Consider the following 57,671-nt stretch of genomic DNA (forward strand, 5'->3'; position numbering starts at 1 on the left):
TGCGCAGCTCAGGTTATTTATGGAAATGGTCAAAATTGTTCGCCAACAAGGTGAAGGCTTTGTGCCTTATAAATGGCCAAAACCTGGTTTTGATAAGCCCGTCGACAAAATCTCTTATGTTAAAGGGTTTGCACCTTGGCAGTGGATCTTAGGTTCAGGTGTTTATCTAGATTCCATTGAAGAAGACTCTGCAGAACTTAGAAATTTAATGATCATTGATGTAGTTGTCTTGCTTATCATTTTGGCCGCACTGATTTCTTTAATTAGCAACAGTATTCTCAATCCCGTCAATTTAGCGACTGAAATGATGAAGAACATTTCCCATGGCGAAGGTGATCTCACCCAGCGACTAGATGAATCAGGCAAAGATGAGATATCACAATTAGCGAACTACTTTAACGCCTACACTGAAAAAATGCGCCATTCTATAGAACGCGTTTCACACAGCGATACAGAGGTCGAACGACTTTCAAGTTCAGTGGATGATAAAGGTAAAGTCAATTTAAATCATATTGAACATCAAAATGATAACAGTCGACAAGTTGCTACGGCAGTCGAACAAATGAGCATGCAGATAAAAGAGGTAAGTGAAAATGCTGAAGCTGCAGAACATGCAGCTAATGATACGCTTAAGAACAACAATAACGGTAAACAAGTTGTGGCTAAGACCATCACAGCAATAGAAACCTTGTCGAGTAATATTCAAGAAATCAGCGAGGTGACCACCGTGCTTGCTGAAGAAAGTAATAACATAGGTTCTGTATCAGATGTAATAAGAGGGATCTCAGAGCAAACTAATCTACTTGCACTAAGTGCGGCTATTGAAGCTGCTAGAGCGGGTGAGCAGGGTCGTGGCTTTGCAGTTGTAGCTCATGAAGTAAGAACTCTTGCTAGCCGTACAGGCCAAAGCACTGATGAAATCCAAACCATGATAGAGAAATTACAAAAAGGTGCTCAAGAAGCAGTGAGTGCTGTGCAGGCAAATCAGCAGATCTCTGTAGACACAGTAAAGCAAGTTGCAGAAGCCGATGAAGTGTTAAATGAAATAGAGCGACTCATCATGTCCATTACAGATATGAATAGCCATATAGCGCGTGCAACAGAAGAACAAAGTACGGCTGCTCAGGAAGTAAACTTTCGGATAACCGTTCTGTCAGAAGCCACCGATCATTCACTAGAAACAACACATGCACTTACTGAAGCCAGCTTAAGTTTAAAACAAGCCAGTCATCAATTATCAGAAATTGTAAAGGGATTTAAGATTCATTAGATGACATAGTTATCAGTCAGCACTCAGTAAAAACAAAAAAGGGAGCATATCGCTCCCTTCTCATTACTTAAGAAACAAACTATGCATTTAACTCTTGTTCATACTCAGCAAATTTATCGCCAATTTGCGCAGGTGGCTCGTCAGTGATTAAACTCACCACAACAATGGCAATTGAAGAAAGAATAAATCCTGGGACAATCTCATAAATTAAACTACTTAAAGATTGGCCATTAATTTGGATTGGTGCATAAATCCAAATAAGAACGGTCCCTGCCCCGGCTAGCATGCCAGCTAATGCACCTGCAAAGTTCATGCGTTTCCAAAGTAAGCTAAATAATACTAACGGACCAAATGCTGCACCGAAACCTGCCCATGCATTACTTACCAAATCTAAAATAGAACTATCACGGTCATACGCTAAATAGATGGCACACATTGCAACTAGTGCCACACTGATACGACCAACTAATACAAGCTCTTTATCTGTCGCATCACGACGAATAAAGATTTTGTAAAAGTCTTCTGTTAATGAGCTTGAGCTCACTAATAACTGTGAAGAAATTGTACTCATAATCGCAGCGAGAATAGCCGCCAGTAAGAACCCAGATATAAGTGGATGGAATAATAACTGTGACAATATCAAAAAGATTGTTTCAGGATCGTCAACTACAAGGTTTTTCTCATGGGCATAAGCAGCACCAAAAAGACCTGTAAATACAGCGCCGAGCGCTGCAATTATCATCCAGCTCATACCGATACGACGTGCAACAGGCATATCTTTCACGCTTCTAACTGACATAAAACGCACTATGATATGTGGCTGACCAAAATACCCTAACCCCCAAGACATTGCTGAAATAATACCTATTGCACCACCAGCACCAACCCAAGTTAACATATCAGGGTTCAACTCATTAAGAGTAGAAGATAAGGGATTCTCTAGTAGAGAGAAAGTCACTAAAGGCACTAAAACCAGTGCAATGAACATAATACAGCCCTGTACAAAATCAGTGAGGCTCACAGCTAGGAAACCACCAAATAAAGTGTAAAATACGACTACACCTGTCGTAATGTATAAACCAGATTCATAACTTATGCCGAAAGAGTTCTCGAATAACTTGCCCCCAGCCACAACACCTGATGAAGTATAAAGTGTGAAGAATACGATAATAACCAATGCAGAAACAATCCGCAGCGCATTACTTTTATCCTCAAAACGATTAGCAAAATAATCAGGAATAGTAATCGCATCATTTGCTACTTCAGTATAAACACGTAGCCTTGGTGCAACTAATAAATAGTTTAACCAAGCACCAATAATTAAGCCGGTAGCTATCCAAGTGCTGCTAAAGCCTGTAACAAACATCGCGCCCGGTAAGCCCATCAGAATCCAACCACTCATATCTGAAGCACCAGCAGAGAGTGCTGCGACACTAGGAGGAAGGCTTCGCCCACCTAACATGTAGCCTGAAACATCGCTGGTTGACTTACGATAAGCGTATAGCCCAATACCCAGCATTACGAGAAAATACAAAACCAAAGATACTAAAGTACCTGTTTCCAAAACTTACCTCCGCTTACTCATTACGAGATGATTGCTTGGTGATTAAAGATTATTTTTATTTATAAAAGTCACTATATCATGACTGCAAAGTTAACCCTAGATAAGTGCGTTCAATGTAAACAGCAATAAAAACTAAGAACAAAGAATGAATAAAAAACTATATTTTATAAATTAGTTAATGCTTTACTACGCAATATATTTTATATTTAACATTGTCGAGAGTAACAGGAATAGTAGTACATGTATTTTTATGCAGCCCGCCAACCTATTTTTGATCAACACAAACAGCTTATGGGTTATGAGCTATTGTTTCGAGATGGCGTAGACAATGTTTTTCCAAATATAGACGGGGATGAAGCCACCTCAAAGCTCATTGAGGGCAGCCAGTTTAACTTTGGTTTAGAAGACTTAACGGATAGCAAGCCTGCATATATTAATTTTACACTGGATACCATTCTTAAAGGTTATCCAACCATGTTGCCCAGTGAACAAGTCGTTATAGAAATTCTAGAAACCGTTCAGCCTGGTAAACGCTTACTTGCTGCAGTACAAGAGCTAAAAAATAAAGGTTATACCTTAGCCCTTGATGACTACAAACACCAAAAAGTGTGGCGTCATTTTTATCCATACATAGATCAAATTAAAGTCGACCTCCTGATCACCTCAGATGAAGAGATTGCAGAGCTCATCGAAGCCACCAAAGAATTTGAAAGTATTAAGCTTGTTGCAGAAAAAGTAGAAACCAATGAACAATTCGAAAAGGCCGTGGCTCTGGGCTTTAGTTACTTTCAAGGCTACTTTTTTGCCAAACCTGAAATGGTGAAAAGCAAATCCCTGCCTCCTTCAGAAATGGCACTTGCAGAACTGCTTTATGAAACCTCAGTGGTTGATGTAGATATCAAAAAAATCACCTCTGTTTTTGAAAGAGACGTCAACTTATCATATAAGTTACTTCGCTATTCAAATTCCGCTGCTTTTAAACGACGTGCAGAGATAAATACAATCAAACAAGCGGTGGTTGTACTTGGCAACCAAGAACTGAAAAAGTTTTTATCTCTTTTATTCGCTGCTCAAGTTTCCTCTGAAAAGCCTATCGAATTAATCAAACTGTCTCTAACTCGTGCACGCTTTTGTGAGCTACTCGCGCAAAAACATAAGGGGATCCAAGACACTGGCATGGCTTTTTTAGTTGGTATGATGTCACTGATGGATGCGATTTTAGATGAAAGCATGGAAGGCGTTATGAAAAAATTGCCTTTAAGCAATCTGATCAAAGATGCCTTAGTGCAAAAACAAGGGATACTGGCGCAATATTTAGGCCTCATCAAAGCCTATGAGCAAGCAGATTGGGAGTTGACCGGTGAATATTGTGAACGTATTAAATTTAGCAACGATTTACTACCTGAAATTTACAACCAAGCTGTTACTTGGGGCAACGAGCAACTTCAAGTCATGGAGTGCAATTAGTACAGAATTAACTTGATATAAATCAATCAAGATATTGTCGCATCAACAAACCCCGCTAGGTGCGACAATCTGTCACATTCCTCAGCAAATAAAAATCTATACACTGCCCACAACTCTCTCAATTGCTGGGCTTTAAAATGAAAAAATCAATTCTAAATGGATTTATCTGCACATTATTAAGTAGTTATGCTGTAGCTGATGACATAGAAAAAATCGTTGTCATTGCACCAATGCAAACACCACTCAATATAAAAACCGACCCTAAATTACCAAGGCAGCCCTTGCCTGCTCAAGATGCGTCAGATTTACTCTCAAGTATCAGTGGCTTTTCATTAATCAAAAAAGGAGCAGCAAGCTCAGATCCAGTCTTTAGAGGTCAAGCAGGCTCGCGCTTGAATATTTTAACTGATGGCAACCTCACCTTGGGTGGATGTGGAAATCGTATGGACCCTCCAACGGCTTATATTACGCCACAAACCTATGACACGCTTACCGTAATAAAAGGTCCACAAACAGTATTATATGGACCAGGTAACAGCGCTGCGACCGTATTATTTGAGCGTGATAGTTACAGAATGGATAAAGCTGGTATAGAGGGTTTTAGTAACCTAGTGCTTGCCAATGCCGGGCGTCGCGGTATTAATTCCCAGCTTAAATTTGGAGATCAAAACTACTTTGCCAATATATCAGCCAGCTATAACAAAGCGGACAATTATAAAGATGGCAATGGCACGCATGTGCATTCAGCGTACGAGAAGTGGAATACCGATTTAGAGTTCACTTACACACCAAGTGACGATAAGATTATTAGCCTTTCACTTGGGCGTAGTGATGGCGAAGTTGCTTATGCTGATAGAGCAATGGACGGAAGTTTATTTGATAGAACCCATAGTGCAATTAAATTAGATTGGTTACTTGAAGGCACCGTCATTAAACGCATTGAAGGGCAAGTTTTTTACAATTATGTCGATCATATTATGGACAACTTCTCATTACGTGATTTCGTTGCAACACCAATGAACAAAACGCCTAGAGCGATGAACCCTGACAGAACAACTTACGGCGGGAAGTTTTTAGCACACGGTGAGTACAATAAAACGAGCAAGTTTAGCATTGGCGTTGACCATCAAAGTAATGAGCATACAAATCGTATGTCTATGAATATCAATATGATGCCAATTGACAATCAAACGCGTACTACCGACGGACATTTTGAGCGGTTTGGCGTGTTTGCTGAATACGAATTTAGTCCAGAGGAAAATAAACAATGGGTATCGGGCTTGCGCGTAGACAGGTGGCAAGCAACTGATGAGCGCAAAATGGCCGGTTCAATGATGATGATGTCCCCTAACCCGACTGCTTTTCAGACTCGAAAGTCATCTTTGTATAGTGGGTTCACAAGATTTCAAACTCAAACCGAAAATACCAGTTACTTTGCAGGCTTCGGTTATGTAGAACGATTTCCTGATTACTGGGAAATATTAGGAGCGGCGCGAAGCAGCGAAAAGACCACAAGTGCTTTTAACACAAAGCACGAAGCCACTGGTCAATTCGATTTAGGCTTAGTCCACCAAACTGATAAGTGGCAAAGCTCTGCTTCTGTTTTCTACAATCAAACCGATAATTTTATTCTCATCGACAATACGTTTGAGAAAATGGGTAAATCGGCAAAAGTAACGCGTAACGTTGACTCTGAGAGCTTTGGTTTTGAGTTAGACAGCAAATATTCACTGACAAAGTCGTTATCAACCGGTGCAAGTATGAGTTGGGTAAGAGCAACAAATCTAACTGATCATAGACCATTAGCGCAACAACCTGCTTTACAGGCTCGTTTTACACTTGATTACGCACTAAAAGATTGGCAGCTTGGCATGCTTTGGCGTGTTGTACAAAAGCAACATCGTGTTGCTGTTGGCCAGGGTAATATCGCAGGTCAAGACGTCTCAAAGTCCGCCGGTTACGGTGTGCTGTCAATAAATGCTAACTACAGTCAAAATCAAAACATAGACTGGAGTTTTGGGATAGATAATTTACTTGACAAAGCCTACAACGAGCACTTAAGTCGTGCAGGTGCGGCTGTCAATGGCTATGAGCAGACCAGCAGAGTGAATGAAGCGGGGTTAACTGCTTGGCTTAACCTCAACTGGCGCTTTTAACTCTTAGGGTTAGTGTTAGATAAAGAAAAAGCCAAGTCATTGACTTGGCTTTCTATTAAGTATGCTTGCGCGCTTAAAGATTCTCTAAGAAGTCTTCATCAAAATCTTCAACTTCTTCTTCTTTGATTGGTGGGTTACCATCATACAGCTCGTAAAGTTGACGCTGGAAGTAGATATCTTTCATGAACACATACGGGTCAAGTGACTCACGAAGTAGCTTCTCTTGCGATAATAAACTCGCACGCGTATCAATTGCTCTCACAGCAAAAACTAATAGGCTTTGAGGTGTAGACATCGCAAGTTCAGGTAATACAAACTTGTCTACCACGTCACCTGTGATGTTTCTAGCGGTAGAAGGTCCATAGCCTGGCAACATCAAATATGCGCCATCACCAACGCCCCATACGCCTAAGGTTTGACCAAAGTCTTCATCTTTATGCTTTAAACCTAATGAGCTTGCAACATCAAAGAGACCAAAAATACCCACTGTTGAATTCACCAAGAACCGCGCGGTATTGATGCCTGTATCTTTTGGTTTTCCTTGTAATAATGAGTTAACCGCATCGGTAGGAGCTGCAATATTGGTAGTAAACGCATAGACACTTTTTCTAACCGGATCATTCGTAACGGCTAGGTACCCTTCGGCGACAGGCTTCAAAATATATGCATCAAGTACATCCATATTGAAGTCGTACACCGTTCTGTTGATACTTTGAAGCGGATCTCGCTCATCAACTTTTTCAGGGGAAACTGTTGCACACCCAGAAATAATGAGTGCAGCAAACGCAGATAATATAGGTTTTAACATTTAGCTTCCTGTGCTGGTTATTACACGACTGATCTCAACACGCACAATTGATGGCGCATTATCTAAGGCTATCACGTCTGATTGACCTTCTAAGTCGCCTGCCTGCACCGTTACAGCTTCATCACTTGAAACTCGGGCAGTGATCTCAACTTTTTCAAAATTAGAAAGCTTCAAATCAGGCATCATAGCCATGCTGTCATCAAGTGTAACAGTAATCGGAAATTGAAATTGTTTTAATTTGTTCACAGCCAATGGCATTGGTGGGCCATTATGGGCTTTAGCAAAAATAAACAGCGTCGCATTGTCTGGTAACTGACTTGCTATAGAATCATTTAACGACACAGATACCGTCAATGATGCACCTGCAGGAGGCTGACTTTCTTCATGTGCGTGTGCATCAGGATTAATTTTATGTTCGATATCATGAATACGCTCTGAAATCATGGCATAGCGAGGGTCATCTTGGGTCATAGAAGATTGCAGTACTTCAAATGCGGCTTTAGCTTCTTCCCAGTCTTGACGCTCATATGCGATTAATGCCAATAGCGAAATCGCGTCCATATTACTTGGATCAGACTGTAAAACTTTAGATAGCATTCTCGCAGCGCGGTTCATGCTCGGTTCAGTACCTTCAATTAACAGTACTTGGCTAAAGTTTACCAATACATTGTTATTATCAGGCTGCATAAACAGTGCTTTTTCGAAAGCTTGCTTGGCCATATCATTATCACCCAGTGACATAGCAACACGGCCTAACAGCATCCAAGCAACAGCATCATCGCCACTTTCTGCCAGCTTTGTGCGCAGGCCTAAAGCAAATGCTTGAAGTTCATTTTGAGACAGTGGTTCGCCTTGCTGTAAAACCGCACGCTCACCAAATTCTGGCAACCTATCGATGGCAGTGTACCAGTCTTCTATTTGCTTTTGACTGCCTGTAAAGCCATAAAATACGGCACTCACTGCAACTAAAAAAGCCAAACCTGTTAGCGCGAATATACGGTTATTACCTCGAGCATTAAGTTGCTTCTCAGGAGATAACTCATTAAGCAAGCGGCGCTTTAACTCAACAATTGACTCGTTGTAAACTGTTTGCTCAATTTTCTTATCCGCAAACTCTTGCTCTAAATCATCTAGGCGCTGTTGATATATGCCAATACGCTCTGCATTGGCATCAGAATCAACCGCGATGACCTTTTCACGTCGTAAAAATGGCACCACAACAAATAAAGCGGCAAGAATTGATAATAGAGCAAACATGCCCCACATTTGCGTCATTGCGCTCATGAATTATGCTCCTGACGTTGATACTGCTTGATCAGTTGCGCGAGCTTTTCTTCGTCTTGCGCATTCCACTTTTGTTTCTTTGACGCCTTCTTTTGTCGAAAGACAATAAAGCCAAAACCAATGATCACAATTAGTACAGGTAATACCCAAAGTACAATGGTTGCAGGTGTCACCGGCGGTTGGTAGTGAACAAAGTAACCATAACGGTCAATCATGTAATCAATGACTTCTTGCTTTGATTTTCCTTCGTTCACTAGCACTAGTACCTTGTCACGTAAGTCCTTAGCGACAATCGCATCTGAATCAGCGATATTCTGGTTTTGGCATTTCGGACAACGAAGCTCTTGCGTCAACGCTTTGAAGGTTGCTGCGCGCTCAGCATTGGCAAATTCATATTCATCTTGGGCACTGTAAGCTAAAAAGCTCAAAATACTCAGAAATAACAAAGTTAAAACTCTCATTCTGATAACTCCTGCATAACAGGTGCAAACTTAGCACGCCAAACTCGAGGGTTTATGTCACCTATATGGTGCAATAGAATCGTACCATTGGCATCGACAAGGAAAGTTTCCGGTGCACCTGAGACGCCTAAATCAAGTGCCAGAGTGCGATGTAAGTCTAAAATATTGAATTGATATGGGTTGCCAGCTCTATCAAGCATATTCTGCACTTCATTACGCAGTGCATTAATATCAAATTGATCGCCAAAGTCTGGGTCATAAGCTTGTTCATAGTACAAACCAATAATGCGCACCCCACGCTCTCTTAACTCAGTAAGATAGCCTAATTCAGCGATACAGGTCGGGCACCAAGTTCCCCATACATTCAGTAAATATACGTCACCTTTTAGGTCTGTATCACGCCACTGTTTTGATTCATCCATTAAATCAGGTAAAACAAAGCTTGGCATCGTTTGACCTATACGGCCGGTTTGTAACTCTCTTGGGTTACCAAACAGGCCTTGGTACAAGAAAACGCATAAGAAGATAAAGATTAAAAAAGGAATAAAACCTAATAGCTTTTTATTCATGCTACAGCTCCCTTTATCTTTCTTCTACGGTAACGCTTATCTGCCACAACCATGAAGCCGGCAAGTGAAATTAAAATACCACCTAGCCACATCCAGCGAACGTAAGGTTTGTGATAAATACGTAATGACCACGCACCTTCACTCAGTTGCTCACCGAGCGCTAAATATAAATCTCTGAAGAAACCATCGTCAATCGCGGCTTCTGTCATAAATTGCATGCCGATATCATATAAGCGTTTTTCAGCATATAACTCAACGATGAATTTATCGTCTTTTAACACAGTTACCACACCCGCATGGCCACTGTAGTTTGGACCGCGAATTTCCTTTACACCATCGAATCGATAGCTGTATTCGTTTAGCTGTGCCACGTCACCTGGCTTCATACTGACTGAACGTTCAACTGAATACGCTGATGTGAGTGTCACACTGGCTATCACAAATGCAATACCAATATGGCCAAGCACCATTGCCCAATAACTTAAACCTAAGCGTTTTAAACCATGAGCGAAACTGTCTTGTACCGACGCCTTATCAAAAAAATCTACCAATGTACCTAGCGTGATCCACACTGCAAGCGCTGTTGCGATAAACGTCATTGGCGCAACATATTCGTAATTCGGCAATAACCACAATGTAGTCAGTGCAAGAGCTAAGACCAACATACCCCCCCACTTTTTCACCATAGGCGGTAATTGGTTTTGCTTCCAACGCATCATAGGTGCAATGCCTAATAACAATGCAAAAGGTACAACCAAAATAGAGAACATTTGATTAAAGAAAGGCACACCAATTGAAATGGTACCCAGGCCTAACTCTTTATGGATCATAGGCAACAAGGTGCCCAGTAATACAATGAGAGTTGCCACCACTAAAAAGATATTATTCGCCCAGAGAGTCACCTCTCGAGAAGCAAACTTATAGCGTCCCTCACTATAAACTTCAGAAACGCGCATTGCATATAAAGCTAAGCTACCACCTACCACAACGCCTAAAAACGACAAGATATATAGTCCTCGGTCTGGATCAGTCGCGAAGGCATGCACTGACACAATGATCCCTGAACGAACGATAAAGGTACCCAGCAAACATAAACTAAACGCAGTAATAGCAAGTAATACCGTCCAAGATTTGAACACTCCGCGTTTCTCAGTAACTGCTAACGAATGCAGTAATGCAGTAGCAACTAGCCATGGCATCAGTGAAGCGTTTTCAACTGGATCCCAGAACCACCATCCGCCCCAGCCTAGTTCTGCATACGCCCACCAACTGCCGATAGTGATACCTAATGTTAAGAAACCCCACGCAACCATAGTCCATGGGCGAGACCATTTAGCCCAAGTATTATCAAGCTTACCCGTTAGTAATGCCGCAATTGCAAACGCAAAGGATACAGATAGGCCCACATAGCCCATATAAAGCAATGGTGGGTGAATGATCATACCCGGGTCTTGCAGCAGCGGATTTAAATCTCGCCCTTCTACTGGGTAATAAGGCAGTAAACGCTCAAATGGGCTCGACATCCATAAGGTATAAAGCATAAAGCCAACCCCCAAGAAACCCAGCACGCCTAGCACGCGAGCACGTAAAACCCAAGGTAAAGAGTTTGACATAAGCGCAACCAATGCAGTCCAAGACGACTGCATTACGAGCCAGAGTAAAATTGCACCTTCATGGCCACCCCAAGTCGACGTAACCTTGTAGTACCAAGGTAAAGTTGTGCTTGAATGATGTGCCACATACGCGACGGTAAAATCATCAGTCAGCGTGACATAAATTAAAATTGCGAAAGAAAATAGGACAAAAAGACACTGACCAACAGCCAATGAAGGCGCTGCTCGCATTAACCTAAGATTACCGGTGTAAGCGCCCCATAAAGGAAAAATACATAGCAACAAGCTTAAGCCCATTGCCAGTACAAGCGAGAAATAACCAATTTCTGGGATCATACTAATTCTCGTTATTTAAATTATATTTTGGTTTTTCGTGTTTGATACCTTTAACGGCTTCTGCAATTTCAGCAGGCATATATTCTTCATCATGCTTGGCTAAAACTTCAAAGGCCTCAATCACATCAGGCTCAATTAAAGTACCTTGTGCGACAATACCCTGACCTTCACGAAACAGATCTGGCAAAATCCCATGATAACGAATAGTCACCATAGGACCGGTATCAATGAGCTTAAATTCAACTTCTAATGAAGTTTCATCGCGCTTTACTGAGCCTGGTACGACCATACCGCCAATTCGTAACTTTTGACCTACGAATGGCATTTCATAGTTTTCACCCTTACCATTTATGAGCTCTGACGGGGTGTAGAACAAATTAATGTTTTCTTGTAATGCGTATAAAGTTAAGCCAATCGCTGAGCCAAGACCAAAGATAATGCCTAGCACAGCAAACATGCGTTTTTTACGTCTAGGGTTCATGCTTGCGCCTCCTCTTTTGCTTTCTTGATACGCTCTTCACGCAACATTTGCGCTTTTACTTCTTTTTTTAGTTTCTTACCATCGTTAAGAGAACTAAGTAGAATACCAGCCAAAATAGCGGCACAAGAACCATATGAAAGCCACACAAAGAAGCCGTAGCCACCCATAGCTATAAAGTCACTAAAAGATTCGAACTGCATTGTTAACCTCGACTTACTAAACTGCGTACCCAAGGACGGTGTTTTTCACGCTGAAGAATTTCATTCTTTAAACGAATTAGTGAAATCACACCCACAAAACCAGCAAAGCCAGCGATGTTGATAAATAAAGGCCACAACATGCTAGGGTCAATTGCCGACGTATCAAACTTAGTGATGGTTGCACCTTGATGTAAAGTGTTCCACCACTCAACTGAGAAATGAATAATAGGTAGATTGATCACCCCAACGATCGCTAAGATACACGCTGCTTTACCCGCCGCCTTTTTATCTTCAAACGCATGATAGAGCGACAAAACTCCTAGATATAAGAATAAAAGAATAAGCTCTGAGGTTAAGCGTGCATCCCACACCCACCATGCTCCCCACATAGGCTTACCCCATGCAGCACCGGTGATAAGAGCAATTGCGGTCATTGCAGCCCCTACAGGCGCAATCGCAATTACAGCCAACTCAGCATTTCTCAACTGCCAGACGAGCGCCACTATTGCGGCAATCGCCATTGAAGAATACGCGCCCATAGACAAAATAGCTGAAGGCACATGAATAAAGATGATTCTGTAACTGTCTTTTTGTTGGTAATCAGCTGGCGCAAACGCTAAGCCCCAGACCCAACCAACAACTAAACAGACAACGGTAATTACGGCAAAATACGGCAGTAAGGTGTTACACAACTGGTATGCACGATCTGCTTTAGCGTAGGGATGTAACCATTTCCACATGTTAACTTACACTCACTCTTAATGCTGACGATATGGCCAAGGGTGCGGCAATGCAGGCAACTGCTAACATCGCACCCAAGATTGCAAGCTGCCCTCCATATGCCAGCGACATGCTGCTGGAATCAATGGCTGAAGTTGCAAAAATTAGGACAGGAATATACAGAGGTAAAACAAGTAAACTCATTAGAATACCTCCTTTTTGTAAGCCCACTGTTAAACCAGCGCCAATGGCACCGATAAAGCTTAACAATGGGGTTCCGATTAATAAGGTTAAAATGGTTGCACCGAGCGCCTGAGACTCAAGATTCATCAAAAGTGCAAACATGGGTGCCATCAGAACCATAGGTAATCCGGTGATGGTCCAATGCGCAAAGACTTTCGCTAACACGCACAAAGACAACGGATAGGGTGAGGCAATCATTTGCTCTAATGAACCATCGTGATAATCATCTCTGAACAACTTATCAAGTCCTAGCATAGTAGACAGTAACGCTGCGACCCAAATAATACCTGGCGCCATGCGGGCTAATAACCCTGGCTCTGGACCTATTGCTAGGGGAAACAACGTAATGACAATGAGGAAAAACAACAACGGGTTTACTATTTCTGCACGTTGTCTAAATGCTAAAGTGACATCTTTGCTGTATACAGCTTTAAAAAGCTGCCAATAAGAATGGTTTACTTGCATTAGTGTCGATACTCCAGCACTAAAGTTTGTAATTGTTCAAAATGCTGAGTGAGGTCTTGGTGCGTTGTTAATAAAATTGACCCGCCTTGCTCGAGATGCTCATTAAAGCGGCACTGCAACATGGCAACGCCTTTTTTATCTAGGGCTGTAAAAGGCTCATCTAAAATCCACAGCTTTGCGCTGTTAAGCCAAAGTCTAACCAGTGCAACTCGGCGTTGCTGACCTGCTGATAGTGTTCTAACCGGAACATCTTCTAGGCCCACTAAGCCTAACTTGCCTAGTAGGTCATACACCTGACTTTCATCGTTATAACCGTGAACACGCAACCAATGACAGACATTTTCAAATGCTGTGAGTTGGGTGTTTACACCCGTTTTATGCCCAATGAATAATAACTCAGCAGCAAATTCATCGTAATAATCATTAATTGAACGCTGCTCGAACAGTACTTCACCCTCTTCTGGTTGAGCAAAGCCTGACAAAATCCTCAATAAAGAGGTTTTTCCCGCACCATTTGGGCCTTCAATTTGCATAATCTTGCCAGATCCGAGTGTAAAGCTAAGCGCTTCAAACAAACAGCGTTCTTGCTTGACGCAAGTGACAGATTTAACCTCTAGCAAATTAGTATTCTCGGTACGTAAAATTGGGCGATAGTCTACCATAATGGTATGGTAATACGAACAGAGCTTTGCGACCGATTACTTAAAATTTGATTTAAAATAATGAATGAATTGCCAATTATAAACCTGAGCTCGGTCTCATCTGAGTCTATCTCAACTTTAAGCGAAGCAAATAGACGCGCTTTGCATAACTCGATTGGGCAATCGTTCTTAGCCAAGAACATTTCGATAAAATCTGATTCAATCAGTATGGACATCGAAATAAATGGACGCTGGCAAACTGTTCGCCTTGCAATAGAGCCTCACAGTCAAAAGCTCGAACTACCAGAAGCAATTGTTAAGCTCGATGAAACGGGATTAAAGTTAACATTACAAACCCCAAAACAAGGTTTACATATCAAGGCTACTGACCAATTGCTCTCTCTGTTGAACTTTTTAAAAGGAGATTCAATTGGCCCAAATATCACGACACACGCTGAGATAAAAACTACACCCGCGAGCCTTCAACTTCCTAAGCTTGATGTAAGCCTAGCAATCAATCCAAGTCTTGCAAAAATACTCGCCGCAGAGCCTAAATTAATTGCAAAATTAAACGCCAATACTGCACAGGTATTACTCACGATAAGTGATCGCTTTGGAGAGCAACTGCTCAAACAACCAATCGCCAAAAATAAAATTACACAGAGCCTAACAAATAGCTTTCCTTCTATGGTCCTTAATTTTTCTGAGAAAGCGCCAAAAATTCAACACCCAGTCACCAAAGCCGCTTTATCACTCAGAAATATAGAACTGCTTTCAGCAAACACCCAAGACAAAAGCTGGCGGGCTGCAACACTTACTTCCACCATGCATGGCCTTGAAATTAGCGAAAAGTCGAAACAATATGCTATTCAATTAAAGCATTCAGCTAAGTCAATGCTTACACAGGCTACAAAGTTGGAAAGACCCACAAACGAGGCGCCTCTCAAATCAGGGTTAAGTTATGACAAGCCCTTGCTGAATGTTTCATTTAAAGACGTAAAGCAAGCAGTACGAACTGCATTACAAAATATTATTGCAGCACCTTTTATGTTGATCGGTGAGAAAAACAGTAAAAACACTGTTTCTTCAAATGTGGATATCGCGGCTGTTGTGAATAAATTGCCTACCTTGAACAAAACATCCGCCTCTCAAACGCTCATTTACCCTGAAGCCAAAAACTTAAAATCAGAACCTATTGTGCAGCTATTTTCTCAGATCAGACAAACAATAGCTTTTACATCTCAATTTACAATTACGGCGCCACTCAAAGTTCCCGAACACCTTTTAGCAACCACACTATTTTCACAGGGAAATTTGAAAGCGACGCCTAAAACGTCCATGGCATCAAGTGTAAGTGATCCAAATAAGCTTCCATCTGAGTCGATGCCATCACCCAAGCAAGAATCATCATTAAAGCAGCCAAAAGCTAAAAAGGTGAATACTGAAATAGACCCCAACAAAGTTCAAATGGCTTCACAAGGAAAAATCATACCTAAAGAAGCAATTCAAAAAACACCTTTGAGCAGTGAAGTTAACTCTGATAAAGGGCTAAGCTCCTCCTTTGTAGGAGATAAAAACGCAAATAAAAGTGAGCAATTACAAACACCAAAAGCTTCTACTAAAAAAATAAATACTCGCTCTACGACTTCTGCTTCATCAGACCTACAAAGTGCAGTCTCGCAACTACATAATAAGGCAGGAAAAGAACAAATTAATGTTAAAAGTGGTGCTGCTTCAGATACTCAAAGTTCAATGCAAAAGACTATGGGGTCGATAACACAACAAAGTAAAATCGTTGCGAAAAATACTAATGCTATACAACAAAGTTTTAGTCCCCAATCTAAAATAATGAATGACTCCAACCAAGTTAAGCTTCCTAGCCAAAGTGTATTATCAACCATAAAGAATCATTATGTGCCTTCAGGTAGTCTCGAGAAACTTTTGATTAAGCCATTTATAGCTGAGCAACATATAGATAAAGCTGAAAAATTGGTGCCGGAAGTAAGCTCAGAGAAGATTAATAAACTCTCTCGTTTTAAGGATGAAAAGTCACCAGACCTTTCGCGTCTGGTGCATCATGCTTTTTCTAGAATGATAGATGAGAAACAGCACTCTTCAGCGCAAATTGCCAATGAGCTTAACTTACCAAACCCACTAGCTAGCGCAGCGACTCAAACCAATATAAATACAAACCTACAAAATAGTAGTTTACTGAATAACGTTGAAAAGTTGCTGCTCACATTTCTATCTGCGCCAAAAATGATGCAAAATGAAAATAACGATAGTTCAACTCAAGCAAAATTCGATGCTCTGTTAAAAACCCTACAACCCAATTTTAAAGCACAGAATATCGGCCAACTTCAGCAAAACATACCTAATTTAAACTCACCTTTGATGAGTGAACTCGTACAACTCAATAATAGTTTGCAGCAAAATATGGTTCAGTCAGCAAGCCTCAACCAGAATCAAAATCAAAGTAGTGATACACAGTTATTAGTCAGTTTGTTTTTACCAACTAAGCTCCCTGACAACTGCAAACAGACACATTTACAAATAGGCAATTATAAGAAACCAGCAAAAGGCAATTTACCTGAAAAAACGGTTTGGTATATCCGATTACATTTTGACTACTCATCACTAGGTAAACTCTCTGTACAAGCCGAACTCATGGATAAATCACTAGAGTGCCAAGTAACCGGAAACTCTTCTCAGGTTTGTGCGCTTGCACAGCCGCACCTTGACATTTTGAGAAGGAAATTAAGTGCACACGGCCTTAAAGTTGGTGATATCGAGTTAACAGAGGACAGTGAAAAAACTGAGTTGTTTTTTAGTCAGCATACTATTGTCAATATTCAGGTTTAGGAGTGAAAAACATGGAGCAAAAATCAGCCATTGGTTTACTGTATGAAGCAGGCAAGTCACCTGAGGTTGTCTATAAAGGGTTTGGTGAGTTAGCTGATGAGATCATTACACTCGCGAAAGAAAAAGGCATTATGATCCACGAAGATGCCGAACTGGCGTCGACATTAAATCAACTTGAGTTAAACCAAGAAATCCCTAAAGAGCTCTATTATGTCATCGCCGAATTAATTGCTTTTTCTTATGTTTTAAGAGGTAAGTTCCCACCTGGCTGGGAAGGCTTTAATAAGAAGTTGAATATAAAAGCTTAAAAGAAAAAGCACCGAGGTAAGTACTCAGCGCTTTTATTTAAGATTGTTTTTGGTGCAATGAGAGAAGTAACTCAGCTTCAGCTCGAGGTATTTCACACTCTCGTATTATCTCTTCGAGGTCTGCACCTAACTCAATCATTTTAACCGCTCGAGAATAAATTTTTGCATCTGGATCATCATACTTTAGTGCAGCTTGCTGCTGAGCTAAATCTTTCGCAAAATTTTCGCAAGCCAGTAATCGCTTACCAGTGCTCATTAAACCCGATCTTAATTCCGCTATTTCACTGCGTAGTATCTCGGTTTGAGCATTCGATTCTCCGAGCTGTTGTTTTAGAAACTGCTGATTTTTATGATTTTTTTCAAGCTTTTTTTGTAATCCAAAAATAAACCCCAGACAAATCAAAAAAAGAATGCCTGAGGTAACAACGACTACAATAAAAGCAAGATTATCTTGAACTACGGATAACACTTATATTTGACTCAACTCATCCCACTCATCATCGCTAAGTAGCTTATTCAGATCAACAAGAATAAGTAGTTCACCTTCCCGATTTGAAACGCCTTGAATAAACTTAGCACTTTCTTCAGTACCAATGTTTGGTGCACTGTCAATTTCAGAACTGCGTAAATAAACAACTTCAGCAACGCTATCGACAAGAATACCGATCACTTGCTTTTCAGCTTCGATAATAACGATTCTCGAATTGTCTGTAACTTCGGCGCTCATCAAGCCGAAGCGTGCACGAGTATCGATAACCGTAACAACGTTACCACGAAGGTTAATAATACCAAGAACATAACTTGGTGCACCAGGCACTGGTGCAATTTCAGTATAACGCAGTACTTCCTGCACTTGCATTACATTAATACCATACGTTTCGTCTTCTAACTTGTAAGTTACCCATTGAAGAACTTCATCATTACTGTCGGCATTATTGTCTGCAGAAAGTAGTCTATCTTGGCTCATGGTTATACTCCATAAAGTTCTGAGTTACTGCTCTTGGCTATCTAAGCCTTGCTCTAGTAAGCGGTTTAAATTCTCTACATCAATTAAAGCGCACATTTTTTCTTTAATAACGCCTGCAAGCCAAGGTCGCTTGCCACCATTTACACGCCATTTAATGTCTTCAGGCTTTAATGTGATGTTGTTAATTAAGTTTTCAGCCAATAGCCCCCATGGGCTATCACCGAGTGTAATTAGATACTGATAGTCCAGTTTTTCTTCTAGCTCAGGGGTATACTTCTCTGGCATAACCCATCTTGCCGTATCAACGACATTGAGCTTCTCTTCTCTATTAAGCATAACGCCTTTAAACCATTTAGGCTTTCCGAAAAGCGCTGTCACTTCTCCAAGTTGATGAATACCACCTAAAGACTTCAAAGGAACCGCCAAAGTGAGCCCTGCGACTTCAAAAAATAAGGCTTGAAACTCACTTTCGACATATTCTTCTTGTACGCTTGTTAAGTTTGGCTCAACAATGGCTTCTTCTTTGATAATAGTATTATTTTTAGTTAACTCAAGATCTTTCGACTCAACCTCTGGGATTTCGGCAACTTCAGGGCTTACTTCAATCGTTGTAGTTGGAGTATCAACGACATCTGGTACAACTTTCTGTGCTGGTTGGGTTAATTGAGCATCAGTTATATCAGGAACACGCTCAAGTAATTTTGCTACAGGTGCAAGCGCAGTATCATTAGGCTCATCATCTTGTAAAAGTGCCCCTAGATACTGTTTCATTACTTTTTCATTAGCAAACAAATGTTTACTCATATACCTCTAACTACCCTTAATTAAGTGCTCTAGCAGTGCCTTATAAGCAAATACACCTCTAGATTTAGGACAAAACTCTATAGGTGCTTGCTGAGCCAAACTGGCATCTCTAAATTTTGTGTCAACCGGAATAACACCAGGCCAGACAGACCCTTCGTAATTGGCAAGCAATGTTTTGTATGCCTCTAACGATGCCTTAGTTCGCTTATCATACATGGTTGGCACGATGGTGTAATTATATTGTTTTGCTTGAGAGCTTTGCATCAATTCCATGGTACGCATCATACGGTCTAAACCTTTAAGCGCTAAAAACTCAGTTTGCACTGGGATCAGTACACGTTCGCTGGCTGCGAGTGCATTTACCATTAAAACGCCTAATACAGGTGGGCAATCAAGGATCGCATAGTCGTAATGTTCGCCTATTTTCGCCAGTGCTTTTTTCAGGATTAAGCCCATACCATTGCGATTACCCATGCTTCTATCAAGCGTCGCAATTGCCATTGTTGCCGGCAAAATATCAAGGTTTTCAATGGTTGAGGGGCATAAAGCTTGGAGGATTTCCTCGCTCTCCATTGCCGTCCCTCGAGCAAAGATGTCATAAACACTGACTTCTAACTCTTCAGAGTCAATACCAAAGTAATAAGTTAAAGATGCGTGAGGATCTGTATCTATCAACAATACTCGTTTGCCTTGCTTGGCAAGGATACCACCAAGGCTAACAGTAGTCGTTGTTTTACCAACGCCTCCTTTTTGATTTGCTACAGTCCAGATCTTCACGAAACAATTACTTCCTAGTGCTTGAACAAATAGATTAACAACCTACTTCTTTATTTATTTTTGATGCAACGTCATGTAAAGCTAAGCTTTCAGATGATAAGCCCGCATTTGTAACAGCTTGAGGCATTCCGTAAACCACGCAGGTTTGCTCATCTTGAGCCCAGATTGTTGCGCCTGACTGTTTTAGTAAACGTGCGCCATCTCGACCATCGGCCCCCATTCCCGTTAAAACTATCGCAAGCACATCAGCTTGATAAGCTTTTGCTGCACTCGCGAAAGTGATATCAACACTAGGCTTGTAAGTCACCCTTGTACTGTCATCTTCAAACACACGGAGCGTTTTCATTGCCCCTTTGGATTCAACCAGCATTTGCTTGCCACCAGGTGCCAAATAAGCAACACCTGACTGTAATTTATCACCATGTTCCGCCTCTTTTACTTTTATTTTACACAGACCGTTAAGCCTAGTAGCAAAAGCAGGTGTGAAAGCTGCTGGCATATGTTGAATCAACAATATCGGGTGTGGAAAATTAGCAGGTAGCTGAGTCAGAATGGTTTGCAGTGCAACAGGCCCGCCTGTTGAAGTCCCAATTGCCACGAGTTTGTATTGCTTTCCAGAAGCTTTGAACTGTTTACCTGTCGCTGTTGAGTTTGATGCTGGTTGAACAGCTGCTCTTTGAAAGGTTCTATCCGGTTGTGCAACACTTGAAGTACGAGACGATACTGTTGCCCTACCCGCGACTGGTGATTGAGAATGTGAAGGCTTAGTCACTGCAGGGCGTGAATAACTGCTAACTGAACGAGGTAATCTCCTACGTCCAATTTCTTTTACTTTATTTTGTAATGACTTTATCGCCTCTTCGCTATTTCGAGCGATGTCTTCAAACTTTTTAGGCAAGAAGTCTAATGCACCTGCATCAAGCGCATCTAGAGTAGCACTTGCCCCTTCACGGGTTAGAGAAGAAAACATCAAAATTGGTGTAGGGTTAGCCTGCATAATTTTTTTAACGGCACTGATTCCGTCTAAAATAGGCATTTCTACATCCATAGTAATAACATCTGGACGTAATGAGGCTGCTTTTTCAACAGCTTCTTGCCCATTGACAGCGAAGTCAATTACCTTAATATCACTATCTTGCTCTAAAATTTCGCTGACTCGACGCCTAAAAAAGCTTGAATCATCTACAACTAAAACTTTTACTGCCATTGGCATACTCTATGAATTCTTAAGAACGAAAAGTGGTGCTTCAGCACCACTTTAACTGTTTTGCTATTTCAGGTTAATTGCCTGCATAGTGTTTTAGCATATTTGGTACATCTAAGATTAATGCTATGCCACCATCTGAAGTGATTGTTGCACCAGCCATACCCGGTGTACCTTGCAGTAATGCATCTAATGGCTTGATAACAACTTCTTCTTGACCGATAAGAGAGTCAACCACAAATCCAACCTGTTGAGTACCTATTTGAACTATAACAACATGGCCTTCAGCTTTCTTCGTCGACCTATCTGCCCCCTTAACAAGCCAATGTTCTAAGTAGAATAAAGGAATTGCTTTTTCACGCACAATAATCGTTAACTGCCCATCTACCACGTTCGTTTTTGTCAGATCTAAGTGGAAAATTTCACTCACACCAGCAAGAGGTAAAGCAAATGTTTGCTCACCAACAACAACCATTAAGGTTGGTAAAATAGCCAATGTAAGAGGCACTTTTATCTCAAGGATAGTGCCCACACCAAGTTCCGATTGAATATTAACAGAGCCGTTAAGTTGAGTGATTTTCGTTTTAACAACGTCCATCCCAACACCTCGACCTGAAATATCTGATATTTCTTCTTTTGTCGAAAAGCCTGGTGCAAAAATCAAGTTATAAGCTTCAGTGTCAGATAATCGACTTGCTTGGTCTGAATCAATAACACCTTTACTAATCGCAATCTTTTTCAGTTTTTCAGCATCCATACCTGCACCATCGTCTTTAATGGTCAACAGAATGTGGTCGCCTTCTTGAGAAGCTGAGAGTGTCACTGTACCTGTACGTGGTTTGCCTGAAGCCTCACGGACATCTGGCATTTCAATACCATGGTCAACTGAATTTCTAACTAAGTGAACAAGCGGATCTGCAAGCGCTTCCACTAAGTTTTTATCTAAATCGGTCTCTTCACCTTCAAGAATAAGATTAATATCTTTCTTTAAACTACGTGCTAAGTCTCTAACAACACGAGGGAATCGGCCAAATACTTTCTTAATTGGCTGCATGCGTGTTTTCATTACCGCGCCTTGAAGATCCGCGGTAACCACGTCAAGGTTAGATATCGCCTTACCCATAGCTTCACTGCTAGAGTTATTTGCCAGACTAACGAGACGATTTCTCACCAATACCAATTCACCCACCATATTCATGATTTGATCTAAGCGCTTAGTATCGACACGAACAGTCGTCTCAGCTTGAGGTGCTGGGGGCTTTTTAGCTGATGCAGGCGCACTTTGTGCTTTTGCTGCTGGTGCCGGTGAAGATGCAGGCTTTGCTGGTTGAGGTGTCGGTTTAGGTTTAGCAACGGGTTTAGTTGCTACTGGTTCAGGTTGCTTAGGTTCAATACTTGCTGCAGGCTTGTTAGAATCAGCTTTTTCTAATGACTTCGGCGCACCACCTTTGCCATGAAGCTCATCCAACAATGCTTCAAATTCTTCATCATTTATTTCATCATCACTTGAAGATGATGCTGGAGGTTGTGGCGAAGGTGCTTGGTTAGTTCCTGTGCTTACTGGAGGAGGTGTATTAATTGAGCCGAAGCTACCAACGCCATGAAGTTCATCTAAAAGGCTATCAAATTCGTCATCTGTAATATCACCGTCGTCCGCATTTACAGGGGTAGATGAATCTGGTTTTTCAACCGCTGGGCCTTTACCTGCACCATGCAATTCATCTAACAAACTTTCAAATTCATCTTCAGTAATTTCATCAATGTTATTAGACGAGCTATCTGCAGATGAATCATTGAAAGAGTCATCTAGGTCTATATCAAACAAAACATCATCAGCAATGGGCTCTGCTTGAACTGGTTCTTCTATAACTTCTTGCGGCACATCTTTGCTTGAAGTTAACACTTGCTCGTCTTCAGACTCTGGTTTACTTAAATTATGGAGTATTTCTAGTAATTCTGGATCGGCAGGATCTGGTTGCTCTCTATTTTGAATATGAGCAAACATTTCATTTATGGTATCTAGGGACTGAAGAATAACATCCATCAGTTCAGGTGATACCGAACGCTGACCTTGTCTGAGCACATCAAAGACATTTTCAGCACCATGACAGGCATCAACAAGCTCTGTCATACTCAAAAAGCCTGCTCCACCTTTTACAGTGTGAAATCCTCTAAAGATTGCATTCAATAGCTCTTTATCTTCAGGGTTATTTTCTAGCTCTACAAGCTGTTCAGATAGCAGCTCTAATATCTCACCTGCTTCAACAAGAAAGTCTTGTAATATATCTTCATCGACTTCAAAGCTCATGTACACACTCTCCTATTAGAAGCCTAAGCTCGACAATAAATCGTCGACCTCATCTTGATTAGATACGACATCTTCTCTGGATTCTGCATTCATTATTGGACCTTCAGGTCCTGATATGTCAGCAGGGTCCACTTCAGCAATCTGAACCTCTTCAATATTTTCTTTTTCTTTTGATTGGGGTTCTTCTGCTGTACCAAATACCGTAAGTAAGTGAATTAGACTGTCTTCAACTTCTCTAACTAATTCAATAACACGTCGAATGACCTGACCAGTTAAGTCTTGATAATCTTGAGCCATTAAAACATTCGTCATATGTCCTTGAAGTTCATCTGTTGTAGCTTGAGAGCACTGCATGAACTTATCTAAATCATGACAAAGAGATTTGAATTCACCAAGTTGAATATCTCGTCTCATGAGTCGATCCCAAGTTGGCTTTATTTCAGATAAATCATCTGCGAGCTGCTGTGCGAGAGGCAAACTTGCTTCAACTGCATCCATGGTTTTATTGGCTGCATTTTCTGTCATTTCCATGACATAATTCAAACGTTCTTTAGCATCCGGTAAGGCTTCTGTCGTCAAATCAGAGATACGGGTATCAAGCTCAAAATTTTTCAATGACTCGTGTAGCTGACGAGTCAATTTACCCACTTCAGCAAAAAGTTCAGATTGCTCCTTACTTGCAGCCTCCATGATTAACTTATCTGCTTTATCTTGCTCGCCTTGCTCAAGGTAAGTCACCAGTTGCTTAGCTTGCTCAAGTGTTATTTGAGGCACAGAAGGTGCTGACATCCGCCTCTCCTTCTTAATTATTTAGCCTAAACGTTCAAACACTTTTTCTAGTTTTGTTTTAAGTGTTCCAGCTGTGAATGGTTTAACGATATAACCATTTACACCAGCTTGCGCCGCAGCAACAATTTGTTCTTTTTTAGCTTCTGCTGTCACCATCAGTACTGGAATGTGCTTAAGGCTGTCATCTGCACGAATCGCACGAAGAAGATCGATACCTTGCATACCTGGCATATTCCAGTCAGTGACTACAAAGTCAAATTCTTGATTTTGAAGCATAGGCAAAGCCGTGCTGCCATCATCTGCTTCTTGTACATTTGTAAAACCTAAGTCTCTAAGCAGGTTTTTGATTATTCTTCTCATAGTAGAAAAATCATCAACCACAAGAATTTTCATGTTTTTATCCAAAACATCCTCCAGTGAGGTTTGAACCTATTATTATTACTCTAATTGACCCAGTCATTGATTTTAGCTCTAAGCCTGATCATTGCCTGCCCATGAATTTGGCTAACTCGAGATTCACTTACATCGAGTATTTGCCCTATTTCTTTTAAATTCATTTCATCGTTGTAGTAAAGAGATAAAACAAGGGCATCTCTTTCCGGTAACGATTGAATCGCTATTAGCAACGATTCGTTAAAGCGTTCATTTTTAACGTTATTGAACGGTTTGTCTAGCGCTAAATCATTGTTAACAGGTGTGATTACGTCTTCGTCAACACCTAAATCTTCAATTCCAATGATTTTACTTGCATTCACGTCATGTAGAATATGATGGTACTCATCTAGTGTAATATCAAGTTTTTCAGCGATTTCAGTGTCTTTAGGTTCTCGACCTAGCACACTTTCAAGATTAGCAATGGCTTCAGCGACCATACGACTATTCTTATGAACGCTTCTAGGAGCCCAATCACCTCTACGAATTTCATCCAACATAGCGCCACGAATTCGGATGCCAGCAAATGTTTCAAAACTGGCACCTTTTGTAGCGTCAAAATTTTTACTGGCTTCAATCAAACCTATCATGCCTGATTGAACTAAGTCATCTAATTGGATATTCGCAGGTAGGCGAGCCAGTAAATGACACGCCACTTTTTTGACAAGACCAGTATGACGCTCTATCACTCTATTTAGATTGTCTGCTGTTTGATAACCCATCGCTTTACCCATCGATGACGACATAATTACCCATTTACTAGCTGTTCAATAAAGAATTCTAAATGACCTGAAGGCTGATGCGGAATTGGCCATTTTACGGCTTTACCAGCTAATCCTCTAAAGGCAACTGCAGCTGGTGAGTTAGGGAATAGTTCAACTATAGTTTTTTGGCGACGAGATGATTTTCGCATATTTTCATCGAAAGGTATTGTGGCTACTAGCTCTAATGCAACGTCTAAGAATCTGTCTGTTACTTTAGAAAGCTTAGCAAAAAGTTCTTGGCCTTCTCTTAAGCTTCTAACCATATTAGCAACAATTTTAAAACGGTAAACACCATGTTCTCGACTCAGAACCTTAATTAGTGCGTATGCATCGGTAATAGAAGTTGGTTCATCACATACAACGACCATCACATCTTGTGCTGCACGTGAAAAACTAAGTACCATGTCAGAAATACCAGCAGCGGTATCAACAATCAGAATATCAAATTCAGTATTTAGCTCGCTGAATGCGCGGATTAGCCCAGCGTGCTCTGCGGGTGTCAATTCAACCATATTTTGAGAACCTGAAGTTGCAGGCACAATTTTAATACCTGCAGGTCCTTCAACTAGTATCTCATCTAGTTCACACTCACCCGATAGAACATGAGATAAGTTTTTTTCTACTCTTAAACCAAGCATTACGTCACAATTTGCTAAGCCTAAGTCGGCATCTAGGACGAGTACTCTATTTCCTTGTTGACCAAGTGCAATAGCCGTATTTAGAGAAACGTTGGTTTTACCAACCCCTCCTTTACCACCGGTTACTGCAATTACTTTTACGCCATTGTTGCTATTTTGATTCATTCTACGCAGGCCACTTGCTTGATCTAATACTGTGTTAATCATACATTCCTACTGTTTGAGACGCTACAGGTACACGTCGCGAATGTTGTGCTTTTATTCTCTTTAAATACAATTGCTCAGCCTTTTTGACCATTTTGTGAGCATTTGCTACACGAATGTCCTCAGGCACGCGCTGACCATTAGTAAGATACCCTATTGGCAAGCGATTTTGAATCGCAATACTAATAATCTCGCCTAAACTTAGACATTCATCAAGTTTTGTAAAAAGACAACCACTTAAATTCACTTTTTGGAAGTGACGAACCGCTTCCTGTAATACATGCATTTGAGATGTCGCACTTAATACTAAATAACTGCGAATATCAACTCTAGAGCTACGCATTAGTGTATTTAATTGTTCTGTTAAGCGAATATCTCTTTGACTCATACCTGCTGTGTCTATTAATACTAGTCGTTTATTGCGTAAATGATATAAAACTTCTGCTAATTCATTTGCATCTTTTACTTGCTTTACTGGACATCCAATGATCCTGCCATAAGTTGCTAGTTGTTCATAAGCACCAATACGGTAAGTATCTGTTGTGATGAGTGCTACTTTATCAGCACCATATTTTTGCGCACCTAATGCAGCTAGTTTAGCTACAGTCGTTGTTTTACCTACACCTGTAGGGCCTACAAGCGCATATACACCACCTTGGCGAAGTATATCGTTGTTGGTCGTGTGCATTTGATTTGCAACCATCTCTAGTAATGCATTCCATGCTTCTTTACGAGAAACATCATCAGGAATAAAACAAGCCATTTGATCAGCAACGTCTTTATCTACTCCCATGCCTTGTAAACGGTCAACTAAGCAAGCTCTAGTTGGATCTCTGCGCTCCATTTCTTGCTTCATCAAGCCAGATACTTGGTGTTCAAGTAATTGGCGAATGGCATTCATTTCCTCACGCATCGTTGCCATTTCATCGACTTTCTTTACTGTTGGTTCGATGTCATCACCAAAACCTGCATCTAGTTCATCATCAAAGTTCCATGACTGTGCCTGTGGCGCATGCTTTGTCTCAGCACGGAAATTTTGTGCTTGAGCAGGACACTCGAAGTGTTCTTCAGCTTGACGTGGCTTAAATACTTCTTCGGTGTTTATACCTGATTGTGAAAACATGGATGCCAACTCTGGAGAGCGAGGTTTTGGCGCTTGTCTATCTAATAAAGCTTGTAAGCTGTCGGCTACTTGCGCTTGGGGTTCTGGTTTAGCACGCTGTGGCTCTGGGCGCACAAAACGGGGCTGTTGTACATGTGCTTTAGCTTGCTGAGCTGCAATAGACTGTTGCGCTTCAACAGGCTTCTCTGGTGCACGTTCATTATCTACAGCTGCAACAATTTCTACACCATCCGCCAATTTCTTATTAGACATAATAACAGCGTCAGCGCCCAGTTCTTCTTTAACTTCTTTTAAAGCTGTACGCATATCTTTGGCAAAAAAACGTTTAATCTTCATGTTACAACCCCTTAATTCCTATCTATTGTCCGACTGAGCTTACAATTTTGATTTGTCTTTCATCTGGTACTTCTTGATAAGACATCACACGAAGACCTGGGATCGTATGTTTGACAAATCTTGAAAGCACACTTCTTAGCATTCCTGAGGTAAGAAGGATGGATGGGTCACCTAGCATTTCTTGCGTTTGGTGCGCTTCTCTTAATGAAGTTTGAAGTCGCTCCGCAAGGCCTGGCTCAATTCCAGCCCCTTCATCACCTGCGTTCTGAAGTGACTGATGCAACATCTGTTCCAACTCAGGCGCCAATGTTATGACAGGGATTTCATCTGCACCACCAACGGCATCCTGAACGATGAGTCTGCGGAGTGAAATTCTCACAGCGGAGGTTAAAACATCAGGGTCTTGACTACGCGGACCATACTCAACAAGGGTCTGAACGATAGAGCGCATATCACGAATTGCAACTCCTTCATTCAGTAAGTTTTGTAGTACTTTTACAATCGTCGTCAGCGGAAGAATATCTGGTACTAAGCCTTCTACTAAGCGAGGGTGAGACTTAGCAAGTATATCGAGTAAGTTTTGAACTTCTTCATGCCCTAATAACAGCGAGGCATTATTTGTTAGTAATTGACTAATATGCGTTGCAACTACGGTTGCAGCATCTACAACCGTATAACCTAATGAATGCGCTTCATCTTTCTGCTCTGGCTTAATCCAAACCGCTTCTAAACCAAAAGCAGGATCTGTCGTTGCGACACCATTAATTGGTCCAAATACTTGACCTGGATTTATTGCAAGTTCATCACCATGCTTAAGCTCGCCATTACCTGACCCTACACCCATTAGAGTAATACGGTATTCATTTGGGTCTAATTCAAGGTTATCGCGAATATGTACAGGCGGAACCAAAAAACCCAGCTCTTGAGAAAGCTTCTTACGCACACCTTTAATGCGGCTTAACAATTCGCCACCTTGCGCCTGATCTACAAGTGGAATTAAACGATAGCCAACCTCTAAACCAATCACATCGACCGGCTGCACATCGTCCCAGCCCAGCTCTTTTTGATCTTGTTGTTTTGCAGCTACATCTCCACCTTTTGCTTCTTGCTGAGCCTGCTCTTCATCTGCTTTCGCTTTTTGTTGCTGCGTGTAATAGGCTAAATAACCAAGAAGCGCACCTAAACTTAAAAATGCAATATGTGGCATACCCGGTACTAGGCCCATCGTTATTAAAATACCTGCCGCAATATATAGAGACTTTTCATTACCCAGCTGACTCTTAAACTGATCTCCCATGTTATGAGATTCATTTTGACGAGTAACTACAATTGCTGTACCAATTGAAAGTAATAAAGAAGGGAGCTGAGCAACTAGACCGTCACCAATAGTAAGTAGCGTGTATACTTCCATGGCTCTTGAGAATGTTAAGTCGTGTTGGATCATGCCAACAAATAAACCACCAATGATATTGATGGCTAAGATTACAATACCTGCTATGGCATCGCCTTTTACGAACTTACTGGCACCATCCATTGAACCGTAAAAGTCCGCTTCACGTGTTACTTCGTCTCGGCGTTTACGTGCTTCATCCGCACTAATAAAGCCTGCATTCAAATCTGCATCGATAGCCATTTGTTTACCAGGCATAGCATCTAATGTGAAACGCGCAGATACTTCAGATATACGACCTGCACCCTTAGTGATTACCACAAAGTTAATGATAATCAGGATTAAGAAAACAACCAAACCAACAGCATAGTTACCACCAATAACCACTGAGCCAAATGCTTCAATCACCTTACCAGCAGCATCTCCACCATTGTGGCCTTCTAGTAATACAACACGGGTACTGGCTACATTCAGGGCTAAACGCATAATAGTGGCAATAAGCAGTACGGCTGGGAACATACCGAACTCGAGTGGTTTCATGGTGTAAACAGTGACCAGTAATACTACTAGTGCCAAAGCGATATTAAAGGAGAATAGGATGTCTAAAAGAAATGGAGGTAAAGGCAAAATTACCATACCCAAAGCCGCAAGAACTAATAATGGTGTTCCGACCCCTTTTGCATAGTCTTTTTTATTCTCATTAAGACCTTGTAAAACTGCTTTAAAATCCATAACTTAAAACTACAAAATATTGACACTGGTCTATCAATGCAATTAGTGAGCCAGAAAGGTCTCGTTTAATGCTTTACATCATCCGGAATTGGTAAGTTATTGCTGAGCTTTGTCGGCCTTCGACCACGACCTTTTTGAAAGCGTTTAAGCTGAAATACATAGGCTAGTACCTGTGCAACCGCTGTAAATAGCTTATCTGGGATTTGCTCTCCAACTTCAGTAGTGTGATAGAGCGAACGGGTTAAGATTGGAGATTCTAGAATTGGAACTTCATTGCCTTTCGCTATTTTTCTTATTTGCATAGCTAATTCATCGACACCTTTAGCCAACACTATTGGCGCACCTGCTTTTTCAGTATCATATTTCAATGCCACTGAATAGTGAGTCGGGTTTGTAACGACGACATCGGCATCTGGTACATCCTGCATCATACGCCTTTGTGACATCTCTCGCTGCGTTCGACGAATTCGAGCTTTTATTTGTGGGTCACCTTCAGAGTTTTTGTACTCATCTTTGACTTCTTGCAAAGTCATTTTCAATTGTTTGTGGTGATTATAACTTTGATAAGGCGCATCTATTGCTGAGATGATTATCATAGTGCAACAAAGTGCTAAAAACATCCAAGCTAATATCTCTAGAGCGTGAATAATCGAACTTGGGATCTGCTCTATGCTCAGATGTAAAATCTCATAAAAGAATATCTGAATTAGTAAAATAGCAAAGCCAGCCACTAAAACAAATTTCAATATTGACTTGACTAGCTCGATAGCGGCTTGAGGACCCAGCATACGCTTTATCCCCTTCATGGGAGACATTTTACTTGCTTTAGGGGCTGCGGCTTGCCAGCTAAAGTTAAACCCTCCTAGTAAAGTATTGCCAACAATTCCAGCAATCGAGATTATGAAAACAAACATCGCCAGAGGAAAAAATAGTTCTGAGAACATTTCCCCCCAAACGGAAAACATCTTTGTTGTATCATAAGTTTCATTGCGATTTAAGGTAAGTCCCCGGCCCATAATGTTAAACAAGCCTTTAGCGATTGCAGGGCCATAGAGTAAAAGTGCAATAGCTGAAAAAATCAGTACAAAAGCAGTGCCCAGCTCTTTTGAGCGGGCAACTTGACCTTTTTTTCTGGATTCACGGATCTTTTTGTCAGTAGGCTCTTCAGTCCTCTCTTGACCTGAATCTTCTGCCATAATTTACACCGTACACCCGATTAAATTACACAATAATTCTGTCATTTTAAGCCACTGGTATTCATACTGCACAATAAAGTTACCCAATGTAGCCCAAATAATCATTAAACCAGCAACAAGCGTAAAGGCAAAACCTACAGAGAAAATATTCATTTGCGGTGCCGCTCTAGTCATAATGCCGAAAGAAAGATTAATCACTAACATTGCAGTTAAAGGAGCAAGTGAAAGAGCTAATGCCGTTGCAAACATCCATCCCCCCCAATTAATTATTTGCCAGTAATTATCAACTGACCAGGTAAACTCACCGATAGGAATACTTTCAAAACTATAAAGTACCATCTGGATCATCATTAAATGACCATTAAAGACAAAGAACAAAAGAGTCGATAGTATCAAATAAAACTGACCTACAGCAGGAACGCTCAAGCCATTCGCAGGATCAACTACAGACGCAAACCCTAAACCAGTTTGCATTGCGAGTATCTGGCCTGCAACTATAAAAGTATTGAGCAACAACATCGAAGCAAAACCTATAGCGAATCCAATTATCATTTCCTCAATAACCACTAATACCATGGCAAAAGAAAATAAATTCGTAAATTGAGTTTTTGGTAGCATAGGCATTGCTGCAAATGTAATGACAACACAAAGTGCTAACTTAATACGAGTCGGAACACTTTTAGCTCCAAGGCCAGCCATGATCATCATCATGCTTGTGACTCTGACTAGGGGAAGAAGAAAGTCACTTAGCCACTGAATCACAATAGAAAATGTAAACTCCATTTTAACCTGCTATTTCAGGAATTTGCATTACCAAGCTTTGAAAATAGTCCATTAGCACTTGTGTAATCCAGTGCCCCCCGAATATTAAGGCTGTAATTGTGATAATTAGACGAGGCAAAAAACTTAGCGTTTGTTCATTAATCGAAGTCGCGGCCTGGAAAACGGCAACAACCAAGCCGATCAATAGGCCTGGTAACACTATTGCTGATACAAGTTTGATAACAATAAATAAAGAATTACTTAATATACCGACAAAAACTTCAGGTTCCATATCAGACTCCTAAGCCGAAGCTTCGCGCCAGTGTTCCCATGACTAACCCCCAGCCATCAACTAAGACAAATAGCATTATCTTAAACGGCAGTGCAACAATCATGGGCGATAACATCATCATACCCATGGCCATCAAGACACTAGCAACAACAAGATCTACTATCAAAAAAGGGATGAAAAACATAAACCCGATAATAAAAGCTGTTTGTAATTCACTCGTTACGAATGCCGGAATGATTACTACAAATGGCGTATCTTCTGGGCTATCTAACTTGTCATATCCCGCAATTTTTGCAAACGTTTCTAAATCTTTAATCCTCGTCTGTGACAGCATAAACGCTTTTATAGGCTCTTTCGCTTCTTGAAGCGCTTGAATTGAAGTCATTTGTTCATTCAAATAGGGCTGTACAGCCCTGTCATTTATTTGCGAAAAAATAGGTGCCATGATGAAGAATGTCATAAATAGTGACATGCCGAGTAATATTTGATTTGAAGGAGATTGTTGTAAACCTATCGCCTGCCTAAGTATGGCTAACACAACTATAATTCGAGTAAAAGACGTCATCATTATCACTGCGGCAGGAATAAAGCTCATCGCTGTCATAATAGCGAGAACTTGGAGTGTTACCGAGTATTCCTGTGAGCCATCAGGATTCGTTGTAACACTGAGCGCTTCAATCCCCTCAGCACCTGCAAAAGGAGAAATAAATAGCAACGCTGCCAGTAAAAAAAGTTTAGTCATCTGTATTGTTCTTCTTATTCGTTGGCATCATAAAGCGGCTTAGCTCTTTAGCAAAAACTGGGGCATTTTGCTCACTTAGAGGCGTTTCAAGCTGATAAAGATAATTGATATTTTGTGACGTTACGCCGAGCAAATGATGTTTCCCATCGAGCTCAATCACCATGAGTCGCTCTCTATTGCCAAGCGGAAAACTTCGCACGACCTTAAAATCTGGACTGCTACCTAGGTTTGGATTAAGTCTTTTCAACAAAATAGCCATACCTACAATTAAGCCTATCACTAATAAAAGCGATAGGCTCATAGATATTAAATCTTTACTCAAACCAAAATTACTAGACTCGGCAAACGCTGCACTTGAATAAAACGCCAAGCCCAACACTATTTTCTTCATCGTAACTTCTTAATTCTTTCAACTTGGCTAATGACATCAGTTAGACGAATACCAAACTTGTCGTTTACTACAACAACCTCACCATGCGCAATTAATGTACCATTAACTAATACATCTAAAGGCTCACCTGCAACTCGGTCTAACTCAACAACAGAGCCCTGGTTTAATTGCAGTAAATTACGGATGTTGATTTTTGAACGGCCAACTTCCATCGAAATGGTAACCGGAATATCTAAAATAGTATCAAGTTTTCTTTTTTCTTCTGCAGACAGGTTTTCTGATGAATCTTGTAACTCATCTAACTCCGCTACTTCAACATCACCACCTTGGTCCGCACCTTCAGCTTCTGCTAAAGCTGCCGCCCATTCGTCCATAGTATCTTGATCATCGCTCATAACTTAAACCTAATAGTTAACCTTACCAATCTAAATCTACACCCTCAGATAGGTGTAGATCTTCCTCTAACTCTGCAAGTTCAGCATCAGAGTCTAATTTTTTACCACCTTTGGTAAATACATGTAGCTCAGACTTAACAGACTCAGGGCGTTTAATTTTTTCACTTATTTGTAATGCAACATTATCTCTAGAGCGGCCCATCTTAGCTCTAAAGGTTGGTAAATCTTCAACAAATACCGTAATGTGCTCTGGCATTTCAACAGGTATTACATCGCCAGCTTTCAGGCTCATCACCTGTTCTAAACTTAAATCAACTTCTAACAGTTGAGTAGAAAGCTCAACTTCTACATCCATGATCTCATCTCTGAGCGCTTTACTCCATCGTAAATCAGTATCCTCAGTGTCTGACTGAACACCTGCATCTAGTAATTCACGAATAGGCTCTAACATTGAGTAAGGTAATGAGATATGGAAATCACCACCACCACCATCAAGTTCTATATGAAACGAGCTAATTACTACCACTTCTGTAGGGCTAACAATGTTTGCCATTGCAGGGTTAACTTCTGAATCTAAGTATTCAAAAGATACATCCATGACCGGAGCCCATGCCTCTTTGTAATCCTCAAAAATGATTTTAAGTAGCATTTGAACAATACGACGTTCGGTCGGTGTAAATTCTCGCCCTTCGATTTTGGCGTGATAACGACCATCACCACCAAAGAAGTTATCTACCAAAATAAAAACGAGCCTTGCTTCCATGGTAATTAGACCTGTGCCTTTAAGCGGTCTAAACCTCACCATGTTCAAGCTGGTTGGTACAAACAAGGTATGAATATACTCGCCAAACTTAAGCATTTGAACACCGTTAATCGACACTTCAGCTGTTCGGCGCATCATATTAAATAAGCTGATCCGCATATGACGGGCAAATCGTTCATTTACGATTTCCAAGGTCGGCATTCGACCACGAACGATTCGGTCTTGAGACGAGAAATCGTATTGTAAAGCACCAGAGGAGGATTCTAATTCCCCGTCTTCGACTTCATCTTCCTCAACTTCATCAACACCATGTAAGAGCGCATCAATTTCGTCTTGTGATAATAAATCGCTCACTCAGCCCTCACTACTGCATGACAAAGCCGGTAAATAATACCCGCTCTATAACTTTACTACCTTCAACAGCTTCCATCGCAGCTTGCACTTTATCTAAAGCAGTTAAACGAATAGTTTCTTTACCAGCTGACGTACTTAACTCATCGGCTGTTGTAGCTGAAAGTACACCTAGTAATGTGCTCTCAATTAATGGAATATGCTGTTTAGCTACTTCTTCATTAACATCACCACGCACAAGCAGTTGAACTTTTATTTGCACTACTCTGTCTCTACTTGCACCTGGTACATTAAAAATAAATGGTCGTGGCATAGCGACATATAATGCAGTGCCAAGTTCTGCACCTGATGACTCTGAGACCTTTTCTTCTGCGACGGTTTCTTCTGCTAACGTTTCAGCTTGCTCTTCATCACCTGAGAGAAACAAAAATGCCCCTACACCACCAAGTATTAGAATGACAGCTGCTGCAATAATGATGATAAGCTTCTTTTTACCACCACCAGACTCTTCTATTTCTAAATCAGTTTCTTCAGCCATTGCTGCCCTTTACTTTTGTAATTTACGCTTCTTCATTTAATAGTAGCAGCTGTTAGGCGTAGTAATCTATGCCAGAGTCACTACTCGAAGAATTTGTTCTTGTTTGCTGGCTATTTTGCGCTTGTGATTCAGGATTATCAAGCTTTGAATTGGCAAGTTCTTGAGCTTCATCAGTACTTTGCTCAGAACTTGAGCCCGAATCTTGTTGAATATTGCTCTCACCTAACTCGATACCTTGCTCTGCAAGCATTTCCTTAAGTTTCGGCATAGATTGCTCTAGTGCTTCTTTTGCTTGTTGATTTTGTACTACAAAATTAACTTGTGCTTGTTCAGCTTCGCTACGAATACGGATTTGCATACTGCCAAGTTCTGGTGGATCTAAACGAATTTCAGCTTCTTTATTATTAATATTCAGCATCGCATTCACTTTCTCTTGCAGTGCTTTTACAGCATCATTTTTTTGTAAATTGAGTACCTGCCCTTGCATTTGCTCTCCACCCATTCGTTGCGTACTTGATATACTTTGCTGGGTTTGAGCCGTTTGTAGAGCTGTATCAAACTGTTTAGCGCTTTGCATGATATCTTGCTCATGCGTGAACTGTGTATTACTTTGCTGAGGAAGTGCGGTAATCGACTTAAAGATATTCTCAGCTTGAGGACTCAAAGCAGCTTTTCGGGTTGTACCACCTTGCTGTTCTTTTATAAGTGGCATAACGTCCACTTTATCAACAACATCTGTAGTCTCTAATTTAGTTTGCTCAACGGTAGCTTGGGCCGTTTCTGATAAACTTTGCGCGGTTACCTTGGTACTGTTATAGCTAGGCATTCCTGTTGATGGATTAGCTTGATTTGCTGAGTTTGTCATAAAATTGACAGCTCTTTCACCTGGCTTTTTACTGTCAGGGTGACTTCCGTCAACCTGTTTAAGCACACTCAATGCTTCTTCAGCACGCTTTTGCTGAATGTCATTCAAAGAACCATCATCAACTGCTTGCTGCAAAGACTGCTGAAGCGCAGTTTTTTGTTCTGCTGGTAGTGCTTTAATTTGCTGATCAATATTTCGAGTTTGAGGTTCATTAGGGCTGTTAATGGCTGCGCCTTTATCTAGCAACCTAGATTCAGAAGAAAGTGATACTTTTTCATTTGTTTGAAGATCTACAGTTCTCGGGGGACGAGTTCCAGACTCACTTTTTAGTATATCTGCTGATACTTTATTTAATTCTTGCTTACCTTCTTTAGCTTGAATGTCATCACCAAATTCAGGACCTACCTGCTGTAAAGGCGTTTTAATTTCTACTTTGCCTGATTGTTCTAGTTTGGATACAGTGTTTAGTTGTTGATCTTGTTTTAAATCAGTTTTACTACCAGAAACCATCTGCTCTGACGATACATTGGGCACCTCTAGTGCATCTTGTTCAGGTATTGTTTTTTGAGACCTCTGCGCATTCAATTCATCTAGTTTCGCTGTTACTTTCTCAGTTACTTGCTTATTTTGCTCAAGCGGCGTTAATCCTAATTTTTCAATCAGTTTAGGTTCTTTGGTATCTGCTGACAATTTATCAGCGCCGTCCAAATCTGGCGGAGCAATCTCATCAACTTTTTTATCCACAAGGGTTGAAAGCTTATTATCTTCAGATTGAAACTGTGACAGTACACCTTTCAAAGCTTTTGGTACGGGGGCTAAATGCTGCTTTACTTCAGTACTTTGAGAGGAAGATGCTTGGATCTGTGCCAATAAATCGTTGGTAACTCTCGCTGCAGAATTTTGGTCTGTATTTTTCTGCTCGACTGGCTGAGTCGGTAACTGACTCATATCAAGTTTTAATGGTGTATCAAGTGCGCCAGGTACTTTTTTGGGAATTAAAGAGTCATCTAACTTAAGCGCATCATCTAACTGTTCATTGACAGCTTTAGATTTTGAGTCGTCTTCTTGTGGTTGGTGAAGATTACCACCTATCTGCTGTTCAGGTTGCGTTTTTACTTGCCCGCCCTGCTCTAGGTTTTTTTTATCCGTTTGAGCAAAACCGTCAAGTTGATTTAATTCTGCGTTAGTTTGCTGCTGCGAGTTGCTTTCTGAGTTATGACTACCTGTTTGGAATTGAGTTACTTTAACTTGGGCACTTGTATCTAGAGTTTCATCCGTACTTTTTGAAGCGTCAAGGTCAGGTTTGTTGTTTACTGAAGAATTATTAGGTTGGTGAAGGTTACCACCAATTTGCTGTTCCGGTTTATGCGTAAGCTCGTTTAAATTTTTCGCTTCAGGTGCATCACTCTCTCTATCATTCGGCTGATGAAGGTTTCCACCAATTTGCTGCTCCGGTGATTGCTCCTGCGTACCTTCTAACTTTTCGTATTTGGTATTATCTCTTGCAGCTTGCTCAGCACGCTCTAGCTCTGAAAAAAACGCATTTTTATCTGCCTGCTCTTTATCACTAGCAAATCGCGCTTTTTCAGCTTGGCTCAATTTTAGATCCACTTCTAAATTTAAATTAAGCATATCTACACCTTTTCAGAGCGGCAATCGTAAGCCGCATTAATCTTCGATTCTTTACTTTGTAAAATAAAAGCAATAATTGCGCCAAGCTAATTAGCTACACGACGCATAAAAATATTGGTGGCAAATTCATCTAACATTTTTTGCTCTGCTTTATTCTCTTTTATCTGTTTTTCAACAGCTTTTTTCTCTATTAATTTTGCGATAGCTTTCGTCTTCGCTTGTTGCGCCAACCATAGTTTACGTCTCTGCTCTTCAACTTGTTTCGCGGTCCTCACCGTCGTTGCTTGTTGCGAAATTGCATCTTCAATTTTATTAATAAAAGAATTGTACTGTTTTATACTTTCACAACTCATACCCTGTTTGGCCTTGCTATGAAGCTGTTGGCTATATTCAAGCCGAAAGTCATTAAGCCCTTGTAACTTTTGCTGATTACTTGCAAAGTTTTGTTGCGCTTGGACATAATTTATCCGCAACTTTTCTTCTTTATCTGTTTCAAGCTTTAAAAGCAGATCTAACTTACTCTTTGCCATTAACCTTGTCCTAGTAGTTGCGCTAACCCTTGCAAGCATTCATCGTAATTCAAGACATCTTTCATACCTTGCTGCAGGAAGCCATTTACTTGAGGCATCATATTAATTGCCTGATCTAACATAGGGTCGCTTCCCTGTTGATATGCTCCTAGCGTGATCATATCTTTGTTTTGTTGATACATGGAGTAGACTTGTTTGAGTACCCTTGCTTGTTGCATATGCGGCTCTGAAACCACTTGAGGCATGACGCGGCTGATAGACTTTTCAATATCTATAGCCGGGTAGTGGCCACTGTCTGCTAAATCTCGCGATAGAACAATATGCCCGTCTAAGATCGCTCGAGCCGAATCTGCAATAGGATCTTGCATATCGTCCCCTTCACTTAATACTGTAAAGAAAGCAGTTATTGAGCCTTGCCCTTCACCTCCATTACCGGCTCGCTCCACCAGCGCAGGAAGTTTTGCAAACACAGAAGGTGGGTAACCTCTCGTTGCTGGCGGTTCGCCAACAGCAAGTGCAATTTCACGTTGCGCCATGGCATATCGAGTCACAGAGTCCAATAATAGAAGCACGTTCAGTCCCTGATCTCTGAAATACTCTGCAATTGTGACTGCACTTTCACACCCTTTTAGACGCATTAACGGGGAAGCATCTGCTGGGGCTGCGACAACCACTGAGCGACGTCGTCCTTCGGGCCCTAAAATTTCGTCAATAAATTCTTTAACTTCTCGTCCTCGCTCTCCAACAAGGCCTACAACAATGACATCTGCCTCACTACCACGAGTCATCATGCCAAGTAAAACTGATTTACCCACACCACTGCCCGCAAATAATCCCATACGCTGACCTTGCCCAACGGTAATGATCGAGTTAATTGCGCGCACACCCACATCCATAGGTTGGCTGATTGGGCGTCTCGCCAGTGGGTTGATGGGATCTTGAGCAAACTTAAGATAGTGCTCTGCTTCAATAGCACCTAAACCATCTAATGGTCTTCCAAGGCCATCTACTACCCTGCCTAATAAACACATACCAACAGGCAGGCCTGATTCATTTAATTGAGGAATAACGCGTGCGCCAGGAAGCACACCAGAGATATGATCATTGGGCATCAAGTACAGAGTATCACCGTTGAACCCTATTACTTCGGCATCAACAAAACCCCTAATGGTCTCGATTTTACATTGACTGCCAACAGGTGCACTCAAACCTCGCGCTTCGAGGGTTAACCCCACCACGCGAGTCAAGCTGCCTGCAACGGGCGTAGCAAATGGCTTAATGTGTTTTTGATAGCGTGTTAAACGCTCAGCTAAAGGGCTTTCGACACTCATGCATGATAATTTCTGGTATTAGATACCACTATCATGCAAAAACTTCTCCATAATTTCGTTTAATCGTGTTTTAAGTGTCATATCTATTGAAGATTGCGCCGTTTTTACTTCACAACCCCCTCTATCTAAAGTCGGCTCTGGTACTAATAACCAGTGTTGTTGCTTAATATGCTCTGCACCATAGGCATCTTCAACCAAGGCTAAATCTTCTGGGTGTAAATGAATTTTAACCGCTTGCTCTATCATAGGAAGTGCGTCTATGGCTTTTTTTAATGACACTAAAATCAGCTCTGGATTTGTTTGCAGCTCTTTGAACACCACTTGCTCTGCCAATAATTTGGCGAGGTGCACAAGCTGCTTTTCAACAGCTTCGTCAACTTTTTTTAGTGGTTGTGCCATACTATCAACCAAGCTGTTCAAGGTTTGTAGTTTTTCATCAACAAGTGGCTTAGCATCATTAATCCCTTGCTCTTTCCCTATTTCTATTCCTTCTTTGTAACCCACTTCCTTTCCATCGTTCACCCCTTTTTCAAAGCCTTCTATATAACCTTGTTCGTGCCCTTGTTTAATACCTTCTTCATAAGCATCTTGTCTTATCTGCTCTAATTCTTCGAGTGTTAACGTAGGGAACTCTTCTGGCTCTTGCGTTTCTGGTTCATCTTCATGAGTATGTTGCTTTTGATAAACTTGCTCGAGAGGTTGGCCAAACGCTGTTGAACGTCCAGAAAACTGAGTTGGATCCTCACTTACATCTGGGATTGGCCAGCTTTTCAATAACTCATCAATGGCATCACCCTCAACCGGCCTGCCTTTATAAAACTTTTTATCACTCATCGATTACAAGAACTCTTCACCGCCACCGCCACCCAGCATAATCTCACCTGAATCTGCAAGACGACGAGCTGTAGATAAGATTTCTTTTTGTGCGGCTTCTACTTCACTGATCCGCACTGGTGGCATTGCTTCAAGGTCATCCGCCATCATCTCAGCTGCACGTTTAGACATATTAGCTAAGATCTTGTCTTTCAGTGCATCGTCCGTACCTTTAATTGCTTTCATCAATACATCTTGTTGTACTTCACGCAGAATAGCTTGAATGCCGCGATCCTCTACATCCATTAAGTTCTCAAATACAAACATAAGATCTTGAATTTGTTGTGACATCTCTTCGTCATGCTCACGGATTGAATCCATTAACTGACCTTCAACATTGGTGTCTAGGTAGTTCATGATATCTGCAGCCGCTTTTAAGCCGCCCATTTTCGCAGCCTGCGCACCAGCTTGACCTGCGAATTGTTTCTCCATGATCTCATTAAGCTCTTGTAGTGCGGCTGGCTGAACTTCTTCTAAGTTCGCAATACGCATAGTCAAATCTAGGCGGACTTTTTCAGGGAATTGCGACAAAATTTCGGCTGATTGCTCAGGCTCTAAGTAACTTAATACAATGGTTTGGATTTGCGGGTGTTCATTACGAATAATATTGGCAACTTGCTTTGAGTCCATCCATTTCAATGAGTCTAGACCTTTCGCTCCAGAACCCATGACAATTTGGTCAATTAGGCTTGCCGCTTTATCTTCACCTAATGCTGCAGTAAGTGCTTTCTTAATGAAGTCTTCAGATTGGAAACCAATCGTACTAAAGCTTTGTATTTGCTCAATAAACAGGTTGTGAACTGCACTGATCTTAGCTTGTGAAAGGTCGTCTAAGGCTGCCATAGCCATACCAACCTTTTGCACTTGCTTTGGCTCAAGATGCTTTAAAATTTGTGCAGCATCTTCTTCTGTTAAGCTCAGTAATAAGATAGCGGCTTTATCAACCCCATCGAGTTTCTCAACATCAAAAGCTGCTGGGAGCTGTTTTTGTTCTTCTTCGTTACTCATCTTCAGTTAACCACGCTTTCACAACTTGTGATGATAATTCTGGTTCATTGGCTACAAGCGCTCTTACTGCTTTCAGTAAGTCTTCGTCGCCATGTAAGTCTGGTAATTGTAAAGTACCATCTGATGAGAAGCCAACTGCTGATGAATCAAACTCATTGTTCAGCATATCTAACGTGCTATCACCTAAGTCTACGCCGGTTGTTAACGCGTCTTCATCAAAGTCCTCTAATGTGTCATCTGGGTCAATTAGGCGTTTCAGCATCGGACGAACAACCGCCAGTATAAGCACAATAATAACCAAGGCACCAAGCGCAAGACGGATTGTTTTCATAAACCAATCTTGTTCCCACAGCGGCAGATCAGCTTGCTCAATGATATCTTCACGTACAAATGGGACAGTTACAACTTCTAACGCATCACCACGTTGCATGTCAAAACCCACACCACCTTGAAGTAGACGACGAATATTCATCAACTCCTCTTGGCTACGAGGTGCCATTGTCATATTGCCTTCTTCATCTGCTTTTGGCAGATAATCTACTGCCACTGAAACGCTGATGCGACGAATCACGCCTGTTTGCTGACGCTTGTGGCTGATAGTTGTATCTAATTCATAGTTACGAGTGGCTTCTTTTTGTGAACGAGAAGGCGATGAACCTTGACCATTAGCGCCTCCCGCAATTTCTGGAATATTTGAATTTACTGGTGGTTGATTTGATAACGCACCAGGAATTCCTGCGGTAATACCTCCGATGTTACTTTCTTCAAAAGTGGTTTCGCTTCGTACAGCAGGTAAGTCAGGGTTATAGCGTTTTTGTGTTTCTTCAACTGCGCTAAAGTCCATGGTTAGGTCTACTTGCGCGGTGTACTTACCTAAGCCCACAACAGGAATAAGGATGCTATCAATCTTTTCTAAATATTCTTGTTCACGCTTGCGCTCAATTTCATATTCTTTACGCGAGCGTGCAGCCAGTGAGTCCTGCGAACCTGAATTTAACAGACGACCATTTTGATCTGTTACTGTTACACGTGCGGGTTCTAAACCTTGCACAGCTGAAGCAACGATATCTACAATCGAATCAACTTCTTCACCGCCAAGCGTTCTACCACGCTTTAAAGTAATAACCACGGTAGCCGAAGGCTTCTTCTCGCGACGGGCAAATACATTTTCTTTAGGTATAGCTAAGAGTACTTTGGCACGGTTAATATCTTGCAGCTCTTCAATGGTACGAGCTAATTGCTGTTCTCGACTATGCTTGAGGCGCTCACGCTCTAGGCGCTGACTCACACCAAAGCCCATGTCTTGCATTAATATATCTGTGCCAGAGCTAGGCGCTTGCGTGAAACCATCGCGAGCCATTTGTAGTTTTATGGTTTGGTAATCGGTTTCTGCAACCATAATAGTGTTGCCGTCAAGCTCATATTCAATTTTCTGCGCATCAAGAAAATCTAGAGTTTGCACTAGCTCTTCGGTTGGATACTGGCCCAGTGGGCGCATATCAGGTTGGCGCGCCCAAATGATAATCGCGATTGCAATGGCCAAACAAATAGCTAAAGCAATAATAATAGTCACCTGGCGAAGCATATCAACGCCACTTAATGCGCTTAAATATCCCGACTTTTGCTCTTGCTGCTCTTCAGAGCCAGCGCCAGCAGTGCCATCGGTTAAAGTCAGATCGGTTGATTGATTCGTTGCCACGGTGCTACTCCACTACCCAGATTAAACTGGCATATTCATGATTTCTTTATAAGATTCTACAAGTTTATTTCTAACTTGTACCGTTGCTTCGAAAGCCACTGATGATTTTTGTGATGCTATCATGACTTCTGCAAGTGAAACACTTCTATCACCCATCTCTAGCGCCGTTGCTTTTGATTTAGCATCTTTTTGTAAACCATTTACCGTATTGATTGCGTCAGATAGCAAATCGCCAAATTGCGCAGAAGAAGTCGCTGCGGTTTTTTGTACTGCAACTTCATTGGTTTTAATGGTATTTCTCGTTGCCTCTACTGCAAGAGACTGCATTTCTTGATAAAGAGAGTTTGGTTGGATTTTCATAACACCCACTCCAATAAAAACATATAACCTGTAAAAGCACAAAGCGTGCCACAAATTAAACCTTTATTTTCAGTGTTTTAAGATTTTTTATGTGAGTCGATTTTTTGACAATAATACCAATGCTCTTAATTAAGTGAGTTATTTTAAGGATTAGTATTAAAAAGAGGCCAAGATTTTGGCCTCTTTTAGAGTAGAAAAATTATGCAGGTAAGGGGATCCCCATATCACGCATTTTAGCGAGTTTATAACGTAAGGTTCTTGGGCTCATGCCAAGAACTTCAGCAACATCTTTTCGCTTACCATTACACTTATGAAGCGTATCTAAGATAATTTGATGCTCTTTATCTTGCAATGTCGCTTTATAATTTGAAGCATCATAATTTTCAGTGTCACTGATTACAGGCTCATCATATCCCGCCTGTTGCTCCACATTGATTTGTGGCGACACTTCCGTATTCGTTATTATTGTAGTTACTAAGCTTGGTTGATAGTTTTCGATAAAAATATCTTCACCATGTACAATATCGCCCTGCTGCAAGATCAAAGCACGTTGAACCACATTATCAAGCTCGCGAACATTACCAGGCCAAGAATGTGATAATAACTTTTGCTTTGCGCTATCGCTTAATTGCACTGCTGGCTTACCTGCTTTGCTGGTATGCCTTGCTAACAAATGCTCAGCTAACACTACAATATCACCCGGACGCTCATTCAGTGGTAGCCACATCAGAGGAAAAACATTCAAGCGGTAATATAAATCTTCTCTAAACTTGCCTTCAGCCACCGCCTCTTTAAGATCACGGTTACTGGTCGCCAAAACTCTGACATCTAAGTCGATGGTTTTTCTACCACCCAAACGCTCTACTTCTCGCTCTTGCAACACGCGAAGGAGTTTGGCTTGCAAGCCTAAATCCATTTCGGTAATTTCATCTAACAAAATAGTGCCTTTTTGAGCTTGTTCGAATTTACCCGGACACGCTTGAATAGCACCTGTGAATGCCCCCTTTTCATACCCAAACAAAGTAGCTTCGAGCATATTTTCAGGAATAGCCGCACAATTGATGGCGACAAAGGCCTCATCTTTACGCTCTGATTTATCATGAATGAATCGCGCTAATACTTCTTTACCCGAACCACTTGGCCCTAGCACCATAACGCTAGCATCAGATTTCGCGACTTTATTGGCAAGTTCAAGTAATTGAAGACTTTGTGGATCAGCGACCACAGGGCCCTCTGTTTCTTTTTCTTTTGCCGGCATATAGCGACTAACCATATTCAGAAGTACTTCTGGCGCGAACGGTTTTGCCATGTAATCAATGGCACCTAAACGCATGGACTCTACTGCATCGTCAATAGTTGCATAAGCCGTCATCATCAGCACAGGCAAATCTGGGTAATTAAGCTTAATGGTTTTGAGTAAATCCAAACCACTCATTGCGCCCATTTGCACATCGCTGACCACAATAGAGAAGGTTTGCTTTTTCAAAAGCATCACCGCTTCTTCGGCAGAGCTCGCCTCAACCGTATCAAAACCTGAAAGTTGAAGTGTATCGATTAATGCTTCTCTTAACCCTGCATCATCTTCAACGACTAAAATTGAATGACTCATACAACCTCCAATTGCTCTGTACTAAATGAAATCGGCAGTAATAAACTAAAACACGCACCGCCTTGCTCATTATTGGTGACTTCTACTTTACCTTTGTGTGAGTTAGCTACTGAGCTAACAACCGCTAAACCTAGGCCTGTGCCTTGGCTTTTTGTGGTAAAGAAAGGTTCAAATATTTTTTCTGACAGCGCTAAATCAACACCAGGGCCATTGTCAGACACTGAAATTCTGACTCTATCTGACTCTTCATCACGCGCTGCGTTTAATGTAATGTGGGCATGTTTGCCAATCACTTGAATACTGTTGTGAATTAAGTTTTGGATGGCACTGGCAAGCGCTGTTTTATTGCCAAGAATTTCAATGTCTGGTTCAGGCAAATTCACAGCAAGCTCACTGCTATTCATCGCCACCATGGCATCTGCACCTGCTTTCACTTCACTAAGCAGTTGCTGCATAGACACCTTTTCGATCACTTGCTGCTCACCACTTTTTGCAAACAACAACATATCATTCACTTGCGATTCGAGATCTTTCAATCTAGATATCAGCTTTTCATGAAAACGTGAACGGGATGCTTCAGGCACTTTATTACTACCTAAATTGGCTGCATACAGCATAGCTGCCGAAAGTGGCGTTCTAACTTGGTGCGCTAACGATGCAACCATTTTACCTAGAGAGCTCAAACGCTGCATGTGTGCCATACGTTTCTGTAAACGACGAGTCTCTGTTAGGTCGGTCATTAAAATTAATTGACCCGGCTCTGGTGCAAGTGCAGTAATATCAAGCTTGATCAAACGACCATCTCGCAATGATACTTCGTGCCCATCATCTTGTTGTGGGCTAAAAGAGCGCTGAATGATATTAAACCATTTTTCACCTTCAAGCGGCTCACCCAACATGTCAATGGCAATTTGATTTGCTTTGGCAATCATACCCTGACCATCGAGTACCACAACGCCAGCAGGCATAGTATCAACTAGGTGACTTAACCAACTTGCTTGTTGACGTAAGTCGCTTAATTCCCCCACATAAGCCTCCTGCAGTAAACATGGGTTGAACTCTAAATCAGGTCGACGACTTAGAGGCGTTACTGGAGATAAATGTGATGTCTGGGCTAATTGTGCTAGTGCCATAACGTTAATCTCAAAACTTTAAACTAACCGAATAAAGCAGGTTATATGCCAAAATTAAAAACCATTTACTTTCAATGATTAACCTGGCATTTAAACTCAATTTATTAAGTGTTACATTTTTGACACTGTTTTTTTATACAGCTTTATATATACTCTTTTTATACTCGTAACAAACCTCTTAATTAAGTGATCTATTTTGATGATTGGTATCAATCAACAGGGATACAAAAAATGTGCACACGCTGCCTTTGGCTAGACGAAACAAAACCAGATTACGTTGCTTATCACGATGAAGAATGGGGCATCCCAGTATTTGACGACCAAAAGCTATTCGAGTTTATCACCCTTGAATCTGCACAAGCAGGACTGAGTTGGTACACTATTTTGAAAAAGCGCGACGGCTACAGAGCTGCTTTCAAAAATTTCGATGTCAATAAAGTTGCAGCCATGAAAGATGAAGATATCGAACGTTTAATGACTGAGCCAAGCATTGTTCGCAATAAATTAAAAATTGCAGCAACAATCAATAATGCCAAGGCATTTATAAAGATACAGCAAGAGTTTGGCAGCTTCGCGAAATACCAATGGCAGTTTGTTAACAATACACCCATAGTGAATCAAATACATAGCCGGGACAATTACCCAGCCACCAGCGAGATCAGTGAAAAGTTTGCCAAAGATTTAAAAAAACGCGGATTTAAATTTTTAGGCCCAACCACGGTATACGCGCATATGCAAGCTTGTGGCATGGTCAACGATCACGATAACGCCTGCTTTCGAAAGCAAGAGGTCATTGATTCTTATCAACTAATTGAGTTTGATTAAGCAAATTCAAACTCAACTTGAAAAGGCCAATTATATCCCCCTCTTAATCAAGCGCTTTATTTGAGAATTGATATTAAGCTTAGGCACTCCTTTTAATCGCTTGTAAAATTACCAGCTCTGTCCGCTTAAGCTCTTTTAGTTGGGCAACTCGATTCATTTCCATAAAGATCCAGAGTTTAATTGCAACCTGTATCATCAATCCAACAACAAACCAGACTGCCCAAAATACCTGATCTGAGACATTGTCAGCTATATAGAATTGGAAACCAGCATAAATAAATCCAGCCGTTAAAAACAGCGCTATTACAGAACTTAACATCACCCACCAACGCATGCTGCCCTGATAAACTCCTGTGATACGCTCAAATAGTCCATCATCTGTACTGATCACTTTGTCTAACTGCTGCTGTTCAGCATTTAAACTTGCTTTAATTTTATCACCTAATTTCATCTCTATTTCCTCACCTCGTCTTCATTTAACCAAATCGACAGCTGTGCGCGCGCTCTAAATAGACGAGACTTAACCGTTCCTACTGCCACATTACTGACTACAGCTATCTCACTTAAACTCATTTGCTCAAAATAGAATAAGTACAGGGTATATCTTTCATTCTCAGGCAATTGGTTGATATACCTGCTGATATCTAACTCTTCATTTTCCTCTTCTTGATAAGGCTCTGGGACTGCACTATCTTCGAGTGATTGAAGCTTATGTTTGCGCTGCGTATCAATAAAACGGCGATAAATAATCCTAAACAGCCATGCCTTAAATACACTCGGTTCTTTTAAAGACTTAATATCTTTCGCGACCGTCGTCCAAGCTTCTTGTGTAATGTCTTTCGCAAGATCTGGGTGCTTACTGAGCTTCATTGCAAAACGAAAGCTTGGTTTGTAATAATTCTCACAAATATAAGCAAACGACTTTTTACACCCGCTTTGAGCATCCAAGACTTTTAAAGTTAATTCTGTTGAATTCATCACATCTCAAAATCTGTGTTTATTACAAGACGCAGCTCACGTGTAAAAGGTTACGTAAAAAATAATTAATTTACTGACTGTTTTAAAATTTCTATGTAATGAGGTCTTGCTTTTAAATAAGTATTACTGTGGTTTGCACCTTCTACAACGAACAGTTTTAAGTTCGAGTGCTGAATTAATCTGCTTTTCAAAGAAGAGAAAGGTGTCACACTATCCAGCTCACCATGAAAGATGCTCCCTTTCCCACCTTTGCTAAGATAGTCCAGTAGAGGTCGGTTAATTTCAAAGTTATTCTGCAAGATGTATTTTATAAATGAATAAATTAAGTTTTGAAAGGTCTTATGCACTGTTACTTTTGCACTAATCACTGAAGCTAAATCTACTGAAACGCCTTCAAGCAAAACGCCTTTGGGTTGCCACCTTTGTGCAGCTAAAACAGCCACTGTAGCCCCCAAAGATCGACCAACAAACACCGTCGTATTCTTCGAGCAAAAATGACTAATATGCTCTAATGCATACTCAACTTGCTCTAATAAAACAGCTAATTTTAATTTGCCTAAATTTCCATCCTGACCTGGATAAGAAAGAGCAAAAACTTGTAGTCCGGATTCTGTAAATAAGGGGAAAAGAGATTTTTCATAGCTTGCAACTGCCCCTGAGCGACCCGGAAAGAAAATCACACAAGATTGTTTATCTTTAACATATCGGCGCAGTGTCAACTCATCTAATTCTGCTGACTTATAACGATAAAAAACACTTTGCGTTGGTTTAAGGAAATCAATTGGGGGTTGAATAAGTGCGTCTAAATTGAATCTAAGCACCATCAAAAATAAAGTTGCTATTGCAGTAATAATAAAGAGCAAGACGCATATAAATTTAAACCCTGCTCTAATTTTCATTTTTTAGTCTTTATTCAAATTATACTTTTTCATTTTTTCTACCAGTGTTGTACGACGTACACCCAGTATTTCGGCCGCTCGAGCCACTACATAGTCATTTCGCTCTAAAGCTTGCGTAATTAAACTCACTTCTAATTCAGCCAAGTACTCTTTTAGTTCAATGCCTTCATCTGGCAACAGACCAAACTGATTTGCAGAGTCATCGAACCCAGAATCAAATTCAACCGACTCTTCCTCATAGTCGCTAAAGCCACTACTAAATAGCTCGTTAAACGCATCTTTTTCAAGTAGTTCTTCAGGGTACTCAGGTTCAAACGCTTCAACTTCAATATGTCGATACTTAGTCGGCAAATCAGTGACGTCGACCACCTTTTCAGGGAACATAATCACCATACGTTCAACAAGGTTAGCCAACTCTCGAATGTTGCCAGGCCAAGGGTGGGCTTTGAGACTCTCAATTGCACGCTCTGTAAATTTAGCTGTGCTACCACTTTGCTCATGCACGCGGCGCATAAGCTCATTTAATAGCAGTGGAATATCATCTGCGCGCTCATGCAAAGAAGGGTTTTCGATTGGGAAAACATTTAAACGGTAAAATAAATCTTCACGAAACTTACCGTCTTCTATCATGATCTCTAAATTTCTGTGAGTCGCTGCTATGATTCGAACATCTGCTTGAATTGCTTTTGTGCCCCCCACTCGCTCATAACTGCGCTCTTGTAACACTCGAAGCAGCTTCACCTGCATTTGCAATGGCATATCACCAATTTCGTCTAGGAATAAGGTGCCGCCTTGAGCGAGTTCAAAACGGCCTTTTCGTGCAGAAATCGCCCCTGTGAAAGCCCCCTTTTCATGACCAAATAATTCGCTCTCTAATAAGTCACCAGGAATAGCACCACAGTTAACCGGCACAAATGGCCCTGAGCTTCTTTTAGATAAAAGGTGAACATTTCGTGCAACGACTTCTTTACCTGTGCCTGATTCACCTAAAATCAATACATTGGCATCAGTTTTCGCAACTTGTGAAATTAAAAAACGAACTTGCTTAACCGCTTCAGTTTCACCCACTAAACCATCGAAACTCTTGCCCGCTGTGGCATCAGCTTTATTTGGTAGCATTCGAAGGTATTGCTGAGCATCATGCAATAATTGCATGGTTACATCATGAATAAAGGGCTCTGAGATTAAACCAATGACGTTAGCGAGATCTAAAAGTGGTTTGAGCGTTTCGCCTATTAACAAAAATGGAGTCGCAGGAGAGGCTTTAATGACTTGTTCGTGATCAAGCTCTGCAAGCGCACCAAGGACGACTATGGCATCTTTAGTCTTAGACATCTCTTTCTGAAAATCACTTTCAGAAACCATTTGCGCAGGTTGCCCTACAAAGTTAAGAGCAGCTGATAAACCATTCGCGCGATTATTATTGTTATCTAAGATTAAAACCATTTAAGGAGTCCAATGCTTCTATCAATGTGACTTAATAAAAGATTGTAAGGGAGTGTGTCAGGGATGCAATACCTAAGTGGCAAGTTTTTGACTCTATCGCCAAAAAAATGCCACTCAGTATGAGGTATATCAATACTTTTGTATTGATATACACATCAAAGAGTTAGAGAAGACCTAAAACTGAAGATGCTGATTGATTAGCTTGCCCGCGTAAAGCAATCGATGCTTGAGACAAGATATCATTGGCAATTTGTTGCGATGCTGCCTGAGCATAATCCGTATCTTGAATACGACTTTGACTTTCTGCGATGTTTGATTGCTGTGTGCCAAGGCTACGTATAGTGCTGCTTAAGGTATTCTCAAATGCACCAAATTCAGCTCGCTGACTATTAAGACTTTCTGATACATCATCCGCAGCAGTAATAGCAGCTTGAGCCCCTGCTTGAGTAGAGATATCTACACTCAGAATTACATTAGCAAAACTGCCATCGGTTTGCTCAAGTGATTGAGTAGTGTTGGCATCAGGGCCAATTTGAAAGCTGCGTGACTCCCCATCGAATAATTGTGTACCACCAAAGGTGGTGTTTTCAAAAGTGTCGGTGATCTGCGACTGAAGCTGAGAGACTTCGTCCTGCAAGGCTTGTCTGTCTGAATCTGTCAGTGCGCCATTACCCGCCTGGATAGAGAGTTCCCGGATCCGCGATACCGCATCGTTAACACCAGATAGCGCAGAATCGGTCGTTTGAGAGAATGAGATACCATCGTAGGCATTACGAATAGACTGGTTATAACCTTCCTGCTGTGATGTCAGACGATTAATAATTTGCAGCGCGACGGCGTCATCTGTCGCCGATGTGACTCGTTTACCACTCGCAAGCTGGTTATTTAGTTTATTCGAAACTGACTCAGTTTGCGTTGTAGATGGAAAATTTGTTGCTCCGATTTTCATACTAGCACACTCCCGCTCGTATCATACCTGTGTCAGTATATGATGATACGCACAAATCTTAAAGGCTTTATAACGCAGTTGGCGGTTGATTTTCGACCACCAACTGCACATAGTGTAAAGCTCCTGTGCCGGGGAGCAACTCAGTGAGTTTGGCTTGATACTGAGTGCTATACGGCTGTCCAGCCTCCATCCAGGCTTAATGTTTGTCCTGTCATATAGTTAGACAGCTGGCTGGCAAGGTAGGCAATGGCACCTTTTACGTCTTCTTCTGTCGCCATCCGGTCAAGCGGTACCTTACTATTATATTTTTTGCTAAACGATTCGGGCTGACCTCTTTCAATACCACCCAGTAAAAGGGTGTTAACCCGGATCTGAGGCGCCACAACAGGTGCCATCCAGCGGGTAAGCTGCATTAGGCCCGCTTTACTGACGGCATAAGCTGCAGGATTACCCATATCAGTGCCGGCATAGAGGTCCATTTGCGGTCCGACAACGCCGTATATCGAAGAAATATTAATGATGGTCTTTACCATATGTTCCGACCTCGCCATCAGCTGACACGCTTGCTGGCTGATCTGGAATGGGGCCGTTAGGTTAACATCAATACATGCCTTAAAAGTTTCCAAAGATTGCTGCGCAAAAGGCACGCACCAGCCGGTGAGATTATCTGTACCAACAAACGCTGCGTTGTTGATCAAACAATTCAGCGTGCCTCCTGTAATAGTCCCTACTTCACGCATCATCTCACTGATGTCGCTGCTCTGAGCCAAATCTACGCTCATGATGGCAATCCGCTTTTGTGCATAAGCATCTTTGAACTGCCCTTCTATTGCCGCATTCAGGGCCTCAGAGTGGCGATCTGCCAAGATCACCTTGCCCCCCAGTTCCAGAATCGTTTCAGCCGCCGTTCTGCCAACATGACCTGCTCCGCCGGTAATGAGTGTCCAGGTGTGCTGCATATCCTGCAGCTGCGCAATCGTCCTCATGCTTGCTCCCATTTTTTTATTAATAGTTCAGCAAATTCAAAATCAAGTTGATCGTCAATATCAATGCTATGCGATCTGGGTATTACCACACCTAATGTACTGCCTGATAACACCCCAGTTGCTGTTAAAACAAACCGTGCCGTCGTCAAATAACCGACCGTTGTCACGTCATATACTGAGGGCACGTCCTGTCTGCGATGGAACTGGCCTGCATCGCACACCAGTGATGTCAGTCCGTCATCATCAAGGCGCACCATATTAAAATAAGGGTTTCTTGCTGACTCAGTCACACACAGTGCCAAATCGCAAGTCGATTCATGAAACTGGCTTACCAATCGTTCGATATCCTCGCGGGCACGCAGCGGTGCAGTGCACGGTAAACTCAGAAACAAGTCATCATCTTGCATGTTGCAATGGGCCTGCAGATACTCCACAGCATGCTGCCAGGCAAGCCACTCATTGGCCTGATCGCTGGCAAGCGCTTCAGGGCGCGTGATCACCTGAGCCCCATTAGTAGTGGCAACCTGTGCGATGTCATCACCGTCCGTTGACACATATACGCCCTCGACCTGTGAAAGCTGGTGTGCCAATTCAATGCTATAAGCAAGTAAGGGTTTTCCATTTAATGGCTTAATATTTTTTTTAATAATGCCTTTGGATCCCGCTCGCGCGAATGTAACTGCAAAAATCTTAGCCATGAATTTGTAAGTCCTCCTGCTCGATCTGCTCGATCATTGACTGCACTGCAATCCCCTGACGGAGCTCTGCATCATCGCATTGCCAGTGTGCAATTTTATCGAGAAATACTTGCATCATTCTGATGTAGGGCTGATTGCCCTCTTCGAATACCCCCACAATACGCTCCTCAACCCCGTTATGAATAAGGAGCGTTTGTGCGATAGCATCCCACACCAGTTCCCCTTCGGTACCACTCACTTTCAGTGTCCTGAACGCTTTTCTTGACAACATATCCAGGCTGACATGGGTACTGACTTGTTCCTGCTGGCCATCAATCGTCGCCGTGGCCAGGATCTGAACCTCATTCTCACAGTCCATCTCCAGACTCGGATGAACCGTTTTCAATACACCGACCTTATTGAGCTTAATCCCGAACAAGCCAATCAGGTAATCTAATTCGTGGCTAAGCTCTCTGAGCACGCCGCCACCCAGGGACTTGCGTGCCGATACGCAAGATTGGTAGGGTTTTCCCGGTCGCCAGTCGGGCAGATACTGACCGACACCGGCAGAAATACGCCAGATTGTGCCCAAATTAAGCTGCTGAAGTAAGCTTTTTAGCTGTGCATACCCCTGAGTAAAGCGCAGATCATATCCCAGCATGACTGGGACAGGGTGATGCTTATGCTGCGCCAATAAAGCTTGCGCCTGCTGCTGCGTCTGACAGAGCGGCTTTTCCAAAAAACAGGGGATACCAAGTTCAAATAACCGCAAAGCCTGAGGGGCATGCTGCGGTGCCGGAGAGCAGATAAATGCAATATCAAACGTATGAGCAGACAGCGCCTCATCCAGAGCGCTATATACTGTCACGGGAAAACTGTACTGCTCGTCCAGTTGTGCGGCTGAACGACGCACCACAACTAAGTGTGTGATGTCGGCCAGCAATATTAAGTTATTGATATGTCGCTTTGCAATATTGCCATATCCAGAAACGAGTACCTTCAAAATAACGCCTAGAAGTTATGTAAAAAGTCAATCTGAGCTCGCTCGAAATCAGCCATTCGTCCAATATCGAGCCAGTATTCATGAATTGGGAACATCGCGACTTTCTCTTGTTTCGCGAGGCATTCATTGATGAGGTCAGGCATATCTTTGTGACTGCCTTTGGCCAGTGCATTGACGACCTCGGGCGAAATGACGTAGATCCCTGCATTGACAAAATATTTCTCGATGGGTTTTTCGACAATCTCTTTTACCTGATTATCTTGCGCATTGATCACACCATAGGGAACCTGATATTCATATTCCCGCACGCACATAGTAATCTGTGCTTGCTCGCTAAGATGATAAGCCAGAAGCTCCTTAAAATCGACTTTGGTCAGTAAGTCACCGTTCATTAGAATCAAAGGATCGGTCTGCGCAGGTATCAAGCTCAATGCACCTGCTGTTCCCAGCGGTTTAGACTCTTCTACATAGCCAATATCTACCCCAAACTGGCTACCATCCTTAAAGTAGTCTTTTATTTGCTCTGCAAGGTAATGCACCGAGACCTTAAACTCCTGAAACCCGTAATTCACAAAACTCTCTATGATAGTTTCCAGAATAGGTTTTGTCCCTACCTTAAGTAATGGCTTGGGACACTCTTCCGTTAAGGGCCTTAGCCGGGTGCCATAACCACCCGCCATCAGAAATACCGTGTTACTTTGTGTCAACACAGATAACGACTGAGAGACCTCAATATTGATGACTTTATTTTCCGCATCCAAAACCGGGATATAAAGCAATTTGTGATGTTCAAAGGCTTTTTTGCGGGCGATGCGGCTGTCTTGTGGACTAAAAGTAACCGGAGTGGTACACATAAAGTCCGTCACGGGTGTACTCAATTCCTTACCCGCCACGATAGCGCGGCGAATGTCCCCGTCCGTGATCACTCCTACCAGCTGCGCCTGTGCATTGGTCAAGCAGACGAGTTTGATTGACGACTCATTAAGCGTTGTGATTGCATCTTGCATCGTTGCCGGCAACGGTAGCAGCGAATCGGTCCAGGGTTCGTTCATAATGGGTACCTCTTTATTTAACCGCAGTCATACACCATTCTTTGGTAATTAACACTTGATCTTCACTGCGGGCCAATTCGCCGAAACTGAAACTGGAGAACGGCGCTAATAACTGCGCGATTTCGTCATCAGCCGTAAACCGAGTGGGCCCTTTGCCTGCCATCGGCCCGGTATCCGTCAGGTAACAGTTATGACTTGTCTTCTCGCCGGTTTCATCGCCGAGCGTGCCTTTAGCAAATGTTCTTGAATACAGCTTTCCACCGGGCTTTAGCACTCGGTGTACTTCTTTATATATCGCCACTGACTCAGCAAATGGGTTGCAGGTCACCGCCTCAACATCAATTACCGCATCAAAGGTCTCGCTATCGTATGGCAACGAGCTAAAGTCACCACACAAAACTTCACCACGCCAGCCTGGTAGCTCCTTATCAAGGCGTGCCTTGGCCTGCTCAACACCCGAGGGGGAGCCTTCAATTGCATAAACATCAAACCCTTCGCGTGCCAGAAACCATAAGTTTGCACCAGGCCCACTGCCGATTTCCAAAATTTTAACCGACCGCCTATCTTCAAGCTGGTAGAAATTTCTCGCAATAAAGCGGATCACATCTTCTCCGGGGTACTTACCCCATTCTTGTGAAGTAAAAACGCGTTCCCATACATCATCCCATGCCATAGCCATTCACCTATAAAATATTACTCTGTCAGCGAGTTTTCCCGCAGCTTGATACTGTGCCCTCAGCGCTTCATATGCAGCAGAGTCAAAGATCCATCGACTGATGTTGAAGTCCAGATGAAGTTCAGAAAAACCCGCTTTAAAAAAGAACAGGGGATCTTTTTCATCATTACTCAGACCACCACCCAAGTGCATCAGCTTAACCCCGCGCGTCTGACAGGCTTGTGCCGCAAAATGAACACATGCCTGAGTACATGCATATTTCATACCATCTTTTGTGGATGCCGATAAGTGATATTCCGCAAAAGATCCAGCCTGTAATACAATACATCCCGCCAGCACCTGGCCATCCCGGTATGCCAAATACAGTGTCGCCAGCGCTGAATCTGACAAGGCTGTAAAGTAATCACTGTCATACAAATACTCCTGTGTGGCATTTAGCTCCGACATACGCCTTTGGTACAGTTCAAAAAACGCTAACCACTCCTGCAAAGACGTAGCTTGTTTGACACAAACATACTCCTTGCGTGACTTACGGATAGCCGTTCTTGCTCTGGTCTGATAGCTGTCCAACAGATCTGGTACGGCTAAATCAATCGCCACTGTGCGCCTGTCAAACCAACTGTCTCCCGGCATCTGACAATGATTTTGCAATGCTGGAATTGTGCGAATAAAGCCACATAATACGCCTCGCTTCGCAAAGTCACTGGTGCACGCCTGGCCCAAGTGAGCCAGTTTTTTAGGATCCGTAACATTGGTGATCACACCGCCATATCCCCGTGGCGTTTCAAAGTCAATCAAGCCTTGCTCAGTGTGTGTAAGATACCCTGCCAGATAGTAAAACTCAGCCTGTTCTACACATAAGTAAAACACCGCCCTACGAGCGCTGGATTGCATTGCCTCTAACTGAATATACTCGGGTGAGGCGGTTGGGTATTGCTTATCCTGGCCTAGCGTATCAAACCAGGCTTGTGCGGAACTTAAGTCAACAAACATGACGGCAGCGGCTCAGCTCAGGGTATCTGAGCCGATCTCGACCGGCATATCAGGATCATAATCCTGGCTTGCAATACCGCCTATTACCTCAAACCAATGCTCTGCCCCCACCCCCTTTGGCGAGCGTTTAGTTGTTAGGTTTTCAGCAGTTAGTTGCTCACCTTGTCGAATACTATGTCTCGCGACGATTTTTTTTCTCACCACACCCTTTGTCGCCAGCTCTGGTGCCGTCGGCTGTTTTATGTCGCTGCCAAGTGCCACCTCAACGTTTCGGATTTGCCTGACCATTTCTTTAAACTGTGCAGGCTCAGATGATGCCGCATGATCCGGTCCGGGCATGGAGTTATCTAAGGTGATGTGTTTTTCAATGATCTTTCCCCCCAGTGCCACACTGGCCAGCGCGACTTCAGCGCCAAGCGTATGATCTGAATACCCCACAGGCAGACCAAACTGTTGCTTTAATGTTGTCATTGCATTGAGGTTCACTAGCTCCATTGCAGCCGGGTATTCGGACGTACAATGCAGTATCGCAATCTGCTGCTCATCCAGTCCACCAGCTTTAAGATGAGAGAGCGCAAATTCAACCTCTGCCAGGTAGGCCATTCCAGTAGATAGAATGACTGGCTTGTTTAGAGCGGCTATTGCTCTGAGGAATGGAACATTGGTGATCTCTCCCGAAGGGATCTTGATCCGCTTCACATCCAACTCATTCAATAAATTGACGCTGATTAAGTCAAACGGAGATGACATAAACTCAATATCGTGCTGTTGGCAATACTGGATCAGTTCAATGTGCTGCTG

Annotated in this window: 58 protein-coding genes (1 of these 58 running past the window's edge); 6 read left to right on the top strand and 52 right to left on the bottom strand. The window is 41.9% G+C overall.

Annotated features, from left to right (window positions below; all coding sequences use genetic code 11):
- Positions 1-1,270 (top strand): methyl-accepting chemotaxis protein (locus tag CWB72_RS00925; RefSeq protein WP_138628570.1); only part of this gene is annotated, 1,270 nt, incomplete at its 5' end.
- 79 nt (positions 1,271-1,349) lie between these two features.
- Here the strand turns inward: CWB72_RS00925 and putP are convergent.
- Entirely contained in the window at positions 1,350-2,834 is a 1,485-nt protein-coding gene (gene putP, locus CWB72_RS00930) for a sodium/proline symporter PutP (RefSeq protein ID WP_138628572.1), read from the bottom strand.
- A gap of 240 nt (positions 2,835-3,074) precedes the next feature.
- Here putP and CWB72_RS00935 point away from each other — a divergent pair, with 240 nt between their 5' ends.
- Both CWB72_RS00935 and CWB72_RS00940 read left to right on the top strand, forming a co-directional pair.
- Positions 3,075-4,301, top strand: coding sequence for an EAL and HDOD domain-containing protein (locus CWB72_RS00935; RefSeq protein ID WP_138628574.1), 1,227 nt, complete (start codon positions 3,075-3,077; stop codon positions 4,299-4,301).
- Between the two features lie 137 nt (positions 4,302-4,438).
- Positions 4,439-6,457 (top strand): TonB-dependent copper receptor, encoded by a 2,019-nt coding sequence (locus tag CWB72_RS00940; RefSeq protein WP_138628576.1) that lies wholly within the window; start codon positions 4,439-4,441, stop codon positions 6,455-6,457.
- 73 nt (positions 6,458-6,530) lie between these two features.
- Here CWB72_RS00940 and CWB72_RS00945 read toward each other — a convergent pair whose 3' ends face one another.
- The 10 genes from CWB72_RS00945 to ccmA are packed head-to-tail and all read right to left on the bottom strand — an operon-like array spanning position 6,531 to position 14,299.
- A complete protein-coding gene (locus CWB72_RS00945) occupies positions 6,531-7,265 on the bottom strand; it encodes an MlaA family lipoprotein (protein WP_138628578.1) in 735 nt (244 codons plus the stop codon).
- On the bottom strand, positions 7,266-8,540 hold the full coding sequence (gene ccmI / locus CWB72_RS00950) for a c-type cytochrome biogenesis protein CcmI (RefSeq protein ID WP_138628703.1): 1,275 nt from the start codon (positions 8,538-8,540) through the stop codon (positions 7,266-7,268).
- 5 nt (positions 8,541-8,545) lie between these two features.
- Positions 8,546-9,010 carry a cytochrome c-type biogenesis protein gene (locus CWB72_RS00955; protein ID WP_138628580.1) on the bottom strand — a complete coding sequence of 155 codons (465 nt, stop codon included), beginning with the start codon at positions 9,008-9,010 and terminating at the stop codon, positions 8,546-8,548.
- Positions 9,007-9,579 carry a DsbE family thiol:disulfide interchange protein gene (locus tag CWB72_RS00960; protein ID WP_130255643.1) on the bottom strand — a complete coding sequence of 191 codons (573 nt, stop codon included), beginning with the start codon at positions 9,577-9,579 and terminating at the stop codon, positions 9,007-9,009. The genes CWB72_RS00955 and CWB72_RS00960 overlap by 4 nt, the downstream gene beginning before the upstream one ends.
- The gene (locus tag CWB72_RS00965) at positions 9,576-11,528 is read right to left on the bottom strand and encodes a heme lyase CcmF/NrfE family subunit (protein ID WP_138628582.1); all 1,953 of its coding nucleotides are present in this window, start codon (positions 11,526-11,528) and stop codon (positions 9,576-9,578) included. Before CWB72_RS00965 ends, CWB72_RS00960 begins: the two co-directional genes overlap by 4 nt.
- 1 nt (position 11,529) lies before the next feature.
- Positions 11,530-12,009: a cytochrome c maturation protein CcmE gene (gene ccmE / locus CWB72_RS00970; protein WP_138628584.1), complete on the bottom strand. Its 480-nt coding sequence runs from the start codon at positions 12,007-12,009 to the stop codon at positions 11,530-11,532.
- Positions 12,006-12,209 (bottom strand): heme exporter protein CcmD, encoded by a 204-nt coding sequence (gene ccmD / locus CWB72_RS00975; RefSeq protein WP_138628586.1) that lies wholly within the window; start codon positions 12,207-12,209, stop codon positions 12,006-12,008. Before ccmD ends, ccmE begins: the two co-directional genes overlap by 4 nt.
- Before the next feature lie 2 nt (positions 12,210-12,211).
- Positions 12,212-12,949, bottom strand: a complete 738-nt coding sequence (locus tag CWB72_RS00980; protein WP_058029221.1) for a heme ABC transporter permease — start codon at positions 12,947-12,949, stop codon at positions 12,212-12,214.
- Between the two features lies 1 nt (position 12,950).
- Complete coding sequence (gene ccmB, locus CWB72_RS00985; protein WP_138628588.1) at positions 12,951-13,637, bottom strand: heme exporter protein CcmB; 687 nt, start codon at positions 13,635-13,637, stop codon at positions 12,951-12,953.
- Positions 13,637-14,299, bottom strand: coding sequence for a cytochrome c biogenesis heme-transporting ATPase CcmA (gene ccmA / locus CWB72_RS00990; protein WP_212747864.1), 663 nt, complete (start codon positions 14,297-14,299; stop codon positions 13,637-13,639). Before ccmA ends, ccmB begins: the two co-directional genes overlap by 1 nt.
- Positions 14,300-14,359: 60 nt before the next feature.
- Between ccmA and CWB72_RS00995 the strand changes: the two genes are divergently transcribed.
- Together CWB72_RS00995 and CWB72_RS01000 are read left to right on the top strand one after the other, a co-directional pair.
- The gene (locus CWB72_RS00995; protein WP_138628590.1) at positions 14,360-17,140 is read left to right on the top strand and encodes a flagellar hook-length control protein FliK; all 2,781 of its coding nucleotides are present in this window, start codon (positions 14,360-14,362) and stop codon (positions 17,138-17,140) included.
- An 11-nt stretch (positions 17,141-17,151) separates the two neighbouring features.
- A complete protein-coding gene (locus CWB72_RS01000) occupies positions 17,152-17,448 on the top strand; it encodes an EscU/YscU/HrcU family type III secretion system export apparatus switch protein (RefSeq protein ID WP_138628592.1) in 297 nt (98 codons plus the stop codon).
- Positions 17,449-17,485: 37 nt separating this feature from the next.
- Here the strand turns inward: CWB72_RS01000 and CWB72_RS20805 are convergent, their stop codons facing one another.
- The 29 genes from CWB72_RS20805 to CWB72_RS01145 form a co-directional block, all read right to left on the bottom strand.
- Complete coding sequence (locus CWB72_RS20805; protein ID WP_436409839.1) at positions 17,486-17,917, bottom strand: DUF2802 domain-containing protein; 432 nt, start codon at positions 17,915-17,917, stop codon at positions 17,486-17,488.
- On the bottom strand, positions 17,918-18,415 hold the full coding sequence (locus tag CWB72_RS01010) for a chemotaxis protein CheW (protein WP_130255651.1): 498 nt from the start codon (positions 18,413-18,415) through the stop codon (positions 17,918-17,920). It abuts the gene before it with no gap.
- A 24-nt stretch (positions 18,416-18,439) separates the two neighbouring features.
- Positions 18,440-19,219 (bottom strand): chemotaxis protein CheW, encoded by a 780-nt coding sequence (locus tag CWB72_RS01015; RefSeq protein ID WP_138566490.1) that lies wholly within the window; start codon positions 19,217-19,219, stop codon positions 18,440-18,442.
- 6 nt (positions 19,220-19,225) lie between these two features.
- Complete coding sequence (locus tag CWB72_RS01020) at positions 19,226-19,996, bottom strand: ParA family protein (RefSeq protein ID WP_130255653.1); 771 nt, start codon at positions 19,994-19,996, stop codon at positions 19,226-19,228.
- A gap of 34 nt (positions 19,997-20,030) precedes the next feature.
- Positions 20,031-21,203, bottom strand: coding sequence for a protein-glutamate methylesterase/protein-glutamine glutaminase (locus tag CWB72_RS01025; RefSeq protein ID WP_138628594.1), 1,173 nt, complete (start codon positions 21,201-21,203; stop codon positions 20,031-20,033).
- 73 nt (positions 21,204-21,276) lie between these two features.
- Positions 21,277-23,508, bottom strand: a complete 2,232-nt coding sequence (locus tag CWB72_RS01030; protein WP_138628596.1) for a chemotaxis protein CheA — start codon at positions 23,506-23,508, stop codon at positions 21,277-21,279.
- 15 nt (positions 23,509-23,523) lie between these two features.
- Complete coding sequence (locus CWB72_RS01035) at positions 23,524-24,297, bottom strand: protein phosphatase CheZ (RefSeq protein ID WP_138566493.1); 774 nt, start codon at positions 24,295-24,297, stop codon at positions 23,524-23,526.
- Positions 24,298-24,318: 21 nt separating this feature from the next.
- Positions 24,319-24,702, bottom strand: coding sequence for a chemotaxis response regulator CheY (gene cheY / locus CWB72_RS01040; RefSeq protein ID WP_010364893.1), 384 nt, complete (start codon positions 24,700-24,702; stop codon positions 24,319-24,321).
- A 38-nt stretch (positions 24,703-24,740) separates the two neighbouring features.
- A complete protein-coding gene (locus tag CWB72_RS01045) occupies positions 24,741-25,451 on the bottom strand; it encodes an RNA polymerase sigma factor FliA (RefSeq protein ID WP_138628705.1) in 711 nt (236 codons plus the stop codon).
- 26 nt (positions 25,452-25,477) lie between these two features.
- Complete coding sequence (locus CWB72_RS01050; protein ID WP_130255657.1) at positions 25,478-26,338, bottom strand: MinD/ParA family ATP-binding protein; 861 nt, start codon at positions 26,336-26,338, stop codon at positions 25,478-25,480.
- Positions 26,331-27,794 carry a flagellar biosynthesis protein FlhF gene (gene flhF / locus CWB72_RS01055; protein ID WP_138628597.1) on the bottom strand — a complete coding sequence of 488 codons (1,464 nt, stop codon included), beginning with the start codon at positions 27,792-27,794 and terminating at the stop codon, positions 26,331-26,333. Before flhF ends, CWB72_RS01050 begins: the two co-directional genes overlap by 8 nt.
- 22 nt (positions 27,795-27,816) lie before the next feature.
- Positions 27,817-29,916, bottom strand: coding sequence for a flagellar biosynthesis protein FlhA (flhA, locus tag CWB72_RS01060; protein WP_138628599.1), 2,100 nt, complete (start codon positions 29,914-29,916; stop codon positions 27,817-27,819).
- Between the two features lie 65 nt (positions 29,917-29,981).
- Positions 29,982-31,112, bottom strand: a complete 1,131-nt coding sequence (flhB, locus tag CWB72_RS01065) for a flagellar biosynthesis protein FlhB (protein WP_138566498.1) — start codon at positions 31,110-31,112, stop codon at positions 29,982-29,984.
- A 3-nt stretch (positions 31,113-31,115) separates the two neighbouring features.
- On the bottom strand, positions 31,116-31,895 hold the full coding sequence (gene fliR, locus CWB72_RS01070; RefSeq protein ID WP_138628601.1) for a flagellar biosynthetic protein FliR: 780 nt from the start codon (positions 31,893-31,895) through the stop codon (positions 31,116-31,118).
- Between the two features lies 1 nt (position 31,896).
- Positions 31,897-32,166, bottom strand: a complete 270-nt coding sequence (gene fliQ / locus CWB72_RS01075; protein WP_130255662.1) for a flagellar biosynthesis protein FliQ — start codon at positions 32,164-32,166, stop codon at positions 31,897-31,899.
- Between the two features lies 1 nt (position 32,167).
- A complete protein-coding gene (gene fliP / locus CWB72_RS01080; RefSeq protein ID WP_138628603.1) occupies positions 32,168-32,908 on the bottom strand; it encodes a flagellar type III secretion system pore protein FliP in 741 nt (246 codons plus the stop codon).
- Positions 32,901-33,299 carry a flagellar biosynthetic protein FliO gene (gene fliO, locus CWB72_RS01085; RefSeq protein WP_130255664.1) on the bottom strand — a complete coding sequence of 133 codons (399 nt, stop codon included), beginning with the start codon at positions 33,297-33,299 and terminating at the stop codon, positions 32,901-32,903. The genes fliP and fliO overlap by 8 nt, the downstream gene beginning before the upstream one ends.
- Entirely contained in the window at positions 33,296-33,694 is a 399-nt protein-coding gene (fliN, locus tag CWB72_RS01090) for a flagellar motor switch protein FliN (RefSeq protein WP_130255665.1), read from the bottom strand. The genes fliO and fliN overlap by 4 nt, the downstream gene beginning before the upstream one ends.
- 22 nt (positions 33,695-33,716) lie before the next feature.
- The gene (fliM, locus tag CWB72_RS01095) at positions 33,717-34,811 is read right to left on the bottom strand and encodes a flagellar motor switch protein FliM (protein WP_138628605.1); all 1,095 of its coding nucleotides are present in this window, start codon (positions 34,809-34,811) and stop codon (positions 33,717-33,719) included.
- Positions 34,812-34,821: 10 nt separating this feature from the next.
- Positions 34,822-35,346, bottom strand: coding sequence for a flagellar basal body-associated protein FliL (fliL, locus tag CWB72_RS01100; protein WP_138566503.1), 525 nt, complete (start codon positions 35,344-35,346; stop codon positions 34,822-34,824).
- A gap of 52 nt (positions 35,347-35,398) precedes the next feature.
- Positions 35,399-37,843, bottom strand: a complete 2,445-nt coding sequence (locus CWB72_RS01105; RefSeq protein ID WP_138628607.1) for a flagellar hook-length control protein FliK — start codon at positions 37,841-37,843, stop codon at positions 35,399-35,401.
- A gap of 86 nt (positions 37,844-37,929) precedes the next feature.
- Entirely contained in the window at positions 37,930-38,373 is a 444-nt protein-coding gene (gene fliJ, locus CWB72_RS01110) for a flagellar export protein FliJ (RefSeq protein WP_130256117.1), read from the bottom strand.
- A complete protein-coding gene (fliI, locus tag CWB72_RS01115; protein WP_138628609.1) occupies positions 38,373-39,704 on the bottom strand; it encodes a flagellar protein export ATPase FliI in 1,332 nt (443 codons plus the stop codon). Before fliI ends, fliJ begins: the two co-directional genes overlap by 1 nt.
- Positions 39,705-39,722: 18 nt before the next feature.
- Positions 39,723-40,538, bottom strand: coding sequence for a flagellar assembly protein FliH (fliH, locus tag CWB72_RS01120; protein ID WP_138628611.1), 816 nt, complete (start codon positions 40,536-40,538; stop codon positions 39,723-39,725).
- Between the two features lie 3 nt (positions 40,539-40,541).
- The gene (fliG, locus tag CWB72_RS01125; RefSeq protein ID WP_058029196.1) at positions 40,542-41,585 is read right to left on the bottom strand and encodes a flagellar motor switch protein FliG; all 1,044 of its coding nucleotides are present in this window, start codon (positions 41,583-41,585) and stop codon (positions 40,542-40,544) included.
- Complete coding sequence (gene fliF, locus CWB72_RS01130; protein ID WP_138628613.1) at positions 41,578-43,284, bottom strand: flagellar basal-body MS-ring/collar protein FliF; 1,707 nt, start codon at positions 43,282-43,284, stop codon at positions 41,578-41,580. Before fliF ends, fliG begins: the two co-directional genes overlap by 8 nt.
- Before the next feature lie 21 nt (positions 43,285-43,305).
- Positions 43,306-43,644 (bottom strand): flagellar hook-basal body complex protein FliE, encoded by a 339-nt coding sequence (gene fliE, locus CWB72_RS01135; protein WP_138566509.1) that lies wholly within the window; start codon positions 43,642-43,644, stop codon positions 43,306-43,308.
- A 199-nt stretch (positions 43,645-43,843) separates the two neighbouring features.
- Entirely contained in the window at positions 43,844-45,253 is a 1,410-nt protein-coding gene (locus tag CWB72_RS01140) for a sigma-54-dependent transcriptional regulator (RefSeq protein ID WP_138628615.1), read from the bottom strand.
- On the bottom strand, positions 45,250-46,386 hold the full coding sequence (locus tag CWB72_RS01145) for a sensor histidine kinase (RefSeq protein ID WP_138628617.1): 1,137 nt from the start codon (positions 46,384-46,386) through the stop codon (positions 45,250-45,252). The genes CWB72_RS01140 and CWB72_RS01145 overlap by 4 nt, the downstream gene beginning before the upstream one ends.
- Before the next feature lie 231 nt (positions 46,387-46,617).
- On the opposite strand from CWB72_RS01145, the gene CWB72_RS01150 reads away from it, so the two are divergent.
- Complete coding sequence (locus CWB72_RS01150) at positions 46,618-47,211, top strand: DNA-3-methyladenine glycosylase I (protein ID WP_138628619.1); 594 nt, start codon at positions 46,618-46,620, stop codon at positions 47,209-47,211.
- 79 nt (positions 47,212-47,290) lie between these two features.
- Here the strand turns inward: CWB72_RS01150 and CWB72_RS01155 are convergent, their stop codons facing one another.
- The 12 genes from CWB72_RS01155 to neuB all read right to left on the bottom strand — a co-directional run.
- Positions 47,291-47,662 carry a DUF6768 family protein gene (locus tag CWB72_RS01155; RefSeq protein ID WP_138628621.1) on the bottom strand — a complete coding sequence of 124 codons (372 nt, stop codon included), beginning with the start codon at positions 47,660-47,662 and terminating at the stop codon, positions 47,291-47,293.
- Between the two features lie 2 nt (positions 47,663-47,664).
- Positions 47,665-48,189, bottom strand: coding sequence for an RNA polymerase sigma factor (locus CWB72_RS01160; protein ID WP_138628623.1), 525 nt, complete (start codon positions 48,187-48,189; stop codon positions 47,665-47,667).
- Positions 48,190-48,254: 65 nt separating this feature from the next.
- Positions 48,255-49,088 (bottom strand): alpha/beta hydrolase, encoded by an 834-nt coding sequence (locus CWB72_RS01165; protein ID WP_138628624.1) that lies wholly within the window; start codon positions 49,086-49,088, stop codon positions 48,255-48,257.
- Between the two features lie 3 nt (positions 49,089-49,091).
- A complete protein-coding gene (locus CWB72_RS01170) occupies positions 49,092-50,534 on the bottom strand; it encodes a sigma-54 dependent transcriptional regulator (RefSeq protein WP_138628626.1) in 1,443 nt (480 codons plus the stop codon).
- 163 nt (positions 50,535-50,697) lie between these two features.
- Positions 50,698-51,483, bottom strand: a complete 786-nt coding sequence (locus CWB72_RS01175) for a flagellin (protein ID WP_138628627.1) — start codon at positions 51,481-51,483, stop codon at positions 50,698-50,700.
- Positions 51,484-51,650: 167 nt separating this feature from the next.
- The gene (locus tag CWB72_RS01180) at positions 51,651-52,469 is read right to left on the bottom strand and encodes an SDR family oxidoreductase (RefSeq protein ID WP_171037192.1); all 819 of its coding nucleotides are present in this window, start codon (positions 52,467-52,469) and stop codon (positions 51,651-51,653) included.
- Positions 52,466-53,167 (bottom strand): cytidylyltransferase domain-containing protein, encoded by a 702-nt coding sequence (locus tag CWB72_RS01185; RefSeq protein WP_138628630.1) that lies wholly within the window; start codon positions 53,165-53,167, stop codon positions 52,466-52,468. The genes CWB72_RS01180 and CWB72_RS01185 overlap by 4 nt, the downstream gene beginning before the upstream one ends.
- Positions 53,160-54,149 (bottom strand): Gfo/Idh/MocA family protein, encoded by a 990-nt coding sequence (locus tag CWB72_RS01190; protein ID WP_171037193.1) that lies wholly within the window; start codon positions 54,147-54,149, stop codon positions 53,160-53,162. Before CWB72_RS01190 ends, CWB72_RS01185 begins: the two co-directional genes overlap by 8 nt.
- Before the next feature lie 8 nt (positions 54,150-54,157).
- Positions 54,158-55,201: a nucleotidyltransferase family protein gene (locus tag CWB72_RS01195; protein ID WP_138628634.1), complete on the bottom strand. Its 1,044-nt coding sequence runs from the start codon at positions 55,199-55,201 to the stop codon at positions 54,158-54,160.
- Positions 55,202-55,214: 13 nt separating this feature from the next.
- Positions 55,215-55,874, bottom strand: coding sequence for a class I SAM-dependent methyltransferase (locus CWB72_RS01200; protein ID WP_138628636.1), 660 nt, complete (start codon positions 55,872-55,874; stop codon positions 55,215-55,217).
- 6 nt (positions 55,875-55,880) lie between these two features.
- Positions 55,881-56,870 (bottom strand): GNAT family N-acetyltransferase, encoded by a 990-nt coding sequence (locus tag CWB72_RS01205; protein WP_138628638.1) that lies wholly within the window; start codon positions 56,868-56,870, stop codon positions 55,881-55,883.
- 12 nt (positions 56,871-56,882) lie between these two features.
- Positions 56,883-57,671, bottom strand: partial view of an N-acetylneuraminate synthase gene (gene neuB / locus CWB72_RS01210; protein WP_138628640.1) — the 3' portion only. 240 nt of this gene lie beyond the right edge of the window; only the last 789 of its 1,029 coding nucleotides appear in the window; the start codon falls outside the window, past its right edge; its stop codon occupies positions 56,883-56,885.

Source organism: Pseudoalteromonas phenolica (genome assembly GCF_005886345.1).
Classification (GTDB): domain Bacteria; phylum Pseudomonadota; class Gammaproteobacteria; order Enterobacterales; family Alteromonadaceae; genus Pseudoalteromonas; species Pseudoalteromonas phenolica_A.

Bases quoted from the DNA above. Each gene is read 5' to 3' on its own strand.
- fliR (WP_138628601.1), bottom strand. From the start codon at position 31,895: ATGGAGTTTACATTTTCTATTGTGATTCAGTGGCTAAGTGACTTTCTT.
- CWB72_RS01155 (WP_138628621.1), bottom strand. From the start codon at position 47,662: ATGAAATTAGGTGATAAAATTAAAGCAAGTTTAAATGCTGAACAGCAG.
- CWB72_RS00960 (WP_130255643.1), bottom strand. From the start codon at position 9,579: ATGAATAAAAAGCTATTAGGTTTTATTCCTTTTTTAATCTTTATCTTC.
- CWB72_RS01200 (WP_138628636.1), bottom strand. From the start codon at position 55,874: ATGGCATGGGATGATGTATGGGAACGCGTTTTTACTTCACAAGAATGG.
- CWB72_RS01165 (WP_138628624.1), bottom strand. From the start codon at position 49,088: ATGAAAATTAGAGCAGGGTTTAAATTTATATGCGTCTTGCTCTTTATT.
- ccmD (WP_138628586.1), bottom strand. From the start codon at position 12,209: ATGCAGTTCGAATCTTTTAGTGACTTTATAGCTATGGGTGGCTACGGC.
- CWB72_RS01185 (WP_138628630.1), bottom strand. From the start codon at position 53,167: ATGGCTAAGATTTTTGCAGTTACATTCGCGCGAGCGGGATCCAAAGGC.
- CWB72_RS00940 (WP_138628576.1), top strand. From the start codon at position 4,439: ATGAAAAAATCAATTCTAAATGGATTTATCTGCACATTATTAAGTAGT.
- fliE (WP_138566509.1), bottom strand. From the start codon at position 43,644: ATGAAAATCCAACCAAACTCTCTTTATCAAGAAATGCAGTCTCTTGCA.
- CWB72_RS01150 (WP_138628619.1), top strand. From the start codon at position 46,618: ATGTGCACACGCTGCCTTTGGCTAGACGAAACAAAACCAGATTACGTT.
- CWB72_RS01105 (WP_138628607.1), bottom strand. From the start codon at position 37,843: ATGCTTAATTTAAATTTAGAAGTGGATCTAAAATTGAGCCAAGCTGAA.
- CWB72_RS01195 (WP_138628634.1), bottom strand. From the start codon at position 55,201: ATGAACGAACCCTGGACCGATTCGCTGCTACCGTTGCCGGCAACGATG.
- fliI (WP_138628609.1), bottom strand. From the start codon at position 39,704: ATGAGTGTCGAAAGCCCTTTAGCTGAGCGTTTAACACGCTATCAAAAA.
- CWB72_RS01180 (WP_171037192.1), bottom strand. From the start codon at position 52,469: ATGAGGACGATTGCGCAGCTGCAGGATATGCAGCACACCTGGACACTC.
- CWB72_RS01145 (WP_138628617.1), bottom strand. From the start codon at position 46,386: ATGGCACTAGCACAATTAGCCCAGACATCACATTTATCTCCAGTAACG.
- CWB72_RS01140 (WP_138628615.1), bottom strand. From the start codon at position 45,253: ATGAGTCATTCAATTTTAGTCGTTGAAGATGATGCAGGGTTAAGAGAA.
- CWB72_RS00965 (WP_138628582.1), bottom strand. From the start codon at position 11,528: ATGATCCCAGAAATTGGTTATTTCTCGCTTGTACTGGCAATGGGCTTA.
- fliL (WP_138566503.1), bottom strand. From the start codon at position 35,346: ATGGCTGAAGAAACTGATTTAGAAATAGAAGAGTCTGGTGGTGGTAAA.
- ccmA (WP_212747864.1), bottom strand. From the start codon at position 14,299: ATGGTAGACTATCGCCCAATTTTACGTACCGAGAATACTAATTTGCTA.
- fliO (WP_130255664.1), bottom strand. From the start codon at position 33,299: ATGAAGAAAATAGTGTTGGGCTTGGCGTTTTATTCAAGTGCAGCGTTT.
- CWB72_RS00935 (WP_138628574.1), top strand. From the start codon at position 3,075: ATGTATTTTTATGCAGCCCGCCAACCTATTTTTGATCAACACAAACAG.
- flhA (WP_138628599.1), bottom strand. From the start codon at position 29,916: ATGGATTTTAAAGCAGTTTTACAAGGTCTTAATGAGAATAAAAAAGAC.
- fliH (WP_138628611.1), bottom strand. From the start codon at position 40,538: ATGAGTGATAAAAAGTTTTATAAAGGCAGGCCGGTTGAGGGTGATGCC.
- fliQ (WP_130255662.1), bottom strand. From the start codon at position 32,166: ATGGAACCTGAAGTTTTTGTCGGTATATTAAGTAATTCTTTATTTATT.
- CWB72_RS01015 (WP_138566490.1), bottom strand. From the start codon at position 19,219: ATGAGTAAACATTTGTTTGCTAATGAAAAAGTAATGAAACAGTATCTA.
- flhB (WP_138566498.1), bottom strand. From the start codon at position 31,112: ATGGCAGAAGATTCAGGTCAAGAGAGGACTGAAGAGCCTACTGACAAA.
- ccmE (WP_138628584.1), bottom strand. From the start codon at position 12,009: ATGAACCCTAGACGTAAAAAACGCATGTTTGCTGTGCTAGGCATTATC.
- CWB72_RS00995 (WP_138628590.1), top strand. From the start codon at position 14,360: ATGAATGAATTGCCAATTATAAACCTGAGCTCGGTCTCATCTGAGTCT.
- ccmI (WP_138628703.1), bottom strand. From the start codon at position 8,540: ATGACGCAAATGTGGGGCATGTTTGCTCTATTATCAATTCTTGCCGCT.
- flhF (WP_138628597.1), bottom strand. From the start codon at position 27,794: ATGAAGATTAAACGTTTTTTTGCCAAAGATATGCGTACAGCTTTAAAA.
- CWB72_RS01160 (WP_138628623.1), bottom strand. From the start codon at position 48,189: ATGAATTCAACAGAATTAACTTTAAAAGTCTTGGATGCTCAAAGCGGG.
- fliG (WP_058029196.1), bottom strand. From the start codon at position 41,585: ATGAGTAACGAAGAAGAACAAAAACAGCTCCCAGCAGCTTTTGATGTT.
- CWB72_RS01010 (WP_130255651.1), bottom strand. From the start codon at position 18,415: ATGAGCCAAGATAGACTACTTTCTGCAGACAATAATGCCGACAGTAAT.
- CWB72_RS01175 (WP_138628627.1), bottom strand. From the start codon at position 51,483: ATGAAAATCGGAGCAACAAATTTTCCATCTACAACGCAAACTGAGTCA.
- fliJ (WP_130256117.1), bottom strand. From the start codon at position 38,373: ATGGCAAAGAGTAAGTTAGATCTGCTTTTAAAGCTTGAAACAGATAAA.
- CWB72_RS01170 (WP_138628626.1), bottom strand. From the start codon at position 50,534: ATGGTTTTAATCTTAGATAACAATAATAATCGCGCGAATGGTTTATCA.
- CWB72_RS01205 (WP_138628638.1), bottom strand. From the start codon at position 56,870: ATGTTTGTTGACTTAAGTTCCGCACAAGCCTGGTTTGATACGCTAGGC.
- ccmB (WP_138628588.1), bottom strand. From the start codon at position 13,637: ATGCAAGTAAACCATTCTTATTGGCAGCTTTTTAAAGCTGTATACAGC.
- CWB72_RS00980 (WP_058029221.1), bottom strand. From the start codon at position 12,949: ATGTGGAAATGGTTACATCCCTACGCTAAAGCAGATCGTGCATACCAG.
- CWB72_RS01025 (WP_138628594.1), bottom strand. From the start codon at position 21,203: ATGGCAGTAAAAGTTTTAGTTGTAGATGATTCAAGCTTTTTTAGGCGT.
- CWB72_RS01045 (WP_138628705.1), bottom strand. From the start codon at position 25,451: ATGGGTTATCAAACAGCAGACAATCTAAATAGAGTGATAGAGCGTCAT.
- fliP (WP_138628603.1), bottom strand. From the start codon at position 32,908: ATGACTAAACTTTTTTTACTGGCAGCGTTGCTATTTATTTCTCCTTTT.
- CWB72_RS01050 (WP_130255657.1), bottom strand. From the start codon at position 26,338: ATGATTAACACAGTATTAGATCAAGCAAGTGGCCTGCGTAGAATGAAT.
- CWB72_RS00955 (WP_138628580.1), bottom strand. From the start codon at position 9,010: ATGAGAGTTTTAACTTTGTTATTTCTGAGTATTTTGAGCTTTTTAGCT.
- CWB72_RS01035 (WP_138566493.1), bottom strand. From the start codon at position 24,297: ATGTCAGCACCTTCTGTGCCTCAAATAACACTTGAGCAAGCTAAGCAA.
- CWB72_RS01030 (WP_138628596.1), bottom strand. From the start codon at position 23,508: ATGAGCTTTGAAGTCGATGAAGATATATTACAAGACTTTCTTGTTGAA.
- CWB72_RS00945 (WP_138628578.1), bottom strand. From the start codon at position 7,265: ATGTTAAAACCTATATTATCTGCGTTTGCTGCACTCATTATTTCTGGG.
- CWB72_RS01000 (WP_138628592.1), top strand. From the start codon at position 17,152: ATGGAGCAAAAATCAGCCATTGGTTTACTGTATGAAGCAGGCAAGTCA.
- fliN (WP_130255665.1), bottom strand. From the start codon at position 33,694: ATGAGCGATGATCAAGATACTATGGACGAATGGGCGGCAGCTTTAGCA.